Origin of the sequence: Shewanella sp. SG44-6, assembly GCF_014164185.1 — a bacterium.
GTDB lineage: Bacteria > Pseudomonadota > Gammaproteobacteria > Enterobacterales > Shewanellaceae > Shewanella > Shewanella vesiculosa.
On record NZ_JACJER010000009.1, the window covers coordinates 1 to 57,671 of the forward strand.

Below are 57,671 nucleotides of genomic sequence, written 5' to 3' on the forward strand. Positions count from 1 at the left end.
GTATGTTCATTTATGCTCAAATGGACATACACAAAATATTCGCCACAATAAGACATTGAAGCAATTTGTCTTGCAGTAAAATCGCCACTATTTGCTTGCGGCTCATCACCGCAGGCTTTCGCTTAACCGCTGATGTTGCATCGCCCATGGTGGGAATAAGCCCATCAGGCACCTGTTCGGTTATTGATGGGCTAGTTTGCCGTGTTTGATGTCTAAATCCCCAAAAGAGTAACCCTAATAAAGCAGCAAAAGCCGCTGCAGTAATATAAAAGCTCGATTGTTTACCGGTTAAGCCTAACCAAATACCTAACATAGGCCCGACAGCACAACCCACATTGACGACAAAATACAGTGATTGCATTGCCAATTCACGGGTTTGGGGATCATCAATAATATCACCAATGGTGGCAGAGGTAAGAGGTCGCCATAACGAGGTAGCAATAGAGCACAATGTCATCACCACCACATAGCCTTTAACTGAATCAACTTGTGCCAGTAATGAAAACGAGATGATATAGAGCACACCCGTGAGGTACATGAGCATTTGGCGACCAATTCGGTCAGACAATGCACTGCCAATAAAGCTAGTGAATACCGAAATAATCGCCGCGCTCGACAACACTAAACCGACTTCAGTGGCAGTTAAGGCAAATTTTTCATACAAGATAACAGCCAGAAATGGCCACACCATGAAATAGCTGCCACGGGTAATAAACGAGCCAAATAGCAATATCCACATTAACCTTGGAAATTGCTTAAACCGCGCTAAAGAAACATCGCTATGCACTTTTTGTCCTTAAAGAGTGATGCTGTAATTGAATGTAACAGACTGAATTGGTAGGATTGTTTAGGCTAATCCTAACGACATTTTCACCATTGAACCACCTATTTATTACCTAATCCTATGTTATTGTTCATCATATAAGTTAATAGCTGTTTTTCATCAGCTCTATTTGACAGTGATAATCCTTTAACCACACCTTGTTGATCGCTTTGGTTACGGTGCTGGCCTAATTTTTGTTTGCCTTGTAACTCATCGATGACGATCTTAAAACCAACAATGCCCTTGGCTAATTTTTGTTGGTAATCATCTGCAATAAAACCACCACTTTCTAGCAATGAAGGTTCATATTGTTGGATGGTCGATTCTAGTACGTGTGCGGTGGTGGTATCATCAGTTAATTCAATAATGCCTTTTGCATGTACTACGCTGTAATTCCAAGTCGGAACAGCTGGATATGAGTCATACCAAGTGGGTGAGATATAACCGTGCGGACCATTGAAAATGCACAGAACTTTGGTGTTTACTATGTGTTTCCAATGGGAGTTACTACGAGCAAAATGGCCATACAAGGTACCATTTTCGCCCTCAGAGGCCGTGAGTAGTAAAGGTAAGTGTGAGCCCTCTAAATCAGTAGACACAAGAGTCGCAAAACCATATTGGTTAATGAACTGATGTATTAACTCTCTAGAACCCATATCCCACTTATCAGGTACATGCATAATTCACTCTTTACTAAAATAATCAGTAAAGTCTTTATAATGAATGTAACGACTAAATGCCATCGTTTTATGGGTTTATAGCGATTATTACAAGTGGCCTACTTTAACCAAAATCACCGTATCTTGTTCCACATACGGATTATGCTGACTAAGATGCGGACTGCGGATCCACGTCCCAGCAGGATAACGCCCAAGTTCATCGATAAACTCTCCGCTAATCACGTAGATTTCTTCGCCACCAAAATGACGGTGCGGTTGAAAATGTGTCCCCGCGGGCCACATGACCAATGCTGTCGATTCAGTGCCATGTTGGTGTAACGGCATCACTCGTAATTTGCCATGGCCAGGCAGCCACTCAGCTTGCTTGGTATTGATAGCCACTTGCTGTGAATCAGTGGTTTGAAACTGATGTAGCTTAACCAATAGCGTACAACCTTGCTGGCTAAATGGCGCGTGGACAAAACCTTCAGGGTTACGCAAATACGAGCCTGCTGGATAATCTCCGGTTTCATCAGAAAATACTCCGTCGAGTACTAAAATTTCTTCCCCTAACGGATGAGGATGTGAGTTGAATTTAGCACCGGCTTGATATTTCACTATGCTGGTTGCATGGCCACGTTCAGCCTCTTCACGCGCTAAGCGCTTACGCAATACGCCCACTGCGGGACTATTTTGCCATTCAAGATCGGCAGTGTTAATCACCACTCGCTGACTAAAATCCATATTTAACATCTTGATACCTCACAACTACGACTGTCAGTATCTTAGAGCGAAATCAGCGTAATGAACAGCGAGTACAAAATGGTTTAATAGGTACTTTAAGGTACTTTTTATTGATTAATATGATTATTATTTTTATAAATAAAAAAACCTGTAAATAATATTTACAGGTTTAAGCTTGCGCAAAGCAAATTTAATAACCTCTACCGATGAAAAGGTAAGGCATAAAAATGGGCCTAATTAGCTGTCTGAAGCAGTTAAGGCCATTTGACGTTGCTTTTTATAGGCTTTAGCCGAAGCCGGGATCGGCGTTGTCCGGCCTGTTTCTAGCCATTTTTTAAGGCGATTAGCATCGGCCATATGGGTGTATTTACCAAACGAATCTAATACAACAAATGCCACTTTACGCTTATCCATTTCGGTTAACATGACCAAGCAATGGCCCGCTTTATTAGTGTAACCGGTTTTGGTTAGGGCAATATTCCAGTTATCTTTAAAAACTAATTTATTAGTATTTTGAAAATCCAGAGCATAACGCGGATGTTGAAAAATAATATGCTTTTTATTGGTTGAACTTAGCTTACCTAATAACGGATATTGCTGGCTGGCTTTGAGTAGTAAAATAAGATCGTTAGCACTCGATACGTTCTCTGCCGATAACCCGGTAGGTTCAACGTAATGGGTTTGCGTCATCCCTAATGCCGTTGCTTTATCGTTCATAGCACGAATAAACGCCTTATACCCACCAGGATAATGATGGGCAAGCGAGGTTGCAGCTCGATTTTCAGATGACATTAGTGTCATTAACAACATAGTTTCACGGCTCACTTCACTGCCTAAACGCACCCGAGAGTACACATTACGCATCACAGGTGAGTCGCTAATTTTCACTGAAATTTTTTCATCTAAAGGTAAATTTGCATCTAGGGTCACCATGGCTGTCATCAGTTTAGTAACCGACGCTATAGGTAATGCTTGGTGCGGATTACTGGAGTACAGCACTTCATTGGTTTTTAAGTCGACTAACATGGCGCTGTTAGATGCTAGTTCTTGTAATAATTGTTTTTGAGACACAGGTTCAGCAACTACCGACTGGCTAATTACGGTATTTGAACACAATAAAATGCAGGCAAAAAAATGACGGAGTTTCATAACTCTCACTTGAAAAATAAACGTAACGATGTTCATTGAGTATACGATAAAGAATTAGGCCTACAATAGATAAATAATCACTTTTAGTAAGATTTTAGTGGATTTGTTGTAGTTCAAGTCCCAAAGATATCCATTAAGCCATATATGACATCTGGCGAGCTAAATCTGGCACGGTAAATCGATAACGAAATGCAGCCCTCGCCCCCCCAAAATAGCCAAAGAGATATGCAGTCTTGAGGTGTATAACAAGAACAACTTCAGCACAAATACCGCTTTTGTTGGCTTCATGCTAAGATTAAAAAGTCGTTCAAAAAGAGAGTATAAATGGACATTAACTTGCATTTTTTTAGCCGCTTAAACCCATGGCTTAATAGCTTATTCACCTCTAAAGACACTGTTAAAACAGAGAATGATGATGCTGAGAAAGGACGAATATCGCTGAAGACGATAGCGAACCGATGTCCGCTTCAAGCTCATAGAGGCCCAATCACTCAAGTGATGTTAGACCAACAGCATCATACCTGTGACGATTTTGTCGGTCGGGAAAAACAGCTTAGCCAAATATCTGATGTAATTGATCAATGGCGTAATCACCATGGTGAAATCAGTGCCATTGTCTCTCCTGGTGGTGCCGGAGGTTCTTCTTTTTTAGCTCAGCTGCTGCCTTTACTGCAAACTATTGCTGCTCAAGACGCAAAAGATGTCCCGAAGACTAAGGCAAAACCACTTCCATCTCAATGGCTACTAATGAGTTTTTACCAAGCGCCAATGAATGAAAATGATGCCATTGCTGATATATGTTATTGTTTTGGCATTGTGCCACCGGACACCATCACCGAGACCATAGCTACTATAAACAAGCAGCCACCTCAGCTGATTCTGATTGATGCTATGCACAAACTGATGTTACGAATGATAGGCAACAATCAAGCTTTAGTCACCTTTGCCACTATCATAATGCAAACTCGTAAACATCACTGTTGGATCATAAGCTGTGAAAAATTTGCATGGCAACGATTAAGCGCACAGTACCAAATTCATCATGTTGTTAAGCATATTATTGAGCTTGATTATTTCAGTGAAACTGAATTAGCCGCGATTCAAACAAAACACCTGCTTGATTTAGGCTTAATCAGCAAGGATGTTATGCCGACAAAAGAGGCCTATAAAGACAGCAAAAAAGATCAAGTTGATATTACCAACCCTTACAAAGAACAACTCAAACAGCTATTCACTGTCAGCCAAGGACACCCTCAATTAGCCACACTATTATTGCAGTATTCACTCGCTCATCAGGTTGATATTAGCTCAGATAAAAGCTCAAATAGCGGTATTGAGATTTGTTGTATTAACGCATCAGCATTACAGCAATGCCATGATAGTGACCTATTTTCATTGGCGGAAATTTATATTCATGGCGGATTACGAGTCAATACCCATGCGCATATTTTTACTCTTAGTATTGAACAAAGCAGCTTGCAATTAGAGTACCTAACTCGCCAAGGGCTGATTATTGCCCAATATTCGCAACAGGATTTTGCTCAGCATTTCTATTTTATCACTCCAACATTAAGCAAAATTATCGCCACCCACTTGGTCAACAACAATAAGCTGTTTAATTAAAGAGGTGAAAATGGACGATTCACGTAAAGCATTAAAAGCATTTTTAGACATTATTTCCTTTGATCGAATCATTAGTATTTTAGTGCTTTGCATCATGGCATGGCTGCTACTGGTGTTACTGCAATTTTGCTTAAAGCAACTCAATAAAGCCTTGCCTAAATACCGCTTAATATGGAATCGCTCATATCCTTTTATGCGTTTATTTGTGTGGCTATGCGTTATCGTTTATTCGATTGTTGGCATTATCGAACCGCACGAAAATTTAATCCTCGCAGTAGTGGGTTCGATTAGTATCGTGATCGGTTTAGCCACGCAAGAACCGGCTAAAAATATGATTGCCGGATTGATTATGATGATCAATCCACCTTATAGGGTTGGCGATATGGTGACCTTATCGGGCCATTATGGTGAAGTCATTAAACTGGAATGGAGCGTGACTTGGATACGCACCTTTAATGATGACACTGTCATGATCCCCAATGCCGAAGCATTGAGAACAGCGATACCCAATTCAAATAGCGGCGACTTAGATGAAATGGTGGTGGTGAAATTTACAATTCCAATGAATGCTGATCACCAAAAAGCCATTGCCCTTGCCAGAGAAGCGACTCAATGCTCACCTTATACCTTTTTAAATAAACCTATTATTGTCATCTTAGGTAACGAGCACGAGTTTGGCCACTTTCTACAAACCATCACAGTCAAAGCGTATGTGATGGACGTAAGGTTAGAGAAAAAGTTTATGAGTGACATTAACATACGAGTGCTTTCAGCATTTAAAAATGCTGATTTTTATGATGCGCAACAAACGGTGCTTGAGTAATTTGCGTTATAATCGCCTCAATTGTTAAATCCCACTTTTTGATTGTTACAATGGAGAATATTGCTATGACACAAGATGAAATGAAAAAAGCAGCAGGTTGGGCAGCACTACAGTATGTCAAACAAGGCACTATCGTTGGTGTGGGTACCGGATCTACCGTCAACCACTTTATTGATGCACTGGCAACGATGAAAGATGATATTGAAGGGGCGGTATCGAGTTCAGAAGCGTCGACAAAAAAACTCATCGAACTGGGCATTGAAGTATTTGATTTAAACAGTGTTGATTTGATTGATGTCTATGTTGATGGCGCAGATGAAATTAATGACCGCATGGACATGATTAAAGGTGGCGGTGCAGCCTTAACTCGCGAAAAAATTGTCGCTGCTGTAGCAAAAAAGTTTATTTGTATTGTGGATAATACCAAGCAAGTGCCTATACTCGGCGATTTTCCGTTGCCAGTAGAAGTGATCCCTATGGCGCGATCTTATGTGGCGCGTGAATTAGTTAAATTAGGCGGCGATCCGGTCTACCGTCAAGGTGTTGTAACCGATAACGGCAACGTGATTTTAGATGTGTACAACATGCAAATTCTCGATCCTAAAGTGATGGAAACTAAAATCAATGCCATCGTTGGTGTCGTCACCAATGGATTATTTGCTAATCGCGGCGCCGATGTATTGCTGGTTGGCACCCTAGATGGTGTTAATACCATCACACTGTAACAACTAAACCATTCGCTTGATTAACTTGAATGTTTAGCAAGAGCATAAAAAAATGGCCTAGCAGAAATGCTAGGCCATTTTTATTTATCGATCATCTTATCTGTTAATGACCATAGCGACACTATACGCTAAATTGGCTTACCGCTTCTTTTAAGGCTTTAGCGCGGATTCTTACATCTTCCGATGCCGCGGCATTTTCTTCTGCAGCATGTGAAGATTCATCTGCAATATCGCGAATAATCACCACGTTTTTACCGACTTCAGCAGCGACCATACTTTGTTCCTCAATCGCGGCAGCAATTTGAGTACTCATGTCCATGATATTAGTTACGTCATCGGTAATTTGACGTAACACTTGGCCAGCAATTTCAGCCTGTTCGGCACTCTCACGCCCTTGCTGTTGACTCTCTTGCATAAGGCTAACAATGGAGTGGGTACGAGATTGCAAAATTGAAATAATACTGCTGATTTCTTCAGTTGAAGATTGTGTCCGCATAGCTAAAGAGCGAACCTCATCTGCGACAACAGCAAAACCTCGGCCTTGTTCACCCGCTCTTGCCGCTTCGATTGCCGCGTTTAATGCCAATAAGTTAGTTTGATCGGCAATCCCACGGATCACATCAAGCACACTGCCAATTGTTACACTGTCTTTTTCAAGTTCGGTAACCACCGCGGCAGAATCCACCAGTTGTTTCGCTAACAGGGTAATTTTTTGTACGGTGAGCTCCACGCCCTGTTGGCCCGATTGAGCATTATCATGAGTTTGACTGGCTTTAGTGGCCGCCAATTCAGTATTTTTAGCAATTTCGTCAATGGTCGCGCCCATTTCAGTAATCGCCGTCGCAACCATATCTGTCTCATTTAGTTGGCGTAACACCCCCTCCGATGCCAAAGAAGCATTGTCAGATAATTCATGGCATGACACGTTCATCGCATCAACAGACTCATTAACTTGCTCAATCAGTTCCTGAAAAGAAAGCAACATACGGTTAAAATGATGCGACACCCGTGCTAACTCATCTTGACCAGATTCATCACAGCGCAGAGATAAATCTTTATTTTTTTCAATGGTCGAAATTACAGCAGTAATATTATCTACTGGCACCATAATACTGCGGATAATCATTAAGGTAACAACGACGAGTACTACGGTGATAATTAAAAAGATAATAATAGATAACACCATACTTTGATATTCGGCATCGGCAATATATGCATTGGCTTGCTGATTAAGTTGACGAGTATTATCTTCTGTTGTTTGAATAATTTGACGCAGATCCTCCATTTTCCCTTCGGTTTCCTTTAAGCCAAATTGCTGCTCTTTGGCCACAAGAAGGTTAAAGTCACCTTGGTACTGTTTAATTTTCTGTTCAAGCTGTTGAACGAGTTCACTGCTCAAACTAGAACTTGAAAGTGTCTGCACAAATTTATCAATATTTTCATCAAAGGTTTTAACATACTTCATATCACGACGCAGCATAAAATCTTTTTCATTTCGACGTAACTGCAGCATGATAACCGTAATCGAATCTTGGCTATTTAAAGCAAGTTCTTGCTCTACGTTATGAACGGCTTCTCGTAACTGTCCATACAGTCCCGACGTTGGGGTTAGGCCTATTTCTGTTTGTAACTCAACAATGTTACTAAATACATTTTGGTATTGGGTTAAGCTTTGCTCTAAATTATCTAAATGTTGAGTGTCTATACTTCGTGATTGTAATGAGTCATCAACTTGTTTAATTAATGCGAATACATTTGTGATGATTTTTTTGTGGTTGGCCACATATTTCATGTCTAAGCGAGCAAAGAAATCTTTTTCGTCTTTACGAAGTTCTAGGATTTGCTTTTGTACCTCAATAATATTTTTCGACGCCATCGATAAATCGGTTTGAACAGAAGCGGTGTAACGCTGTAAGCCAAACATGGACACTATTGCAGTCAACGACACCATTGCACTGATAATAAGTTTTGAACGGATAAACATATATTGACCACCTAGAGGATAATTATTGTTATTAAAGTGCTTAATAAATATAGTGGATAAAAGATCAGATGCTAATAAAGTTAGATATTATTTGCTGGCGTCTACTTATCGGCACCAGGAACATCAACTGTAGTGTTATCTAATATGCATTACGTCCTGACTCAATTAACAATCAACGCTATGCGTGACTAAACCTCAATACAAACACATAAGCCGTTAAAGTAATGAACGTTTTAATGATGACCAACGGATTAAACATCCGAGACTTCCCCTTCAACAAAACCGCCTTAATATGATGCTCAGATGATTTATTTTTTTCCTCTCTAAACCTTTTACCTACTTGCGTCTGTCAAATAACCACACAATGATAATGAAAACATTGCAACATTAAGGATGCACAATATTAATCAGCCAATTTCAGAGCCCTTGAACCATCTAGAGGCACTTGACGATAATCAATTAGTTGCCATTGCGACTTTGGGTTGTCAACAGGCATTCGAACAACTATATCGGCGACACCATCAACGTGTTTACGCCATCTGTTTTCGTCTCAGTGGCCAAACAAGCTTAGCTGATGATATTACTCAAATTTGTTTTATTCGTTTATGGCATAAATTGGATCAATTTAGAGGCGATAGCCAATTTACTACCTGGTTACATCGCTTATGTGTCCACCAAGCCATTAACGAGCTAAAGGCACAACAATCATGGTGGCGACGTTATTTACCGACAGAACAACTTGACCCATCCAATATCCCCTCGGTGACGTTTGATGATTATCATCTATTAGATAAATGCATCGCCAAGTTACCGCAACGTACTCGAATCGTGTTTGTATTGTGTGCTGTTGAAGGCTACCAACATAAAGAAATCGCCGCCCTGCTCAATATTGCCGAAGGAACCAGCAAAGCCCAGTTCCATAATGCCAAACAATTATTACAGGAGATGCTTGCATGAATAAGTCAGCGCAAGACCTCGATAACCTAGTCAAGTCATTACCTTTAGAAATAGAGTCGACAAGCGATTTGTGGCCAGCGATAGCATCGCAGTTAGGTCATCAATATCCACAAAAAAATCTGCAGCGCTACTGGCTTATTGCCGCGAGTGTTACGATTTTTTCTTTATTGGCCTTGCTGATGTGGCAACGCCCGGATGAGAGTTCATTATTGCCACAAACGGCTGCACTAACGGCAACCATGCCACAATCCACTGCGAATACCGAGGTCAGCCTAGCAACACCCTCAACCCAAACAGAAGCAACATTAGCTGAGCTGGTTGATCAAATAGCCTTAACTCATCAAAGCCAATTACAAGCTTTTAATCAAAATCAATACACAGTGAGTTGGCAACTATCATCAACTGATGCACCACAACAACTGCAAGCTGATATTAACCAAGCACTAGCCGAGCTGGATATCGCCTCAAAACAAGTACAAACAGCATTGAAGCAACAACCGACTAATCAACAAATGTGGCAACTATGGCGCTGGATCATGCAACGCCAAATCAACCTATTACAGCAAGGTCAAAAACTGCCATTTATATCCAAGCAAGCATCACAAGGAAATACAATATGAACATGGCTAAATACGTGTTAATCGTGCCGTTAATCGGTATCAGTTTTATGTCAATGGCCAAAGAAACCGTTGACCAACAATTAACTGTCACTGATAACCCTTCGGTCAGCGTTAAAATACAACGAGGTAATGTTGAACTGGTCAGTTGGGACAAAAATAGCATTCAGATCAAAGGTGAACTTGATGAATTAAGCCAAGGCTTATTATTTGAGGTTAACGGCAATAGCGTGATTGTCGAAGATAAATTACCTCGCAGCTATCAGGGCAGTAATCAACAAGGATCACAACTGACCATTTACCTTCCGAAACAGCTTGGCTTAGATGCAGAGGGAGTGTCTGCAAGTTATCAATTAGCACAACTTGATGGCCAGATATCATTAGCCGTTGTTAGCGGAAGTATTACCGCTAAACAACTTAGCGGTAATACTAAACTCACCACAGTGTCAGGCAATATTAATACCTCTGAGTTAGCCGGAAAAATTAACCTCGAAACCGTTTCAGGCGATATCACAGACAACAATAGTCAGGGCGAAGCTGAACTGCGCTTAGTCAGTGGCGAACTAAAAAGTCAAAGCGCCTTTACACAGTTAACTGTCGATCAAGTCTCTGGTGACATCAGCGTCACAGTTAATCAAGTCACTGAGTTGAATGTTGTTACGATCAGTGGTGATGCAAAATTGACTCTCGGGGGAGAGTTAAACAAAGCCCAACTCGAAACCATAAGTGGAGATATGGCACTAACCTTTTCGGCTATGCCTAACAGCAGTTTTATGATTGATGGCGGCCCTGGCGGCAAAATTAATAATCAATTAACCGATGACAAACCGCTAAAACAAAAGTACTCACCGAGCAAAACCTTGCAATTCAAAACTCTAGCAGGTGCAGGCCAAGTGAATATCAATACCATTAGTGGCAAAATCAGTCTAACTCAATAAGTGTAAATAACATTAGCTCGAGGTAAGCTATGCTTATAAAAGACGATTTTCTCGCAATTGATTTTGTATTTGAGTAGAAAGTGCTTTGCAATGAGCAGATAAAAAAGCCCCGGTAATCATTATATGGTGACAACCGGGCATTTTTTTATATTCAAATGATAACTACACAGACTTGACTTCTGCTGCGGTTAAAAAGCGCCATTCACCTGCGGCTAAGTCAGTATTTAACTCGATACCGCCTACCGCTTCGCGGTGTAAATTAACCACTCTATTACCGACGGCAGCAAACATGCGTTTCACTTGATGGTACTTACCTTCGCTGATCGTCAATCGCACATGAGTTGGGTCAATAATATCGAGCAAAGCAGGCTTAGTCAGTCCATCTTCATTACGCAGTTCAACCCCATCAGCAAAGACTTGGATCAAACTGGCATCAATAGGTTCGGCCAATTCAACTAAGTAGCGTTTACCACAATCTTTCTTCGGTGAAGTGATTTTGTGCGACCATTGTCCATCGCTGGTGATTAACACTAATCCAGTGGTGTCGACATCTAATCTACCGGCAATATGTAAGGTGTCCATTTTTTCAATATCAATTAAACTTAATACCGATGGATATTCCTCATCAATGGTTGAACAAATGGTGTCTACCGGTTTGTTTAACATGATGTAACGTTCACCAATGATGCTAATTAACGTGCCATCTAAATGTACTGCCATTTGTGGTAGTACTTTAAAACCTGAGTTTTTGACCACGACACCATCACAGGTAACATCACCACGATGCAAGGCTCTCTTGGCTAATGACCGGGTCAGTTCGGTACTTTCACAGATAAATTTGTCTAAACGCACAATGATTACTCAATCAAAAAATATTGGCACTATTATGCTGCTTACACACATAAATAGAAATCAATCACCGATATTTTTCACTACAACAGTCATTTTTAGTTACATATAGTCACAAAAAACCCCTTAAAAATGCACCTATGCGGCTTGTTTTATAGGCGGATAAGGCCGTAACATACAATTTATAATAAAAGTAATAGCTTTTCCCTTTGGATAAAGGGGTTATTGCTGGATTAAGTGACACTGATTGCAATGCCCCAATGAAGGGCTCTACAAATAAAGCAAAGGAAACAACATGAGAAAATTGGTTATTGGCGGTCTATGCGCCTCGTTAATTGCGGGCTTAAGTGCTTGTAGTAATGACAAAACAGTCGTTACGCCTGCTGCAGATGTAGCAAAAACGGCGACTGCTGCTGCAGTAGAAAAAGCACTTACGTCTGGTATCACGTTTGATAACATCGACAAGTCAGTGCGCCCCCAAGACGATTTCTACATGTATGTTAACGGCGCATGGATGAACAAAGCAGAAATCCCTGGCGACCGTACTAGTATTGGTGCTTTTTACGACTTACGTGAGAACGCACGTGATGATGTTAAAGCCATCATTGAAGATTTAAGCGCGACCCCAAATCTAGCCGATGGCACAGATGAACAGAAAGTGGCTGATTTATATCGCTCATTCATGGATGTTGAAACGCTTGATAAATTAGGTATTGCGCCAATTCAAGCTGATTTAGATAAAATTGCAGCCCTGAAAGATAAAAAAGAATTAACCGCATTTTTTGGTGAAAACCAAGCAAACGGTGGTGGTACACCTTTAGCATTCTATATTGAAATTGATGCTAAAGACTCAAGCCGTTATGCCACACATATTTGGCAATATGGTTTAAGCCTGCCAGAAAAAGATTACTACTTTAATCAAGAAGAACGCTTCGTCAATATCCGAAAAGCCTTCGTTGAGCACATTGAAAAAATGTACAACCTTGCTGGCTTACCAAATGCAAAAGCCAACGCTGAAGCCATTCTTGCACTGGAAACTCAAATTGCAGAAAAGCATTGGGACGTTGTTGAAACGCGCGACAGCACTAAAACATACAATCTATACCAAGTTAAGAATCTGCCAGAATTGGCCTCAGAAATTAACTGGGATGGTTATTTAGCTGCGCTTGGCGGCGACAAGCAAACTGATATCATTATCAACCAACCAAGTTATATCCAAGGCTTAAACGAGGTAATTAAAAATAACGACCTTGATACTTGGAAAAACTACATGACTTGGATGGCATTAACTCATAATGCCAGCAATTTATCTCAAGCATTAGATAACGAGAACTTTGCCTTTTTCTCTAAAACCTTAAACGGTCAAGAAGAACAAGAACCTCGTTGGAAGCGTGGCGTCAGCACTGTGAGTGACACACTGGGCGAAGTGGTTGGTAAAGTGTATGTAAAACGTCACTTTGCACCAGAAGCTAAAAGCCGCATGGAGCAACTAGTTGAAAATCTTCGTGGCGCTTACAGTTCAAGCATTGATTCATTAGATTGGATGAGCGCTGATACTAAGGTTGCAGCAAAAGACAAATTAGCTAAGTTTAATCCTAAAATTGGCTACCCAAACAAGTGGGATGATTACAGCAAATTAACCATCAAAGCAGATGATTTAGTCGGTAACGCTAAACGTGCTGCGATAGTTCAACACAACAAAGATATCGCTAAATTAGGTCAGCCGATTGATAAAGACGAATGGCACATGACCCCACAAACGGTTAACGCCTACTACAACCCAACCATGAACGAAATCGTGTTCCCTGCTGCGATTTTACAACCGCCATTCTTCAACTTAGAAGCTGATGATGCGGTTAACTACGGCGGCATTGGTGCGGTGATTGGCCACGAAATGGGCCATGGTTTTGATGACCAAGGTGCTAAATTTGATGGCGAAGGCAACATGCGTGACTGGTGGACCGAAGCAGACTTAAAAGCATTTGAGTCAAAAGGCAATGCATTAATCGCTCAGTACAATGGTTATCAAGTGTTTGACGACCTACACGTCAATGGCAGCCTAACGTTAGGCGAGAACATTGGTGACTTATCAGGTGTGACTATCGCCTATAAAGCTTACAAAATGTCACTTGACGGTAAAGAAGCACCAGTTATTGATGGCTTAACAGGCGATCAACGTTTCTTCATGGGCTTCACCCAAATTTGGCGGGTAAAAATGAAAGAAGAAGCAATGCGTAACCGCGTTGCAACTGATCCGCATTCACCTGGCCATTTCCGTGCATTAGGTGCCTTATCTAACATGCCTGAGTTCTACAGCACTTATGACGTGAAACAAGGCGACAAGATGTATATCGCGCCAGAAAGTCGCGTAAAAATTTGGTAATTTAAGTCGCTGTGAATATTGACTAAGGTCACAATTCCTCTCAAAAGGGCATCATTCGATGCCCTTTTTTATTAAACCTTGTTCATTCAGCCCCTATTCAGTGAAAAAGCGGTACATTGGATTAACAGACACTATGTGGGAAGCTATTCAATGAATAAGTTGTTTCGTACCTTTTTTATATTCTTAATTTTATTGTCTACTCGTGGTGCTATTGCTCAGCCTAACGAGGTTAAATATAACAAGTTAGCTCCGCCTTCCGATTTTAGTCAAAAATCAGCTAACGATATTGAGCAGCTAATGGCGCTCCATGAGCACAATAATGAGCTTGTTTTACAAGACACTGATAACTTGCACGCTTTAATGAGTCGAGCACCAGTGGCGCAACAAGAACTTATCAGTCTACTCAAGATGATCAGTCAATCAAGCAACACCGACATCATTACTCCTGCCACTAAAAGTTATCAGCGTGCGGCTCAAAAAGTACAAGCGAAATTCAATGGCGACGCCAGTCAACTCACTGATATAGCAAGGGCAAGTGTGGTGGCCGATGACGTTAAAAGCTTGCTATCAAGCTACCAGCAACTGCGTCAACATACCGAAATAGTGCAATTAAAAAACCGTTTTGCACATCCAAAAGTGTCGGGCTATCGCGACTTAAATGTATTGGTGAAATTGCCCGAGAGCCAAATGGTAGTTGAAGTACAGTTTCACTTAAATGATATTGCCCAAATCAAAAGTGGCCCAGAGCATTATGTTTATGAGCAAATCCAACAAATAGAATCCCAAGCTAAAGCCACATCTAGACACTTAAATGACATAGAACAAGCAATGATAGCCAAGCTTCGTCAAGACTCGCACAAGCAATACCATAAAGCCTGGCTAAGTTATAAACGTCAAAGTTTATATAGTTCACAACGACAAGTTGCATAAACACTGATAACTATCCGTTTGATGAACAACTTACACCGCCCTAAGCCTTTTCTCATCATCCAAGTTTCCACCCTTTTAGCGCTCATATGAGCGCTTTTTTTTGGCCAAACAAGATCCGCAACAATCACATCTGCTATACTCGCGCCCATTACAATACGATCTGCTGGACGATGCGATGAATGACATTATTGAACAACTACAAGAATTAAGTGAAACCGTACCGGTACCGCTAGAACTACCGACGTTTGAGCAACTTGTAGAGGTTGAAGAACAGATCTTAATTGGTTTACCCAAGGATCTAAAAGAATACTTACTTTATGCTAGTGATGTTATTTATGGCACGCTTGAACCCGTTACCGCTGCAGATCCATCCTCACATACCTACTTACCTGAAGTAGCCTGCTATGCTTGGTCTATTGGGCTACCCAGAGAGCAAATTGCCATTTGCCAAATCGGTGATAGCTTTTATTGTATTGATGAAGAAAGCCAAGTGTTGTTTTGGAAAAAAGGCCGATTTAGCGATAAGGTTTGGGAATCGTTTTGGCATTGGGCCGAAGATGTGTGGCTTAATCGATAAAACGCATTAATTAAGTCCAATTGCGGCTAATTTACGTCGAAATATAAATACCTAAATAAATCCTTAATACGAGAACGTCCATGTCTAAAAATAGCGGTTTAAATGCAATTGAAATCCAATGTTTACGTCAATCTTTCGGCTTAACAACAGAACAAGTTGCTAGCATCACTAACGCCAGTAATGAAGATGTGTTGTTGTGGGAATCAGGCGAGAAAGAAGCACCAATTCCAGCGCAGAAAAAGCTGTTAGAAATCGATGATATTATCGAAATGCAGGTGCTTAACACTTCTGATGGTATTGAAGAGTTATTTAAAAAAGAACCTAAGCGTCGGTTGGCGTTTGTGGTGTATCCGACACAAGCTCTCTACACCCAATACAATCCAGAATTTTTAAGCTCTTTGCCATTAACTGAATTGTACAATGCCGCTGCGTGGCGGATTAAAAAAGAATGTAAACTCGTGCTTGAAGTGGATGTAAGCTTAGTCGCACTAGATGCTGAAGCCTATAAAGCTTATCGTGCAGATAACGGCATGAGCGAAAGCCGTGAAAGCCGTGCAAAATGGGCTGCAACTCAATTATAAATGTCTCTATGTTGAGCGCTAATAACTAAAAGGAAGCCTCTAGCTTCCTTTTTAATAACCGTTATTGAGTGATATTGGCAAGTGCTTCAGTTTTAGCTAATGCATTGGCTAAAGCTGGACGTTGCTTTAAGCGATTACGAAATGCCATCAGCTTTGGCGGAAGCGTTTGCTCAAATCCCATCGCCCAGCCTAAGGTTTGCGCTAATAAAATATCGGCTATGGTGGGTGAATCGCCACAGACAAAGCCAGTATCTGGCACCCAAGCTTCAGCAATAGCAGCGGCTTGATCAAACTCCCACTTAGCTACGGCAAACATGGCCTCTAATCTAAGTGGTTGTGGTAAGGCAAAGCGATGTTTACCCATACACCACAGTGGTTGTTCAAGCTCACTAATCACAAAACTCACCCAGCGTTCATGAATACCTGACGCTTGCGTACCTGGTTTTGGCAACCAGTTACCTTGTCCGTATTTTTCGGCTAAATAACGCATAATGGCCGCGGATTCGCTTAGCACGAACTCACCCTCGGTGATCACAGGCATTTTACCACTAGGGTTAAGGGCTAAAAATGCTTCTGCTTTATTTTCACCTTTAGCAAAATCGATAGCATGAAACTGCCACTCAACACCTAACTCTTCTAAAAGCCAAGATACGCGCAGCGCACGACTTTTTTGGGTTCCGTATAAGGTAATCATTTAAGCTCCTATAGCGTGAGAATAATGACAATAAAAAAGCCACATTGCACCTTAAGTGAATGTGGCTTTTGTTATCTTATGACGTTGTCATTAGAAGTTCATTGTGACTTTAGTATAAATATAACGGCCTAATGGGTTATGTACACCCATTGCATAACCATATAGATCAGCATCGCCATCGCCAATCGCAAATGATGGCTCTTCATCAAACACGTTATTAACACCTACAGATAGCTTAACCGTGTCATTGAAACGATATGAGCCAGACATATCGACTAACAACTGCGCATCAACTGTACGAGTTTTGTTGTAGTCTTCAAACTCACCGATATAGCTTAAGTTAACGTTAGCGGCAAAGTCATCCATCATCCAGTTAGTTGTTGCTAACCAACGGTGTTGTGGGTACTCGTACTCACCAGTGTAATCAACAGTATTGCCATCAACTTCTTTTTCAAAGCTGATTAAATAGCTGTATTCTAAACCAAACTTGATATCACCATAGCTGTTTAGCTCAAGACCATAATGGCTAGATAAATCTACACCTTGTACTTCTTGTGAACCAATATTGACAAATGCTGATTTGATTACGTCAATCGTACCAAAGGTTTCACCCGCTTTAGGCGCATTTCGTAAACAAATAGTGCTGTTTTGATCACCACAGTGTTCGTTGTAAACATCTAGGTTTTGCAGTGAGTCAATTTTGTTGTCTTGGACGATATTGAATAAATCAAAACCAATATCAAACTGCTGACTTGGGGCCCAAATCATACCCAGGTTCCAAGTCTCAGACTCTTCGGCCTCAAGATCAGGGTTACCAGCAAACACAAAGTTGTAGTCAAGTAGCTCACAATCAACGTTATCAGCAGCACAACGGTAGCTATCGGTTAAAAAGTCACTCTTTTCAGAAGGACCTAAGCCAATTTGCGCAAGCGATGGTGCACGGAAACCTGTAGACCAAGAACCACGTGCAGTGACTTCGTCACTAATGCCCCATTGGAAAGCAACTTTGGGGTTAGTGGTTGAACCAAAATCACTGTAACTGTCGTAACGGCCTGCGAGTTGTAACTCAAAGTTATCAGCAACAGGGATAGAAAACTCAACATAGACAGCATGTTGATCACGTGAGCCAAACGCAGAGACGGCTTCAGTACCAAAAATCAGACCGCGCTGGAACTGCTCATCAGGCACGTCACTGACACTTTCTTCACGATACTCTGCACCAGCTGCCATCATGATATCGCGATCAGCGATAGTAAAGGCTTGACCTGAAATGCTGGCGTCATAAGCAGTAATACTCGACTTACCTTGTCTTACTAGACTTGTGGTGATGCGATCAATCACATCTGGCGAGTTCATCGTGCCGCCAAACGGGTTGTAGTTACCCGCATCAATTTCGGCTTGTAAATAATCGGTTCTTACCCAACCTTGTGAGCGGTCACCTGTTTGAGTCGATTCACTGCGGCCACGTTGCGCTGATACTTCCCAGTCCCAATCATTGATAACGCCACGAAGACCGGCAACAATACGCATGGTATCTGACTCGATATCCCAACGACGTGCACCAGCATCAACTGTACGATAGCGACCAATCTCAATATCTTGTCCAAAAGGATTATTTGGATGAGTACCAGGAACTGTCAAGCCTGCATCTTCATCCAGTGGCGTTGGTGCACCGCCAGCTTCAGAAGTGTTGTGCTGTACAGATAACTCTAAAAATGCAGTTAAGTCTTCACCTAACATATAATCAAACTGGCCAATAGCACCAACACGTTCAGCTGCTGGAATGGTTAAGTTATATGGACCGTAATCAAATAAACAACTCCCACTCGATGTTGCGCTATCAGCAGGACAATCTGGGTCAATGGTTTTCACGTCATTGACATAGAAATAACCAGGGAAGCCGCGTGATGAACGGTAATCTTCACCGCCATAAGGTGACTGGTTTGCAGTGCCAAAGCGGCCCATGTCTTCTGCAGACAAGGTGCCATTGGTAAAGTAATCAAGGATAATTGATGCACTGCCTTTGTCAGCTTTTATGCCCCATACTAGGCTGGCTGTAGTTTCATCATAACCAGTGCCATTGTCATCGCCATAACCCAAGTTAAGTTCAATACCTTCAATATCTTTTCTTAAGACAATATTGACCACACCTGCAATTGCATCAGAACCATAAATGGCTGAAGCACCGTCTTTAAGAATATCGATACGTTCAATCGCCGATACCGGGATATTGTTGATATCAACAAACGAATTTGAAATTCCTTCAGCAAATGCACTTGCTCCAACACGGCGACCATTGATAAGAACCAAAGTCGCATCAGGGCCCAAGCCACGTAAACTGATTGATGCACCACCATTAGCGGTAGAATCTTGACTGTTTCCACGAGTAGAGAAGGCACCTGAACCGTTGGCAGGCATGCGTTCTAATAATTGTTGTAGGTTGTCAAAACCCATATTAGCAATATCGTCTTTATTCAACGATTGTACTGGTGAAGGTCCTTCAATATCAGTCCGTTTGATACGAGAACCCGTCACTTCAATTCGTTCCACTTTTGAATCGGCACCAGCATCAGCAGCTTGTGCAACAAAGGCAATAGGAGCGAGAGATAGAGAGACAGCGATAGCGCAAGCGCTGCGTAAAAGGTTACTTTTTTTCATGATCATCCTTAACGTTAAATTATTGTTTTATATCCATGACTACTGCAAACTGCGGTATGAGCATACCGCTGACAACTTTGTTGGATTGACACAACCAACTTAGGTTAAAATTTAACAAAGTCAATACAATGGCTTAATGTAAATGCAACCAATCACTTAATCAAGAATAAATAGTTAAAAAAAGTGAATTTAAATCTATTTAACAAGGAGGTCATATGAGCGATAAAACACTAGTTAGTGCCCACTTCCACGCAAACCTAGGCCTGTATTGGTTGTTGTCTGGCAGCCTAGTATTTATCCTTAGCTTTATTGGTATTCCATTGTTATTACTATGGTTTCCATTGGGACTATTAGCGACTAGGCATTACATTAATAATATGAGTGCTGAACTAACCGAGCAGAAACTGATTGTGCGTAAAGGCTTATTCACACGGACTGAAAATACCGTTCCATTGGATAAAATCACCGACATGGCACTTATTCAAGGTCCTATTATGCGTATGTTTGACCTTCATAAACTGACCATAGAAACCGCGGGACAATCTTCTGCAGGCGCATTGATTAGCTTAACGGGGGTTGTAGATGTTACTCACTTTAGATCCCAGGTATTGGCACAAAAGTCAAAAATCATGGCACAAAAAGGTAACGCCCCTGCCAATGAAAATACCGATGTACTAATCCTCGACCACCTGCAACAAATGAATGCCACTTTATTGCGCATAGAACAGTCATTAAACGCTAAACCATCAAACTAGGTTTTTTATTATGCTTAAGCAACAAACTGCATCAGACTTACCGTGGATATCTCGCGCAAGCACACTTTTTAAAGCCACTGGACCTGGAATCTTAATGGCCGCCGCCGCGATTGGCGCTTCTCATTTAGTCGCCTCAACTCGAGCCGGTGCAGAATTTGGTTGGCAACTGGCATGGCTCATTTTATTAGTCAATATCGTTAAGTACCCTTTCTTCGCTGCTGGCGCTCGCTACACTGCAGCCACTGATGAAAGTTTATTGCATGGCTATCATAAGCAAGGCCGTGGATATTTGATGCTGTTTACCGGGCTCAATGTGATTGCTGCCATTGCCAGTACCGCTGGGGTATGCATGTTAACTGCGGCAATGTTAACTCAGTTTATTCCGCTATCAATTGACCTATTAGCGCTAATTGTATTGGCCAGCTCGTTAGCACTATTGATTTTAGGCCACTACAAACTGCTTGATAAAATGACCAAAATTATCATGCTAGCTCTTACACTCACCACCCTAGTCGCCGTAGCATTGGCCTTTAATCGTCATAGCGGATTCGGCACTCCAGTGATCAGCGAATCTCCCTGGCAATGGGCGTATGTCGGTTTTTTAGTGGCGATGATGGGTTGGATGCCCGCGCCAATAGAAGTCAGCACTTGGAACTCGTTATGGTTAATAGAAAAACGTAAAAACCAAACGGTGACCGCCAAGCAGGCTATTTTTGATTTTAATTTAGGCTATGTCACCACGGCTGTGTTGGCGATTGTATTTTTAGCGCTAGGCGCATTAGTCATGCACGGCAGTGGTGAGCGTTTTTCTGATTCAGGCGCCACATTTGCCTCACAATTGATCACCCTTTATAGCCAAGTTATGGGTAATCAAAGCCGTTACTTAATTGGCATTGTGGCGTTTTTATGTATTTTTAGCACCACAGTGACTGTGATAGATGGCTACAGCCGCACACTCGAGATGGGCTGGAAATTGTTGTCTAACACCACATCAACACGCAATTATTTAACCCCCATCATGCTCGGGATCAGTGCGCTTGGTTTATTACTTATTCTATTCTTTAAAGGGGCCTTATTACCGCTGCTAGAATTTGTAATGATCCTTGCTTTTATGACCACAGTTATTTTTGCTTGGCTTAACTTCCGGTTAATGACTAGTAACACCTTAGCGGAAAAGCATCGTTATGGTCGTGTTATGGTGGGGCTGTCGTGGATTGGTTTATGGTATTTAGTTGGCTTCGCTATCTTATTTGTTTATTGGTATCTCACAAAATGATCACATCACAATGGTGTAAATACTTAACTGGCTTACAAAAATTCACCCGTTTGTTACTGGCATTAACAGTAACCTCAGTGTCATTTCAACTCAGTGCATTTGCATTAACTGCAGCGGATGTGCAAACCATCATAGATAAGGATTCAAGACCGTTTAGCGGTAGCATTGTCATTAGCGACAATCATAACCGTTATGTTAATTACCAAGCAGGTACCGGCATAACACCAGACAGCATATTTATGCTTGGATCTATTTCTAAAACGATCACCGCCACGCTTGTATTACAGGCGGTGGATCAGAAAAAGTTAGCATTGGGCGATAACATCACAGATTACCTTGAGATCATCACCGAACACCCAATCACGATTAGTCAGCTGTTAAATCATACTTCAGGAATAACACCACCTAAATCAGCGAGTCTTAATGCCGGGTCTCAATTTATACCTGCCAGTCAGTTTAGTTACTCAAACTATGGCTATAAATTGCTTGGCGATATATTAACTCAGGTTTACCAACAACCTTATGGGCAATTGGTTAATCAATTTGCCGTAACCAATCAGCTTGATCTCCAAGCTAATACCGGTTCAATTGCGCAGCGTCAGGCTAAGCAAACACGCTTGGTTGATGGCTATACCGAGCAACAGCAGCAGCGGACACAATTAACTGATTTTACGGTAGACCCTGACTTCATTACATTTGGCGGCATGCAAGCCAGTAGTGCTGCTGTGGTTAAGTTTGTAAATGGTTTACATCAAGGCCAATTTTTATCTGCCACAAGCTATCACGCCATGACCCATGCAAGTACTATCAGGCAGCATCGTTGGGGAGAGGTAGGCTATGGCTATGGTTTGCAAATCAGCCAACAAGCAGGCTTAGTTGAATACAGTCATTCAGGCTATATTCCGGGATACATCAGCTTAATGCTCTATTATCCGCAATCGCAATTAACCGTTGTGATATTGGAAAACACCTCGTGGGATCTGGATAATATCGAGCGTGTTTTTGGTCTACACGACAAGATACGCCAAGCAGTAAGAAAACAATTAACCACATACGAATAATCTGACGGATCAATGATTTCTCGCTATAATAGTGTTTCGTCAATTGACCTAAACCATTTATGCGCCGCCGCGCCAGAGAGCCTTATGATTAACAACGATATTCTTCGCCGTATTCGCTTTGTGTTTGACTATTCAAATGCCAAAATGATTAACATTTTCAGCCAAGCCAATGTAGACATGTCTTCAGAGCAGATTATTGCGCTGTTGAAAAAAGAGGAAGAAGAAGGTTATCAAGCATGTAATGACACATTAATGTGCCAATTCTTAGATGGTTTGATCATTCAAAATCGTGGCTTAAAGCCTGGAGCAGAAGTGCCAGCGCCTTTGAAGCAATTGACCAACAATCTAATATTCAAAAAATTACGCGTTGCACTTGAAATGCGTGAAGAAGATATTATTGCCACGTTACTGTTAGCCGATTTTTCGATGACTAAATCTGAGTTAGGTGCGTTATTCCGTAACCCAGATCATAAAAACTATAAGCCATGTGGTGACCAAGTGTTAAGAAACTTCGTCAAAGGTTTATCAGTCAAACATCGCGGCAAGTAATATTCGCCTAGATATTGAGATAATGCTTTATGAATGCGTAGCTTAGGCTACGCATTTTTGTTTTTAGCGTTTACATATAAACAACCAAAAATGAGAGATGAATAAAAATACTTAAGAATAATGTGATTTGACTCACTTAACAGACCACAAAAAAGATCAGACGTGATAATCTATAATCGTAAGAAAACCAGCCCTATTCTAATAATGATCTAACTGGATCTAACACATTAAGGTTCCCCATGGACGATAACAAACGCCCCCTCTATCTTCCTTTTGCTGGCCCGGCCATTCTTGAATCACCACTGCTTAATAAAGGCAGCGCATTTAGTGAAGAAGAGCGGGTATTTTTTAATCTTGAAGGCCTCATTCCTTGGGTTATTGAAACCATTGATGAACAAGCTTCTCGTGCGTACGAACAATTTAAAAACTTCACCAATGATCTCGATAAACACATCTATTTACGCAATATTCAAGATACTAACGAAACCCTATTTTATCGTTTAGTACGTAATAACATTAGCGAAATGATGCCGATTATCTACACGCCCACGGTAGGATTAGCCTGTGAACGCTTTTCTAAAAACTATCGTCGTAACCGTGGCTTATTTATTTCATATCCGAATAAAGATCGCATTGATGATATTTTAAATAACTCAACTCGCCAAAAAGTGAAAGTCATTGTGGTTACTGATGGAGAACGTATTCTCGGTTTAGGTGACCAAGGTATTGGCGGTATGGGGATCCCAATTGGTAAGTTATCACTTTACACCAGCTGCGGCGGAATTAGTCCGGCCTATTGCTTGGCAGTCACATTAGATGTGGGTACCGATAATCCGCATTTAATCGAAGACCCTATGTACATGGGCTGGCGTCATCAACGTATTGGCGGCGAAGAATATACTGAATTTGTTGAAGCTTTCATGCAGGCTGTGAGCCGTCGTTGGCCAGATGCGTTAATTCAATTTGAAGATTTTGCGCAAAAAAATGCCATGCCATTGCTTGAGCGTTATAAAGATCAATACTGTAGTTTTAACGATGATATTCAAGGTACAGCAGCAGTTACTGTTGGGTCACTTCTTGCGGCATCTAAAGCGGCGAAGAGTAAGCTTAGCGAACAACGGATTACCTTCTTAGGTGCGGGCAGTGCGGGTTGCGGTATTGCTGAAGCGATTGTGGCACAAATGGTTTCAGAGGGCATTAGTGAACAACAAGCTCGTTCACAAGTCTTTATGGTTGATCGTTGGGGGTTATTACTTGATAACATGCCTAACTTATTACCATTCCAACAAAAGTTAGCTCAACCTTGCTCTACGATTGAAGCATGGGAAAATTACAGCGACAATATTTCGTTACTTGATGTTGTGAATAATGCTAAGCCTACAGTACTCATTGGGGTATCTGGTTCGCCAGGTTTATTCACTGAAGAAATCATTAGAGCAATGCACAAGCATTGTAAACGTCCAATTGTATTCCCATTATCGAATCCAACGAGCCGCGTTGAAGCGACTCCTAAAGATATTTTACATTGGACATCAGGCCAAGCATTAGTGGCAACAGGCAGTCCATTTGAACCTGTCGTTGTGAATGATGAGACCTTTGAGATAGCGCAATGTAATAATAGCTTTATCTTCCCAGGCATTGGCTTAGGAGTATTATCTTGCGGCGCGAAGCGTGTGTCTGACGAAATGCTCATGGCATCTAGCCGTGCATTAGCAGAGTGTTCACCTCTAGGTAAAGAGGGAACTGGGTCGCTATTGCCACGCTTGGAAGATATTCAATCTGTCAGTAAATATATTGCTTTTGCCGTTGCTAGAGCCGCCATTGATCAAGGTTTGGCACTGCCCTGCACTGATGAATTACTGCTGCAATCAATTGAAGCTAACTTCTGGGAACCTGAATACCGTCGTTACAAACGTACGTCATTCTAAATTATTGATAAGCTTGGTTAAGTTATCTTTAACCATAAAAAATCCCAACCTGAGTTGGGATTTTTTGTTTCTAGCAAACAATTAATTTATCTGCCCATAATCTTTGGTTATATATTTGGGAACGCCAAACTTAAGTGCACATAATTAGGCAGACATGACTAATTTAAAGCTATTCAATAATGGTCTGTCAGTACGCGCTTTTTTAAGCTTACGTATACACTCTCTCAATGATTGCTCGGCTAAACGGCCAAATACACCATCATATTCATTATTGTTCATTTCTTCTTCAGAGTCGGCACTATCAGCAATTTCTTGCGCAACACGGCTTAACTGCATCCACGCATTGGCAATGTAAAAGCCATGAAACTCCGCTTTAGTCATTAACTTTTGCGCACTCGCTGGCAAACCATTCCATGCATTGGCAAACGTATTGGCTTTGTCGTCAATAAGTTCGCTAAACAAACCTTCATAAGCCTCAAGCAAGGTTTCAGGTAACTTATCCATCGGCAACACTTTATTGGCTACGTTATACGAAATTTGTTTTGCGACTTCTTGATACTGCGGGTCAACTTTTGTCATGTTTTTCTCTCTAAAATCTGCCACTAATGTACACGCCGTAAGTGTCTGATGAGGCAATTGGAACAATACTAATCCCTTTATAAGGGTCGGTGAAATACCACCCCGCCACGATACCAATGGCAGCACCAGCCAATACATCTTCCACATGATGTTGATCACTGGCAACACGCGTATATGCTACATAAGAAGCTACCGCATATGATGGAATGCCATATTTCCAGCCGTAACGCTGGTTGATAAATGTCGCTGCAGCAAAGGTATCGGCACTGTGACCAGATGGAAATGAATCATTACCACTGCCATCTGGGCGATCTTTTTCTATACCGTATTTCAGTGCTTCAACTAACAATCGACTTGATACACCGGTTTTAACTAATTGCCAAGCACCTTGATAATCATCTTCGACAATTAAACTTCCTGCCAATGCAGTGGCCGGAAGTAATATGTGCAAAGCGTCACCCGATGTTTCCAGGCTTCCTTCAGCATGACAAGGCGATAATGCTATCAGCAAACTTAATCCGATAAATTGCACAATTCTCTGCAACATTTCTATCTCTGTTTATTTCCAAAGGCGTCTTTATACTCGTCTAGATAACTGAATGCAAATAGCCCTGAGTCGCCAGAAAAATACCCTTAACAGTGAATAAGATTAACATATTGATAAAAATAAGATTATTGAACAATAACGCAAGGCTATAATTTAATCACAAGACTTTTCAAGTCGAAGTCTGTTAGTCTTTGTCACATAGAATTAACAATAACAACTTGAGAAAATGCATCCTTGCCCACTTTAAAGCTAAGCAGCATTATTCATATCATTATGCTTGTCTGTGCCATAGGATTTAGCAGCATTGCTTATGCTAATCCAGTGAAGAATTTACGCGCCGATGAAATTTATACACTATTAGACAGTGGTAACTTTATATCCGATGAAGATAATCGTAAATTACTCAGCGAGTATAAAAGTATCTTGTCGGATGACGATATTATTCGCCAAGAACTCTATATACGTCTTAATTGCTGGAGTTTGCCGGCGAACACAACGGAAGAAATGCAAGCCGCGGTTAAATATGCCGATAAATACCTGCAAATATATCGTCAGCCAGCCCCCTCTTTAATCCAGATTGATCTGCAGTATTGTAAGGCTTGGTTTTTGTATGCGCAGGGAGAAAGTGACAGCTTATTTGCCGACCTAAATACAGCGATACTTAATGCTTATAAACTTGAAGACCCGCGCTTGATTGCGGATGGCCGAAGCACTAGAGGTGCAATCCTATCTTATTTAGGTAATTTTTCTGAAGCACTCGAAGATCTTATTACAGCGCAAAACTTATATGAGTCTCTTAATTTAACTTATTGGGCAAATGTTAATTTAGGTGAGCTGGCCAATAGTTATCGCCGTTTTGGCGATGCCCGGACCGCATTAACATATCAAATAAAACTCGAAAATAGTTATCTCAAAAATAAACAGATTTATGAAGCCAATCTCACCAATAATCAAATTGCGCTGTCATTAGAGAAGCTTGAACGTTATGAAGAAGCCATTGAACGCTTCCAAAAAACGCGCGATTTTTGGTTAACAGAAAATAACCCCATTGCTGCTGCGGATGCATCTATTAGTATTGCCGGTAACTTAATCAGCTTAAATAGACTTAAAGACGCTGAGGTGATTCTGCATGATGCTCAAAAGGTGATTACACCCAAAAATGATAACAGTTATAGCTACATGAATTTATTTATGGCCAAGGTGCATTACCAGCAAGAGCTTTATCAGCAAGCATTAATCGATATTGACCAGGCTGAAAAAGCATTTAATTTCAGTAATAATATCCGTGGCCTCAATCAAGTGTTGCAGCTAAAAAGCGAAATATATCAAGCCTCACAACAATGGCAACTGGCGTATGAAACCCTAAAATTGTTTGTCGAGTCACATCTATCATATGACAAAAAAGTACTTTCAGAGCGCAATGCGGAGATGCAAGCTCGATTTGATAACAACAAGATTCAAACTGAAAATACAATGCTTATTCAAAGGGATAAAGAAAAACAGCTGCAATTGGACATCATGAAGCGCAATGAAGACATGCAGATCATTATTATCAGCTTAGTCGCGATCATTTTAGTGATTGTATCTATCTTCGCCTACAAACAACTGCTCAGAAAACGACTGTTTAGGCGTTTAGCGCTCACCGATGAACTGACCAAAGTAGCCAATAGACGTGATTCACATTCTCAAGGTAATTACTTTTTAAAAATCGCTCAGCAATCATCCACGCCATTATCATTGATTTCATTTGACGCTGATAACTTTAAAGCCGTTAACGATACATTAGGCCACGATATGGGCGATAAAGTACTGGTAAAACTAGCGGCAATTAGTACAAGCATGATGCGTGACACTGATGTGATTGGTCGAGTTGGTGGTGAAGAGTTTTTGATTTTATTACCGAATATCGACAAAGCAAAAGCCATTGAGATTGCTAATCGCTTAGTCGAGACCATAGCAAAATATGATTGGTCACAAATCTCGCCTAATTTGCATCAAACAATCAGTGCCGGAGTCGCCAGTTACACCAATGAAACAGAGTTGTCGCCATTATTGCTAAAAGCCGACAAAGCGCTCTATTCTGCCAAAGCTGCCGGCCGAAATTGTGTAAAAGCCGAGTAAAACGCGTATAATTTCCATGTGTTTACTTAATGATAGTGTTATGACAACAACGACCCCAGTATTAACGCCTGATCCAATTACCGATCCTGAGATCAATTCAATCCCCGAGCCTTGTCCATTGACCGCGGCTCAGCTTGATGTGCTCAATAGACAGATCAAGCTTTGGGGTAAAGAACTTGGTTTTGCTCATATTGGTGTTGCTGATGTCGACTTAAGCCAACATGAGGCAGTATTACAAGATTGGTTAGATAAAGGTTACCACGGTGAGATGGCTTACATGGCTAATCATGGAATGATGCGGGCTAGACCCGCTGAATTACATCCAGGAACCATTAGAGTCATTTGTGCCCGGATGGATTATCTGCCGCCTGACGCTGGCTTTGCCAGTAATTTAACCGACCCCAATCTTGGTTATATTTCTCGCTATGCCGGTGGACGTGATTATCATAAATTAATCCGCCAACGGCTTAAAAAACTCGGTGATAAAATTCATCAATATTGCCAACAATTCGACTTTCACAACACAGATTTTAGACCGTTTGTTGACTCTGCACCGATTTTAGAACGTCCATTAGCCGATAAAGCGGGACTAGGCTGGACGGGCAAGCACTCACTCATTTTACACCCTGATGCCGGCAGTTGGTTTTTTCTCGGCGAGTTATTAATTAACTTACCTTTGCCGTTAGATATCCCAATCGAAGAAGGCTGCAACACTTGCGTAGCCTGCATAAAGTCATGCCCAACAGATGCGATTGTCGAACCCTATGTGGTCGATGCAAGGCGATGTATATCTTACTTAACCATTGAATTGCAGGGCGCTATTCCAGAAGAGTTTCGTCCACTCATCGGCAATCGTATTTATGGCTGTGATGATTGCCAACTCGTGTGCCCAGTTAATGCTAAAGCACCACTGACCCAAGAGACAGATTTTCATACTCGCAGTGCGCTTATTCAACCCGATTTACTGACTCTATTTGCGTGGTCTGAAAGCCAATTTTTAAGCCAAACAGAAGGCAGCGCGATTCGCCGAATTGGCCATAAACGTTGGTTACGTAATATCGCGATAGCATTAGGTAATGCTCCGGCTAATCCGGCCATTATTAGCGCATTAGAGCAACGTAAACACAGTGATGAAGTGGATGGCATGGTGCTTGAACATATTGAATGGGCATTAGTGCAACAAATACAAAAAGCGCCACAGTCGGCGCTTTCACGTAAAACTCAACGAGTGATCAGATCAATCCAAAAGGGTCTACCCAGAGATGCATAAACCACATGCGACAACTAAGCATTAGGGTCTAAGGTAAAACCCACTTTAACGGTGACTTGCCAGTGAGCCACTAAACCTTCTTCCAAGTGACCACGGGTTTCGATAACTTGAAACCAGCGCAAATGTAATAAACTTTTATTGGCTTCTGCAATCGCATTTTTGATCGCCTCATCTGAACTGATCGGTGATGAACCCACTAGCTCAATGACTTTATAAGTGTGACTCATAATCGCTCCTTTTGTTAACTGAAAGACGTATTTTGAGTGTAGTCAATAATGGCTCAGTTCACAGCAAATAGGCTCAATGAGTCCGCAGTGAATACCCCATCAGCCAGTATCGCAAGGTTGAGAAGTTAATCACAGAGTTCTGCAACAAAGCCGCAGCTCCAGCGATCAGCTGGTGGAGCACAATGACCCATTGTGATCAGCATCATGCTAATTAACATTGGCGTCGAAGCACTTTAGTCGCTTCAACCATATTGCGCAGCGCTGGCTCTACTTCATCCCAAGTACGGTTTTTTAAACCACAATCAGGGTTAACCCATAATTGTTTCACCGGCACTTTCTGCGAAGCTTTAGTAATAAGGTCAACCATTTCGGCTACCGTTGGAATATTGGGCGAGTGAATGTCATACACCCCAGGACCTATTTCGTTCGGGTAACAAAAATCTTCAAACGCATTCAATAATTCCATCCGTGAGCGCGATGTTTCAATGGTGATCACATCAGCATCCATAGCCGCTATGGCATTAATGGTGTCATTAAATTCGCTGTAACACATGTGAGTATGGATTTGAGTTGCATCGTCTACACCAGCCGCCGACAACTTAAAGGCATCTACTGCCCAAGTTAAATAATCTGCCCACTGGCTCTGTTTAATCGGTAAACCTTCACGAAATGCTGGCTCGTCAATTTGAATAATGCCAATGCCGGCTTTTTCTAAATCGATCACTTCATCGCGCACCGCTAACGCAAGTTGATTGGCAATATCTTGACGAGGGATATCTTCTCGAGCAAACGACCAATGCAAGATGGTCACTGGGCCTGTTAGCATGCCTTTGACAGGCTTGTCGGTTAAACTTTGCGCATAGGTAGCCCAATCAACCGTCATCGGCTTAGGACGTGATACATCACCATAAATTAGCGGTGGTTTTACACAACGAGAGCCATAACTTTGCACCCAACCAAATAGAGTAAAGCCAACACCATCGAGCTGTTCACCAAAATACTCCACCATGTCATTTCGTTCAGCTTCACCGTGCACTAATACGTCAATACCGAGTTTAAGTTGACGACAAATGGTGTCCTGAGTGACTTGCTCAAGCTGTAATCGGTAATCAGTGTCATTGATTTCGCCTTTACGCCAGCGTTTGCGTAAACCACGAATCGCAGGCGTTTGCGGAAATGAGCCTATGGTGGTTGTGGGAAGTAATGGCAGTGCTAGCTTCTGTTGCTGAGCAATAATACGCCGAGCAAAAGGGCTATGACGTTCAAAATCACTCGCAGTAAGCTGTAACACACGTTGAACAACCTCTTGATTAGTTGCAGCAGCTGTGGCTAAACGCCTTTGCTGGCAACGATCAATAATCACTTGGCTGCTTTGTGAATCTTGATCGTTAATTAACTGCTGAATGTCACTAAGTTCAAACAGTTTCTGTTTGGCAAATGCTAATTGTCCCCGTAACGGACTGATCAGTTGCGTCTCGACGTCAACATCAACCGGACAATGTAACAATGAACATGAAGGTGCAATCCACAAACGATCGCCCAACGTGGTCGCTAATTCTGCCAGCTGATCAGCAATAACATCAACATCGGCAGCCCACACGTTGCGACCATTAATCACTCCAACCGATAAAACTTGTTGGCTGCCGAGCGCTTTGATAAACGCCTCAACTTGTTGTGGTGCTGTGACTAAATCAAGATGCAAACCATCAACTGGTAATGCACTCACCAATGCTTGATGATGGCCAATAGAGCCATAATAACTGGCAAGTAATATCTTCAATGATGCCGGTTTTTGTTGCGCTAAAAATTGATAACTGTGGCGAATGGCTTGCTGCCACTCCTCGGTTAAGTCTGCGGCTAATACTGGCTCATCAAGTTGTACCCAACTCACACATTGGTCTGCAAAACGTTGCAAAATCTGCTGATAAACCGTCAGTAGCTGCGGTAATAACGATAGCTTGTTAAACTCAGTCAGGCTTTTCGATAAATACAAATACGTCACTGGGCCAAGCAATACCGGTTTTACTTGATGACCGAGTTGCTGCGCTTCACTGACGTCATCAAACAACTGTTCAAAGGCAATCTCGAAGCTTTGATCAGCGCTTAATTCAGGCACTTGATAATGATAGTTAGTGTTAAAAAACTTGGTCATTTCTGCCGCACAAGCATGTTGGCCAGTTTGCGATCGGCCACGGGCAACACGAAATAAGGTGTCTATATCGATAGGCGCTTGGCTGCCATCGGCTTGAGTAGCTCGGTGGCGATCTGGGATCACATTTAAGGTGGCACTTAGGGTTAATACTTGGTCGTAATAAGCAAAGTCGCCTACTGGAACTAACTCAACGCCGGCATCTGCTTGCCACTGCCAATGCGTTTTTTTTAATTCACTGGCGACCTGTTTCAGTTCAAATAATGAGATTTCTGCGCGCCAATAACGCTCAAGTGCAAACTTCAATTCACGCTGACGTCCAATGCGGGGAAATCCTAAACTTGAAATTTTCATGCTGCTTTCCTTTTCGTTGAAGCAAAATTTATAGCCATTTATGCAGAAAAACCCGCATAGGCGTCTGGACGTCTAGACGTTTATTGTGCTACTCTGCTGTCAAGCAATCGAATTGATTTCATCGGCTAGTTGAGCAAGATTCATGTGGAGAGAAAATGATAGAGCTTAGACACCTTCGCACCTTGATGGCGTTAAAGGAAAGTGGCAGTTTAGCGGGTGCAGCTAAAAAACGATTTGTAACCCAGTCGGCGCTTTCTCATCAAATAAAAGAGTTAGAAACACGGATTAACTCAACTATTTTTGTTCGTAAAAGTAAACCGTTAACGTTTACTCACGAAGGTTCACGTCTGCTGAATTTAGCGGAAGAAATCTTACCGAAAGTGATTGCAACCGAATCTGATCTTAAGCGCGGTTTAGAGGGTGAAAGCCAACAACTTAAGCTCGGCATTGAATGCCACAGTTGTTTTCGTTGGTTAATGCCGGTTATTGAACAATTTAAACAATATGCGCCAGCAGCTCAAATTGATATTTCAAGTCGTCATTTATTTGATTCACTCAATGCGTTGGAAACGGGGAGTTTAGACATAGTGCTCACCTCTGACCCAGTGCCTGGACATAGCGTAGCTTATCAACATCTATTTGATTTTGAAGTAAAGTTAGTCGTTGCCAGTGATCACGCATTGGCGACGCAAGCCTTTGTAACCCCAGCTCAATTGGCAAAGCAAACTTTGATCAGTTACCCAGTGCCTCTAGCGCGTTTAGACATATACAAACACTTTTTAGAGCCCGCTGGTATTGAACCTGGTGAGCAAAAACAATGCGACTTAACCTCAATGTTATTGCAGCGAGTTGCCTGTAATGATGGCGTAGCCACCCTACCAACTTGGTCTATTCGAGAAAGTCAGGGGCTGAGTCTTACGGCGGTAAAATTAGGCGCAGAAGGACTAAAACGTCCATTGTTTGGCGCGTATCGCCGCGATGCCACCAATGCAAATTTAATTCAACAGTGGCTCGAGCTGGTAGCAAGTGAAGGTATAAATTTACAGCGGGTTGATTAATAAACCTCTTTTAGATAACACGCGTCGAAGCACAAGTCCTGGAGAATCAGGGTTTTGTGTTTGGCGTAAGTTATGGGCAATTAAAAATTCTTCGCGTAAATCGTCATCCAATCCTAATGCATCAAATGCATCAAATGCATCAAGGGATAATTGTTGTTGCTGGTTATCAATCAGTGATTTTAATACTTTTAGTGACACGGGGCGAGACAGCTCTGCATTTAAATAGGCAAAAGCCGTTAATACAATCACCTGACCAAAAACACTAAATAATGCTAAGGTTTGCATTTCATCCGCATCAATTTTGATGTTATCACCGGTTTCAATCTGCTCACGTAACTGTTCTAAACAATCATCTGCAATCGTTTCATTTAAGGCCCAATAACCTTGAACTAATTTTTTGTAAGGTTCAGAAAGTTCATCAAGGCGTTCTTTAAGATAAAATGAAAATGCATATCGATAGATATTCACTTGGCCTAAACGAATTAAGCAATCTTTAACACTGCGACTTTTAGTCGATATCATTCCAGCTGAATGGGCGCTATTAATGCGCAATAACAAGTGTGCAGCCAATGCCGGATCAGCAGAGACTATATCGATTACGATTCTAATATCAGCTTCGTTAATCAGGGCTTTTTTTAATGGAATTAATATGCCACGACGACCAATGACTTGCTCTTCATTGCTAATAATAGCTTTAACTTGAGTAAAAACTTGTTGCTCAAGACTCGTCATATCTATCGATTACCTTTTTTAAAATTAACACACTGTTAATCAATTTAACGGTATATTAAAACGAAAGCCAGCGATAGTTCACTGGCTTTCATAAGTAATAATTTACTGGCTGTTGTGACTAAGACTTGATCAACTAAATTATCTAGAAACGATAACCCGCTGTAAGTCTAATTGAACGACCAGTACCTGAATAATAGCCACTGCCATAAGCAGAGTAATACCCTGTGCCGACATAGTCTTCATCAAGTAAATTATCAACACGTAAACTGGCATTCCACCCTACATAGCTGTAATTCAACGCAAGGTTGGTTAATACATAACTGTCTAACTTATCGCCAGTATTGCTGTTGTCGCCTTCCATGTAACGCTCGCCAGTGTAAACACCTTCAACAAACGCTTGCCAATGAGCAGATATGTCGTAACTCATATAAGCTTTACCAGAGTGCTTGGCCACCCAAGATAATGCTTTACCGTCGTTCTCGCCTTGAGTGAATTCTGCATCAATATAGTCGTACGACGCACCTAATAACCAATTCGTTGAAAGCTGCACATCATAAGCCGTGCTTATACCAAAACGACGTGATTTATCAGCGTTAACGTTAGCACCGCCACCATAAGGCCCATCAGTTCGACCACCTTCGTAAACAATCTCATCTTCTAATTCAAGTTGATAAGCATTGATCTTCAATGTTTGAGTGGCAGTGGTATAATCCCAACCCGCTTCATAAGAGCGACCCGTTTGTGGATCTAACCCTTGAGTTGTCAGCGGTGTATAAGCTTGTTCATCGACTTTGGCAAAGCGGAAGTTATCATTAGCACGAACATAAAAACGATGTTCGCTGCTCGGACGATAATTAACACCAAACTCAAGTGCATGGGCGTCATTATCAATTTCAATACGGTTAGGATAAAGTAACTGATCATACAAATCGTCAGTCACTTCCGAGTAACGGCCACCTACTACATAAGATAATGTCTTGGTAATAGGCACTGATGCTTGAACATAAGCACTACGTTGAGTCTGTTTATTATTGCGTTGAATAGAAGCCGTATCAAAATCTGCTTCACCTGTACTCACATCAATGCCGGTGACCAAATTCAAGTCGCCATGATCTAAGTGATAATTGGCGGTCGCTTTAGGCGAAAAGCTTAATAAGTCACGCTCAATTCGCCCTTCACTGCCATATAACAGACTGGTGATTAACGTGTCAGAATAGGTTAAATCGGCACTCAATGCCCAAATATTATTTAACTGGTACTGATAGCCACTGCGTAATGCGGTGGTCATTTCATGAGTGAATTCACCCTCAGAAAAAGGAGCCACTTGACGAGGATTGGCTTCATATTGCGCTAAGGTCAGTGCGCCTGGTACTTGACGATCATTATCAAAATAATTAACTTCGACAAAAAAGTCTTCTACGTCAGTTTGATACTGAATGCGACCTAAAATAGAACTGGTGTCATTGTCGTTATTGTCGCGGTAATTATCACTTTTGTTATAACTCGCCGCTAAAAAGTAACGCCATGCATCATTGATAGCACCCGAAATATCACCTTTAGCTTCATAAGTGTCAAAACTGCCACCACTGACTTGTATGCCACCACTGGTTTCTGTTGGTGCTTTAGTAATAATATTGATAACGCCGCCAACAGCTTGATCGCCATATAACACACCAGCACTACCAGATAGAATCTCAACTCGCTCAATTAAGTTAATTGGAATAGATTCAATACTCGGTGCTGCAATATCAATGTTATTCAGTCTGCGTCCATCGACTAAAATCAGGGTGTTATTCGCCGCTTGCGAAGCTGAAAATCCGCGCATAGAAAATACTGTTCCCGAATTATTATCCGACACCTGAATACCAGATTGTCCACGTAATAAATCGGTTAAGTTAGTCGCGCCGCTCATTTGAATGTCAGCAGCATCAATCACATTGACGTTGGCAGCAATATTTAATGGCTTAGCAGCATTACGACCAATAACCACTAGGGTTTCATCCATGCTGATTGCTGAAGATGAAGAAGATGTAGCCGCTGAGTCTGCTGCCATAGCATTCACACTGACTACACTGAAGAATGCACTTAATAGCAATGCAATTTTTGTTGGTTTAGTACCCATTTACCTTTAACTCCTGAAAGGAAAAATGGGGCAAAAGTGCCGCAATATAGATGACGACTGTTGGCAAATCTACAGATCAATTCTTAGGGTATGCCAACGAGCGGTATTATATTACATTTCGAGATCTGCCCACCGAAATCATCGAAATCACCTTTAAGGCCGGTCTCCGGACTAAGGCTGTGGTGCTAAGGCCTCAATGGCATAGCACGCGCGAGTCTAGATGATTAACGCAATCGAGTTGCGCACCTGACTCTCACCAATCACCGTTGCGGGGGCAGTACCAGACTTGCACTGGTTTCCCGATTATCCTGCTGTGGGATATTGACCCACGGCAAGCACCATAAAGATTGACTCACTCACCTCAACGCTGATTTAGCCTTTAGGTGAGCGATTAAAATAACATGAGGCTCAGCTCAACATTAAAAAATATGTCTTTGGTTATGACAAGCTTGTATTAAGTCACTGCGTGCTAAACGTAACCGTTTGCGCAGCAAAATAATAACGCGGCGATTATAACGGATCCTAAGGTGTACTTCATACTTACAAAAGGTAATCTCACAGATAATTCAACTTAATGATAAATAAACTCATAGATTGCTATGGTCTTAAAGGCTAAGCGAACTGTTGAGCACACATTTACATTCGTAAACATCAAGATGTAAAGTTGAAACTTGGATACAAATAAGTGTAAATGAGATCTTCGGGTTAATGTTCAACACCGAGAAAAAATGATTAGGGCTGGGTCATAAACTGACGATAATTATCGATAGTGATAGGTGCAGTATCAGGAGTAAATATGTCGGTACGAATAGATTTATGAATAAGGTAGACATCATCGTCGTCACTTATTACCGTAAAATAGCCCATTTCACCTTGTAAAGGGGATATAAAAGACGTTTCAATCACAGCTGAAGCGCTATGAATATTAGGCATACTGGTACAACCTAATAAACCATGCACAGCCTCGAGGCCATCCACCTTAGAACTGCCGAGCTGTTGATAAATAACCTGCCCTTGGCAATGTTGTCGATAAGTGTCAGCCATTGAATTTAAAAATTGTTCTGGTTCAACGTCATCGGCTAAGCCCTTAAAGCCTTGCATACAGACTAAACGAGACCAATTATTTAACGACTCATCACTAGGAACAAACTCAGCCATGGTCATATCACCACGTTTTTCATTAAAGGCAAGCTTCCAATCCAATGGTGGTAAAAAACCAAACTTCGCAGACAGCTTTGTCAGTTGCTGAACATCATCAGACATCACAGCAGTAGCTGATGAATGACCAACTTCACCAAATGTCATGGGGATTTGAGAGGTAGCAGATGCACTACTCGGGAACAGGAACAATATCCCTATGCACCCCGAGCAGCCAATAATTGCAGCAATCTTGTTCATCCAAATGAATCCTTATTTGGTCAAGATAAAGATAAGTTGATCGAAACCATTCTAATTGAGCATATCCTATCCTGAACATACAAAAATTGAAACTTATCTATAACATTTACATCTTGGATAACATATTAATTAAACGTTTCGTCATCTTCAGCATCATCTTCAGCGTCGAAAAGTTCTTCTTCGTCGATAGCTGATTCAGCAGCAATGGCCGCGGCTACGCTTTTAGCTTTAAGGTGTTTCTCAGTTTTACGCTTGTTACGATCAGCTTGCTTAGCTAAAAAACCTTGCAGTGATTGCTCGCCCCATGCAATGGCTTCAGCTTCTGTGGCAAAACCATCTTGGCTTTTTGATACTATGGTTTTAGTCGCTGTCATACGACGAGTAATTTCAGTTTTCCACGTGTTTTCAATTTGAATAACACGTAAAGCATACTTTTTGCTATCGCTCATAATCTATTCTTTCCTAACTTAAGGTATCACAGGCTTAAACCCATGAAATTTCAGCCGCGCAGTGTACTCGAAACGCACGAGTTTGGGCAGCTATTTAATGGCTGTTTTTTCAGCTTATTCAAAAAACTTATCCAGTGACAAGGAGAATATTGCCACTGGAAAAGCAATGATGAATAAAATATTGCTGCTACACCATTATTGTTTGACTAATTGGTTGGAGCCAACAATCATCATTTCGCATTTATGGCAGTCGAATACTAACTTCAATTTATCTTTGCCAACATCTAAAAACATCGGATCAGCTTTAATACCTTCAACTTCTTTCGGGCATAGATTAAAGCTGTAGCGGAGACAATGTTTGGTCACCATTAACGGCGCATCATGTAACACATTATTTTTTTCATAGGTGTCTTCAATTTGAATCACCCCATGTTGATGATAAAACGATTTGGCTTTTTCGTTGGCAACATTGGATAAAAAGCTCAATGCTTTTTGTGGAAAACGCGCCGTTTTATCATGCACCCACCGCTCAGGTCGTTGGTAACTGGCAACCCTTGCCGCCATTAATGCACTTACGGCATCGCGGCGTAACTCATTGACCACAGAGGCAGGTAAAAACCACATGGTTTGTGTCAGCAAATTAATCTTATTCAGCACAAAGTCGCTACTGCCAAGTTTACTAAGTTGTTTTTTCAAATTTTCAGCGGTTTTAGCCTGATCATTAGCAGGAGCTTTATCGCACACTAAAGTGACGGTGGCACTAATATTATGCACATCGGTAATCGTTAAGCCTACGCCGTCATCAGTATCAAAGAATTGCATATCGACAGCAATTTTACGGCTAGCTGAATCTTTGTTGAGGATAGCTTCGAACTTATGATCAAAGTTTCGGAACATCATCACCCCAATTTTAAGATCTTTGGGCACTTCAGTTAAATATAAGGTGTTGCCCTCTGCGCGGTTGATGCGTACACCAGAGAGTTTATCGTCAGACAAACGCTGAGTTTCATAATGCTCAACAAAGAAACACAGACCATCACCATTGTTAAAGTGAATGTCTTTACCACTTTCACTGGTATCGATTTTAATAAAGTCTTTACCGACATGAGTAATTCGGCCCACTTTTTCACCAATAAACTTAGGCGAACTAAAATGCTCAATCGCCTCGGTCCGTTCATTAACAAAATAATCGGTTTTACCGCGGTTAAAGCTTTTATCAGGATCGGGAGTAAAATTAAATTCGCAACGACCATGAGAGATAGATTCAAGATCGGCACGCTTGGCAATAATCGCATCAAGCTGCTGGCGATAATGTGCGGTAACATTCTTAAGGTAAGTAATGTCTTTTAAACGGCCTTCAATTTTAAACGAGCTAATACCCGCATCAATTAACGCCTCTAAATTATCCGTTTGATTATTATCTTTTAATGACAATAAGTGCTTATTTTCGGCTAAGACCTCGCCTTCACGCGTGGTCAAATTACAGGGTAATCGACACATTTGTGAACATTCACCGCGATTAGCACTGCGATTAGAGTAAGCGTGACTTAAATTACACAAACCACTGTAGCTGACGCACAGAGCGCCATGAATAAAGAACTCTAACTTCATTTTTGTGCTGGCTGCGATATCACGAATTTGGGGAATATTCAGCTCGCGGGCTAACACCACCTGAGAAAAACCAACTTGCTCAAAAAATACCGTTTTTTCTGGGCTGCGGTTATCGGTTTGGGTGCTGGCATGTAACGCAATAGGCGGAAGATCAAATTGTAACACCCCCATGTCTTGCACAATCAAGGCATCGACGCCCGCTTCATAAAGCTGCCAAATTAGCTTTTGGGCTTTATCAAGTTCGTCATCCATTAAAATAGTGTTTAAGGCCACAAACACCTGGGCATGATAACGATGAGCAAATTCTGCTAAGCGAGCAATGTCTTCAATACTGTTGCCAGCATTGTGACGGGCACCAAACGCTGGGCCACCAATATAAACCGCATCAGCACCATGACGAATAGCTTCAATGCCATAATCGGCATTTTTAGCGGGGGCTAAGAGTTCTAACTGGCGCTTTACAGGAGCCTCTGGGGTGAACAATTCTACAGAAACCATAATGTTAACTAAATTTCGCATCAATTCGGATAAAAAAGTGCGCCAACATACTAATATTATCGCATTGACATAAGTATGTTGGCGCACTCGCATAGTGCTTGTATTTTAGCAAACTTTACCCAAAGTTCTAAGTAAATTCGTTGCTAATAACCGCGATAAGCTGTGCAGCATTACGCTTATAAAAACAGCTCTTGGATGTTTTTAAAGTCAGCTTTGCCTTCAGCAATTTCTTGTGGGTTTAAACCAGACACTTCATGTGGGAACACTAACCAATCTTCAGATGAATGAATGAAATATTCTGGTTTTAGGTCCACTTTGGTATTTTTCGGTTTGTAGTAAGGGCAGGCAATACGGATATCCGTTGGCATGTTCAAGCGCATAAACTTTCTTAACTTACCAATAAGCGCATCAATGCTGCGCCCTGAGTCAAAGACGTCATCAACAATCAACAAACCATCACTGGCGTTAGCGTTTTCAATAATATAATGCAGACCATGTACTTTAATATTTTTATCTTGCTTATCGGTTCCAATGCCATAATAAGAAGAGGTTCTCACCGCGATGTGGTCAGTTTCAACTTTCTTAAAATCGAAATATTCTTGTACTGCAATACCGATTGGAGCACCACCGCGCCAAATACCCACAATAAACTGTGGTCGAAAGCCACTGTCATACACTTGTGCAGCGAGTCTAAATGAATCTTCCAGTAGTTGTTGCGCACTAATAAAGTGTTTATCTGTCATTGGTTAAGCCCCCGATTATTTTATTGCGGGGAATTTTATACCAAATAAAGCTTTCTTGCCTGTAAGAATAGTAATTAATTGATCAAGGTAAATAAAAAATTTAACCGCTTAATGAAATCGCAATCCCCTGTAATCAGCCAGCTGATGCTGTCCATCCTCGCTTGATTGAATCATTTGCTCGGCGCCAGATTATCAAGCACTTAAGCATTACATTCAGGTCGAGGTCCAGATCGCCAAATAAAGCTGCATATGCAGGCTCAAATCGACATCTCTGCGAGTATAAATCTACTTGTGATTAACAACGGCTATGGCATAGTGTGGTTTCATGATAAGTAGAATTTATCGCCAATTCAGGATGAATACACCACCATGTTACTCAATAAAACCTTACACTCGGCCCATGCTCCTGAATGGGACGATACAAATAAAAGCAATCAAATCAATGCAAATAAAAGTGATAATCCGCTTATATGGCCTGTGCTGAGTTTATTGCAGTCAACTAATCAAAGTTGGAAAGTGCATCATTTAGCCAGCGAGTTACAAGCCAAAGGGCTAATGCACAACCTTGATCCGTTACCGGAAAAAGATCTTTTTAAACGTAACTTTTTATTGATGAATGCCTTGTATGAATTACAAGATATATTAATGCCCAAACAGTGGTTACAAGTTAAGGCAATGGAAATCCAAATATTTAGGATTATTCCGGCCAGTGCAGATGTCCAACATATTCGCGATGGTGCATTACGCGATTACTATCTCGACTGGGCTAATTACGATGCCAGCGTTAACGTAGTGCGAGAAATGCTCGAGTCGTTCTGGTCAACTTATAAAGAGTATATTGGCGTTAATATCAAGTTAATGCATGTGGGCCAAGCCTTAAAAGTGTTTGAACTGGATGAAACTGCTACCGATAGAGACATCCGTAAACAATGGCGTAAGCTGGCGCTTAAATGGCATCCAGACCGCGATCAAGGCAATGCTGAACGTTTCCGTGAAGTGTGCGAAGCATGGCAAACTCTAAAAGAGTCGCTCTAGTCTGCAAACATAATTACCAGCTAATGGCTTAACTGCACCTTTGTATAAACCATTAGCATAACGACAACGTCGACAGTATTTGTCCCTATCATTCATAGTATCTGTCCCTATCACTCATAGTACTGCGTATAACGAGTCCACATTAACATGTTGAGTGGCGCATTGACTGTTAATCGCCAACGCTTACAGCACTCAATAACATCAACAGAGCGGAATAATCCCTGCAGCAGAAACACATCTTTTATTGCCACGTCATCACATCATCTCGCCACATGATTCAACTAGCTCACTTCAATATCCGCAGTTAACCTCATAAAGCACGCATCGGTCACGAAATTAGCGCCTTTTTAAGTGATGATTTAAGTCATAATTCAGCTTAAAAACTTACCCTATTTAACTAAAGCAGATAAGTCTATTGCTCGCGATGACTTGCCATCCACATTGATTTGAGGTTTACATGATTAAATATTTTGCCATTACACTGATGCTAATAACAGCCTCATTTAGCACACTCGCCACACCGTTTATTGCCGGTAAACATTACACTCAAATATCGAATAACATGGTGACCAGCTCACCTAAAATTACTGAGTTTTTTTCATTTTACTGCCATAACTGCTTCAACATGGAAACTCAATATCTTCCTGAAATTAAAGCGGGATTAGATAAACAGATCAGCTTTGACACTAAGCATGTAGACTTTATGAACAGTGACTTAGGCACTGAAGTAATGCGTTCACTGGCTGTTATTCACCAGGTTGGCCAAGCAGCCAAACTTAACCATGCAATGTTTAGCGCTATTCAAGGCGATGCAGGTGCTAATGGCCATGATCACAATGCTCAAGGTCACCAGCATCAATCACAAATCAATAGCCGTGAAGACATTCGAAAAGTCTTCAGCCAATTTGGCATCGATGCCGCAACCTATGACAACATCGCCGACAGCAGTAATACCGAGAAACAATTAGCCTTGTGGCGCCAGCAACAAACACTATATAAAGTGAATAGCGTCCCCACCTTTATCGTTAATGATAAATACGCTATTAATATGAATGAGATGAATAGCTTAGACCAACTAATTGAATTAATGAATTTTTTAGCTCTATCGAAATAAAAATTTACTGCGAATCCTTAGTCGAAATACAGATTAGACCTAACACTTGCAATAAAAATGGCTATCAATTGATAGCCATTTTATTTACTCACTAAACTCACAGTGCCAAACTCAGACTGAAAACCTAATCAAAAAAGTCACGTAAATGCAGTAGTCCAAGTAATGCATGCAGCAGTAATACCGTCACAAAGCAGTCGGCAAACAAACTGTGGTAATAACGTAAACTCAGGGCGTACTCACCACCTTGGGTCAACCACCAGCCAACACCCGTCACAGACACCAACAACAATAATAATAAACCTATGCCAGCAATCACGCTCAATAAGCCTTTGCCACCAGAATGAGGCAACTGGCCTTGAGCCAAACCGCTTATGTCTTGCCAGCACTGACGCCATTCGCCAACAAGCCAAGGAAAAAACTGCCGCCATTGACCCTGACGACAAACATGAAAGCTCAGCGCCACCGCTAATAAAGCACAACACAGGCCGCCATAAACATGCCAGTGATTCCACCCGCTGCTATTAGGGGCTAAACGACGCCCGATTAATATCCAAGGACTAGTAGCAATAAGTAATACGCTTAATCCGCCGGTTATCACATGCAGTTTAGTCGCGATAGAATCGAATAATTGCGATAGCCTTGTCGCTCGCTTCATCCATTATTCCTTAATGATCTGCTGCGCGAATTGATCCACTTTTTGCCAATCAGTAAATTCTACCTTAGTGTTGGGGTCGGTAGGACCTTTGGTTAGCCACATTATAAAGCGAATAATATTTCGATCTAATGCGTTGTAACCTTGGTAATCTAAATTACCACCAAATACCTGCAGCAACTTAGGTTGCCATGCACTTTGACTTAAAAACTGTTGCATATAATTGTTGGTTTGCGGCGTATTTTTGTGGGGTTTACGCGCCACTAAACTCACTGAAAAAAAACCACTGGGTTTACTTTCTAATTCCGCTCGATGGGTTTCAATAAATTGGTACAACGCCGGACGATGTTTGCCATGACGAATACTGGCACCAATATACACTTTATCAAACAAGGCTAAATCGGGAGCGTCGTCCAAAGGGCTACCGTCACCTGCTGATCTTGGCTAGCGAGTTGACGTTGTAAATACTCACATATTTGTTGAGTGTAACCATGCACACTAGAATGGATCAGTAAAATCTGACTCATGCTGACCTCTTATAGAAATCATTTAAAGTAATACAGTATCTTAGACCACCGATGGCAGAATTTACATGAAACAGATCACGTCATCATGATAAGCAATTCACCTAATATGCACTGCCTCAATGCAATGTGAAGTACTTCGCAGAAAATCATCGACCAGAAAACCCCAAATAACCAAGCTTGTGTCAGATTTATCATGGCAAATGAATCATGGACTGATAACCCCAAACGGCAGGCAAAATACAGTTCACTTAGAAAACTATTTTATGTCACTATAGATGGATAAACTTAGGGATAAGAGTTTCAACCATGTCAAACACATCACTTACACATGCTGCCCCCATTTCGATCCAACGAACAAACCCACAACACCTCCTGCTGTGGATGACCTTTGTTATGTCGATGGTATTCGCAGTTTGGCAGGCATTACTCAATAATTTTGTGATTGAACGCGCCGCATTCACCGGCGCCGAAATTGGCTTATTGCAGAGCCTAAGAGAAATACCAGGATTTTTAGCCTTTACCGCGGTATTTGTATTACTGATGATCAAAGAACAAACCTTTGCATTATCATCTTTGGCCTTGTTGTGTATTGGCGTGGGCATTACCGGCTGGTTTCCCGACGTGATTGGTCTGTATTTAACAACGGTATTGATGTCGATAGGTTTTCATTATTTTGAAACCATCAATCAATCGCTGACATTACAGTGGGTTGATAAAGCCGATGCCCCGGGATTTATGGGAAAAGCGTTAGCATGGCGATCCGCTGCGGCGCTCGTCGGTTACGGATCAATTTGGCTGGTCATGAGTTGGCTTAAACTTGACTATATCTGGATGTACAGCATCATTGGTGGTTGTGGCTTGCTCATGGTGTTTATGATGGCGGTATACTTTCCACGTTTTGCCATTGGCTCCATTCAGCACAAGCATCTAATCATGCGAAAACGCTACTGGCTGTATTATTTACTGACGTTTTTTTCTGGTGCACGCAGACAAATTTTTATGGTGTTCGCCGGCTTTATGATGGTTGAGAAATTTGGCTATTCGGTGTCTGAAATCACCGGCTTGTTTCTGATTAATTACCTAGTGAATTTATTGTTTGCCCCAAAGATTGGCCGCTTTATTGGTCGCATAGGGGAACGTAATGCGTTAATTATTGAATACCTTGGCTTAGTGCTTATTTTCAGCAGCTACGCTTATGTCAGCGATGCCAATATTGCTGCGGGTTTATATGTAATCGATCACCTGCTTTTCGCCATGGCAATTGCAATGAAAACCTATTTTCAAAAAATTGCCGATAAACAAGATATTGCCTCAACCATGTCGGTAAGCTTTACCATTAACCATATTGCCGCGGTGATTATTCCAGCGTTATTAGGTATATTGTGGTTAAGCTCGCCTAAAGCAGTATTCTTTATTGGTACAGGGTTTGCCCTATGCTCGCTCGCATTAGCATTCAATGTGCCGCGCCATCCGGTGCCGGGTAAAGAAGCCTTATGGTCTCCGTTGACTACAAAAAACTAAACGATTCAACATAAATGTCATACCCAAAAATACCTGGCGCAAACGCAAAGCACTGAGAGGATGAGTGATGGCTGATATTGATGTAACTGAGATACAAGATGACAACACTCAAGTGTCTGCGCGCAAAAAAACCTTATTGCTCGGACGCATTATCGGTTTAGCCAGTGAAGACGATTATCGTCCGTCTACCGCATCCGTTGCAGAACGGGCGCAATACCGTCAACGCAAACAACTTAGCCAACATCAAACTAATCTTGAGAGCATTTTTGCATTAGCACTTAACTATACGCCATCGGATGTGACTGGAGTGGAGTTAGATCCTGATTGGCGTTATCAATTTTTTAAGATGGCAGAACAGATCCATAATCGAAAAATGCAAGATTTATGGGCCAGAATCTTAGCCAGCGAAATCGTCAATCCAGGCAACTTTAGCCTTCGCACCTTGGCACTGTTAACACAGTTAACCTTTCGAGAAGCACAGATATTTGAAAAAGCCTTAGGCATGTCAGTTAAAATCAACACTGAGCCTAGGTTTAAATTACTTAGCAGTTATCGTATTAACGGCGGGATAAAACAATATTTTCGCAAGCACACTCAAACAAACTTTGGCCTGTCGCAATTTGGCTTACCTTATTCGAGTATTTTAACCCTAGTCGATGCGGGGATTTTGCATAAAAGCGAGTTTGAAACAGGGTTACTAAGCAGCAATGAAAACATTCAGTTAGCAATGTCTAATACTACCTTGACTCTAAAGCCTAAAGATCAGCACTTATTATTTACCTATTATCGCTTTACCAGTGTAGGTGATGAGTTGTGCCAATTAATTCAGGCCAAAAATGACAATGACTTTATCGATGCGGTTAAAGTTATGTTAGCTAAGGATTTTATCGTTAGTAGTTAATATTTTTATAAAGGTGTGCATACTTAGCTTTATGTTCGCTAAATAAAAATTGGCGCAATATTTCACGCGACTCACCTTCTGCACTAATCTTTGCCGCCATCACCCCATTTTCAGTCCTGACAGGTTCAAACAACATATTTAGATGAACACCATTAGGTAAAATCAATTGGGTTAAACGGGGCATTTTAGTGTTAAGTTCTTGCGGCACCTTAATGGTCATACCCGAGCTAGACAGGGATAACACTTCAACGTATTTCTCAGTGTCATGATCAATCACCTTGATATTTTTAACATCATCCAGTCGCCAACTACGTTCTCCGCCTCGCATATCAATCACTTCTGGGATCCCCAATTCTGGAGAGAATTGTCCAAGATCATCTATTGTTAAGGTCAATGGAAACCATAAGCGATAGTAGCTTATTTCAGCGAGCAAAGTGAGTTTGGCATTTCCCAAAATATGCGCAAGCACTTGGGGTACTTCAGTTGCGACACTTAACGAATGTTTCGATAAAGCGTTGTCTGTGCAGTCATCTGCCGGTGAAAAAACATCACTGAAATAAGCAAGTTCCTCATTTGATAAAGTTGTCATAATCTAACCTTGTAGCACGCAATAAAACCCTTGTTATAGTAACACCTTAGTATGACAGCGAACAATCTTTAACCAAAAACCAACTGTGTGGCCTGTTAAACATTGGCCTGCCGATGGTAAAAGCATAATCAATAATCTAGGGGTAACTGAATGAAAATAACCGCTGCAGCAATAAAAAAGACGAACTGAGTTCGTCTTTTAAATGGATACGCATTAATGATTAACGATCGTGTTCAGCTTCGATTTGCATCGCTTTTTTAAATGATGCATGGCTCATTAATTGCTGATAATACTTTGCAATATTTGGATATTTTTCAAACTCGCCATTTTGGCCAACAAGCTCCGCAATAAACGACATCATAATATCTGCGCCGCTAAGACTGTTGCCAACTAAATATGACTTACCTTGCAAACGGTCATTAAAGTAACTGATAACTTTTGCGGTTTCAGCATCGGCATATCCACCGATAAAGCGAGTTTCAGCCCCATCCATTTTAACAAAGATCTTCAATAATAATGGCAATGCAGCAGAACTTTCAGCAAAATGCATCCATTGTAAATAATCAATGTAATCTGCAGAACCGGGTGTCGGCATCAGCTTATCTGCACCGTAGGTTTGAATTAAATACTCAGTAATCGCACCAGACTCAGCAATAGTGTAACCGCTGGCCTCTAATACTGGAGATTTACCCAAAGGATGAACTGCTTTTAACGACTCTGGCGCTAAAAATGTGCTTGCATCACGCTGATAAGCAACCAGCTCATAGTCCACGCCCAATTCTTCTAACAACCAAATTATACGTTTTGAGCGTGATTTATTTAAGTGATGTAATTTAATCATTAAGCCGTCCTTGTAATGTTGGTGATGAAAAGTAAACCTAATGAACAACTCACTGGGTTTACTTTTATCAATCTACTTATTTGTAATCTCGAGTTAAGGTTAAGTATAACAACTCAACCAAGCAGCTGATTAGCTTAATAACGCTAACATTTTTTCAGCCACTAACTCTGATGATGCAGGGTTTTGACCTGTGACTAACTTACCATCAACCACGGCATATGGGTGCCAATCGTCACCCTTAGAGTAGGTTGCACCATTTTCCTGCAGCATGTCTTCAACTAAAAATGGCACTACGTTGGTTAACTGTACCGCTTCTTCTTCGCCATTAGTAAAACCGGTAACATTTTTACCGGCAACAAGTGGCGTTCCGTCTGGCTTTTTAGGGTATTTAAGCGCTGCAGGAGCGTGACATACCAAACCTAAAAGCTTTTCTGTTTTGTAGCATTGCTCAATTAACGCAATAGAATCTTTGTCGTTCGCTAAATCCCACAATGGACCATGGCCACCAGGATAAAATACTGCGTCATATTCTGCTACGTCAATTGATGCCAATGTATGAGTATTGGCTAACAGTGCCTGAGCTTTTTCGTCAGTAGCGAAACGACGAGTTGAATCGGTTTGAAAATCAGCTTGATCACTTTTTGGGTCTAATGGTGGCTTGCCACCCTTAGGTGAAGTAAGTACCACTTCAACACCCTTATCTGTAAATGCGTAATAAGGCGCAGCGAGTTCTTCTAACCAAAAACCGGTTTTCTCACCTGTGTCGCCTAGTGTGTCGTGAGAGGTCAATACCATTAATACTTTCATTGTTATTCCTTAAATAGTGTAAATTTATTCGTAATCACTCAGATTACAGAGGATTGTTTACTTTAATGACAATCTTGCCGAAATTTTCGCCTTTTAAAAGCCCAATAAAGGCTGAGGCCATATTTTCAAGACCCTCGATAATTTGTTCACGATACTGAATCTTGCCTTGTGCCAACCATTGGCCCATATCTTGGGCAAATTCTGGGTAGCGATCGCCATAATCGTCAAAAATAATAAAACCTTGCATCTTAATGCGCTTAACCAGCAAAGTGCCCATTAATAATGACAAACGATCGGGACCATCAGGTAAAGACGTCGCGTTATACTGAGAAATTAAGCCACAGACTGGCACCCTAGCACTGGTATTGAGTAACGGCATCACAGCATCAAATACTTTGCCGCCAACATTTTCAAAATACACATCTATGCCATCATGGCAATGTGTTGCCAGTTGCTGTGCAAAGTCAGGCGCTTTATGGTCAATACACTCGTCAAAACCGAGTACTTCTTTGGCATGGCGACATTTTTCAGCGCCACCAGCAATACCTACAACGCGGCAACCTTTTAATTTAGCAATTTGACCAACTGTTGCACCAACAGGACCAGTGGCCGCGGCAACCACAACAGTTTCACCCGCTTTGGGTGCGCCAATGTCTAATAACCCCATGTACGCAGTAAAACCGGGCATTCCCATAATGCCTAGAGCATAAGAAGGATGAGTAGGATTATCACCTAATGTCATTAAGCCTTCGCCGTCAGACACGAAGTAATCTTGCCAACCACCAAATGATAATACCCACTCACCCACTTTATAATCAGGGTGATTAGACACTTCCACTTGTGATACCGCGGCGCCAACCATGACATCATCAATAGCAACCGGCTCGGCATATGATTTAGCATCATTCATACGGCCACGCATGTAAGGATCGAGTGATAAATACACCGCACGCAATAAGACTTCACCTTCGCCAGGCACTGGTTTGTTAACGGTTTCTAAACGGAAATTATGAGCAACTGGCTCACCTTGAGGGCGGCTGGCGAGAACAATACGACGGTTTTGAGTGTTCATCTTGTATCCTTTAAATGACATAGGCACCATCAGATGGTGCACGAGAAGACAATATGACCTAAGTGATTAGCAAATGTTAAAAGCTATTCATACCTGTAATACATATCAGCTAAACACTGATACCATATACAACCAAGGTCGACTAATACGTTTCTTTTACTTAAATTGATCAGCCTAAATACCACCAACCATTTTGCGAGCTAAGCACTGATATGAATAAAAACAAACCCATGCTACTTGAGAATCAGTTCTGTTTTGCTGTCTATTCGACGTCATTGGCAATCGTGCAGCTCTATAAACCTTTACTTGACTCTATTGGGCTCACCTACACTCAATATTTAGTGATGCTAGTGCTTTGGGAGCAAGATGGTTTAAGTTTAAAAACCTTAGCCAGCAAACTTGGGCAACAATCGGGTGCATTAACTCCAGTCATCAAACGCCTTGAAACCGACGGACTGCTTAAGCGTATTCGCGAGCCTAAAGACGAGCGAGTGCTATGCATGCAATTAACCGAAAAAGGTTATCTTCTCCAACCTCGGGCCCAGCAGATCCACGAATGTATTGTTGAGCAATGCGGTATCGACCTTGCTGAACTGAGCGATCTAAAACAACGGCTGGATCAATTTAGACTAAAACTGTCTAAGCATATTGAGTTCTAACTGACTTAAGCACTCAAATTGACAGTAAATGTGCGTTGCTTGAGACACATGATAATCACGATAACTAATTGCGTGCAACTTAAATTAACAATTTTTAAGATCTATTGTTAGCTGCGTGATGCCGCCGCATTGGCTGATGCGATTAAATCGGCTTAGCCATCATACTGAAATGATCAATAATCACATGCAATTAGGCTACATTAACACTATTACGGCCGATATTTTTTGACGAATATAACGCTTTATCTGCACGCTTAAACATATCGATAAAAGTGTTGTCTTGTGAGTCTAAGGTTGAAATACCTATGCTGATGGTAATACAAGGCGCTTGCTGTTGATCGTATTGTTGCTGAGCTTTTCGTAAACGCTCAGCCAGTTCATAAGCAGAATCAATATCAGTATTGGGTAATATAATGGCAAATTCTTCACCGCCGATTCGAGCCAAAATATCCGACTCACGCGCATGTTCATTGCATATATCAGCCACCCGCTTAATCACCTCGTCGCCCACTAAGTGGCCGAAGGTATCATTAACATTCTTAAAAAAATCAATGTCGATAATCATAAATGACAGCGATTCAACATAGCGTATTGCCCGAGCAAACTCATGGTCACAGAATGCATTAAACGAACGACGATTATAAAGCCCTGTTAATGGATCGCTATTGGCAAGATGTTCCAGTTTGGCACGTAGATTATATTCTTCGGTGATAACGGTAGAAATGCCAATTAACCCCATAAGCTGGCCTCTTTTATCATATAGAGGCTGCTTAACTTCATGGTAAACATTGGTCTCGTTTTCATCCTCTACGACAAAATCATCAGATATTTCACGCTGAAGCGTTAACACCTTATGGTCATTATGCTGCAAAACATCCGCCACTTCAGGAGTGAAATAATCACTGTCTGATGTCCCTTTTAATTGTTCAAGGGTAACGCCAAAATAATCTAAAGTGAGTTGGTTACAATATACATAGCGGCAATCGGTATCTTTGACATAAATATAAGCGCCAACGTGATCGAGGATTTGTTCATAAGAATTGATAAGGTGTTTTTGTGTTTTTTCTTGTCGATACTCTTTCAAATTAGCAAACAACAATAAAGCGATCAAAGCCAATAAGATAGAAACTAATAACGCGAGAGTATCAATCGACATGAGCATTCCTTAGCTACAATCAACATCCGTATGAATTCATTATTGACGCCTTGAAGTGGAAGAACCTTCTACAGGTTTATAGTGAAGAGTACTGTATAAACACAATTTGCTATTATGCGAACACTAGCGCTAAAAATCAAATAGATTATTCTCTTGTTGAATAACTAATTGATTTTTAATTATTAAAAAAATAAAACTGCGGCATTGTGGCTATTTGAACCATCATTGTACCGCAACAAGTTAGCACTAGCGTTTATATATAACCCCGGCCTACATCACAAAAGGCAGATTAATGCCTTGGGCAGCATGGGCATGGCTGACAACCTTGCGGCCTAATACATGGGCCGTATCATAACCTCTTTAAATTCATCATCGTCCATTTGCTTTTAATGTCGGCGGCATCTGCGTGAATTGACATGGCGATAACACTAAATCTCAGCGCTGCAAGGTGATTATGGTTCATTGTAGTTCTGTTATTATTTTTAAATTTCTACACGGCTAAAAATGCTGATATGTTACAAGTCATCACAGCCTCGGGGGTTGGATTGAAAGCTTAGCTTACTAATAATAAAAAAAGAGACATAATCCAATGAGAATTGCAATTTATGGCGCGGGTTCTACTGGCTGCTATTTAGCCGGCCAGCTGTGTTTGTCTGGTTTTGATGTTAGCCTCATTTGCAGGCCGACGATGAAAAAAAACATTATCGCCAATAACGGTATTACCTTAAGTGACTACCAAGGCTTTTTACAAACCGTCATGCCACCAGCCATTATCACTGATATAGATCAGGCGCCAATTGACATACCATTTGATGTAATTTTCGTCACCTTAAAGTGCCACCAGGTTAGCAGTATCGCCAAGTCATTAATCGCGATAACGCACAGCGACAGCAGTATTATTTTTATGCAAAATGGCCTCGGCAGCTTCGACAGCATTAACCAGTCTCTAAGCCACTGTAATCTGCTCCAGGGCATCACCCCCTTTAATGTGTTACAACAGCCCAATAGCCGTTTTCATAAAGGTACCGAAGGCGTGTTTACCTTACAAACAAACCATCACACACAGGCAATTCAGGCAGCAATGATTAAACAGGGTTTTGGCTGCGACTTGCATCAAAATATGCTGCCAATAATTTATGGCAAGCTATTGTTAAACCTTAACAATGCATTAAATGCTCTTAGCGACTTACCCATCAAACAGCAACTCAGCCATTATGCTAGCCGTCGGCAACTGGCTCGTGCAATGACAGAATGGTTAAACGTCTGCGAAGCCGCAGACATCGAACTGCATCAATACACTAAGGTTAAACCTCAATGGTTACCGCTAATATTATCGCTACCCAATATGTTATTTACATTATTAGCTAAACAGATGCTCGATATCGATCCCAAAGCTCGTTCTTCTATGTGGCAAGACATCAAGGCGAAACGACAAACCGAAGTCGACTTTATTAATGGTGCTGTAGTTAAAATTGGCAAAAAATATGGCGTAAAAACACCGGTGAATCAATCGATAGTAGAACAAATAAAGCAGTTAGAACAAAGGGATTAAGTCAATACATAGGTGATATAGTTGTCGAGGTAACGATTGTTTTGCGGTACAATTTAATAACAAAAATACAACTGACGTAATCGCACAATATAATAAAATGTGCACAAATAAAAACGAACTCTGATAGGCCTTTTGACTGAGCTTAGCTCTGGATGAAAGTGATCATGGAGTGACTTATATTTGGCCTACATTAACGTGATTAACGCATTGGAAATCAAACATGAGCAACAGCACTTTCTTTTTTGGTGATTGGCAAATTAATCCGCAAAGTAACAGTGTTCAATCGGGTGACACAATCCGCACCCTTGAACCTAAAGCCATGGATGTATTACGCCTGCTATGCCAACACCAAGGAGAGGTACTCACCCCAGACGATATTATTCGTCAATGTTGGGGTGACATTGCCATTGGCGATAATCCACTGCATAAAGTGATGACCCAACTGCGTAAAGCATTAGGCGATCAAGCATCTAATCCGCAGTATATAGAAACCATTCGTAAACGGGGTTATCGCACCATCGCCAGTGTTGAATTTCCTGTTGGTCACCATGCTAAAGTCACCCCCGCACAATGGCAAGGCGCCTCGCCTTTTCCGGGCTTACGTGCATTTGAAACCAACGACTCCAGCGTATTTTTTGGCCGAAGTGAGCAAGTTAACACCTTATTAAATCGCATCACTAAACAAGTTGAATTCGGCCGTGCCTTCTGCTTAATCCTCGGCCCCAGCGGTACAGGTAAATCATCGCTCATTAATGCCGGTATCATGCCTAATTTGATGTCCAAAAATGGCTTTAACGGGGTTGGCGTCATTGATAATGCCAACCTAGATTTAGCCGATGTGACTAAAGACCGTTTAATTATTGATATCGCCAGTGCCATGCTCGACTGGGAAATCAATGACCAAGCGGTGTTTACCGATTGCAGTGCCGAAATGCTGGCAAACAAATTGCAAAACGACATCAATGCCGTTATTGAATATTGTCAGCTAGCTTTAGCTAATCATTCATCCATCAATGATGACAATACCCCAACATACAGTCGGCCCCATTTTTCATTGTTTATCGACCGTTTAGAAATCTTATTAGCGTCGCCATTATTTACCGAATCCGAACGCAACAATGCATTAGATATCCTCGAAAATCTTGCGGTTTCAGGGGTAATATTAATTATCAGTGCTTGCCGCAATGACTTTTATCCTCAGGTAGTAAGTCACCCAAGCCTAATGGCAGGCAAAGCCAATGGCTCACATTTTGATTTATCGGCGCCAACTCGAGCAGAGCTGATGCAAATGATCCGTTTGCCGGCCAATGCAGCTAACCTTACCTGGACACTCGATCCCGATACCGCAATGCCGCTGGACGAAATACTTTGCAGTGACGCCGCCTCAAACCCTGATGCTTTGCCCATGTTGCAATACACCTTGCAATCACTGTATTTGAACAAAGATGATGACAACCAATTATTGGTGTCTGTATACCATTCGCTTGGTGGGATTGAAGGCGCCATCGGTAAAAATGCCGAAGAAGTGCTAGGCCAATTAAGTAACAGCGAACGCGCTGCACTGCCGAAAATACTGTCGATGTTAGTCACCCTCACCGAAGACGAAAAATCAATCACCAGCAACACTGCCCGCTTGAGCGATCTCAGTAGTGATGCTGAGATAAACCTCGTCAAAGCCATGGTTGATAACCGCTTGTTTGTCTCGCATCTGCAACACGATCAAGCCTGCTTTAGTATTGCCCACGAAGCGCTATTAAGGCGCTGGCCCCGTGCGACAAAATGGATAACCGAACACAGCGACAGTTTAGCCATTAAAAGCCGTTTACAGCATCAATCTAACCGCTGGTTGGCCGAGTCAAAGAGTAATGCTTATTTACTGGCAGAAGGCAAACCATTAGTAGAAGCAAGCACATTGCTCGATAACCAATTGTTTAGTTTAGAGCCTCAAGAACTGGCACTCATTCAAGCCTCAACCAAACAAGCCAATATCGGCCGCTGGCGCCGCCGTGCAGTCATGCTAGCCCTTGTGGCACTGACACTCATTTCGGTCGCCATGAGTATTCGCAGCATTGAGGCCGAAACCCAGGCACAACAAAAACGCCTTGCAGCAGAAAACTTACTCGGTTTTATGGTCGGTGAGTTCGCCGACAAAATGCGCGGCATTGGCCGCATGGACTTGCTCGATGGGATCAGTAACAAAGCACTGGAATATTTCAGCGATTTTTCGGCCGACGATGCCAGCTATTTAAGCTTTGAAGCGCGCTTTCAACACGGCCAAACCTTAGAAGCCATGGGCGAAGTGGCTTATTCTCGCGGCAATATCGACGAGGCCCACAGCGCCTTAATCGCCGCCCGTGAGCGCATGCTGCCGTTACTCGAAATGCAACCTCAACACCTCAGTTTACTCAAAACCTTAGGTGCCAATGCTTTTTGGCTCGGCCAGCTTGAATACGATAAAAGTGATTGGCTTGCCACTCAACCATGGTTCGAACAGTATTTAACATACAGCCAAGCCATGTATCAATATGCGCCAGATGATAACGATGCGCTAATGGAATTGTCCTATGCGCAAAATTCTCTTGGCTCGATATACATGAAGCAGCAAAACTTTACCGATGCCCGTGAGGCATTTGAGCAATCATTACAACTTAAACTACAACTGTGGGATAAAGACCAAACCAATAGCCAGCTAATAGCTGATATTGCAGACACTCGCTCATGGCTTGCCAGTGCAGCTAGTGACCAAGGTGATATCAGCACGGCAATTAAAATCCATCAGCAAATTCAGCAACAATTTAACAATAACTCCTTAGAAAAGCAGCCCTACTTACTGGAACGATTATCAAGCAGTTATGCGTTACTGGCTAGATTATTAAGCTACCAAAACCATCAGCAACAAGCTTTTGAGAAAGCACAACTCAGTTTAGTGACCATCACCAATGCCCTTAAACAAGACCCTGAAAATGATGTTTGGAAAATCCAGCAATATTACGCCTACCTAAAGATGTTGGCTTATAGTACTGAGCCGATTGAACAGACTATGGGGCAGAGTCTTGACTCATTAGCAACCATGCTCGAGAAAGATATTACCTTAAACAAATCAGCCCAAAAAATAGAGGTTTGGGCAACATATCAATTGGCTGCCGCCAACTATTTGGCCTCTAAGGGACTATTGTCAGAAAGCTTAGTATATGCACAGCGAGCCATTACCTCATTTAAGCAATTAATCACTGAATTTAACCAAAGTTCACTTTATGTCGCGAGTTTAGCCCAAAGCAATATGTTAACGGCTTCATTATTGACATCCCTAGGCCAACCTAAGCAAGTTAACTCCCTATGTCAGCAAACTAAAAATCAATTGGCCGATATTATTGATAAAAATAAAGAACCGAGATTTACTATGCCCTACGCGAAGGCCCTCGATTGTCTAGGAGAGCTAGATCAACACGATGACTTAGTGCAACAGCTACAACAATCGGCCATCACAGATTATAAGTTTAACCCTAAACCCTAAACCCTAAACCCTAAACAAAAAGAAAGTATGGAGAATAAAATGCCTAATGTCCAAGGCCAAGCAACCATGTTTAACGTCACAGTAATCCTAAACGCGAACAATGAACCCGTCTTTAGCTATACTAATATTGATGGTTCTGCAGTATCCGGCAATATGGTCGTAACTCAATACGGAGTCATTTCTTACCAGTTGATTGACAAGACTGGTAAGGGCCTTAAATTTGTTGGCGCAGCTTTCACTACCACGTTTGACGGTATTATCGATGCCACCACCATCAGCAGCGATGGCAACTTGATACAATTAACCGATTTAAATGAAGTGCCAGGCAGCACCAGCTTTCAATTTGTGCTGTCAAACAGTGCCAATACCCTGCTAGTACTTAGCCCAGATCCTCAAGTTATTAATCGCGATAATAAATAAAAAATAGATAAAAAGCTCAGGGCTACCCTGAGCTTTTTATCTTGAACAAGATAACCACACTACAAAGCAGTTAATCGCTTAACCAAGACTAAAACAACTTGTGTTACCCACTAACCCATTGCAAGGTTAGATTTTTAGTCCTCAATCCTCTGCTAAAATCCAGACAAAAA

Annotated in this window: 49 protein-coding genes, 2 pseudogenes and 1 riboswitch; of the genes and pseudogenes, 26 read left to right on the forward strand and 25 right to left on the reverse strand. The window is 41.6% G+C overall.

Annotated features, from left to right (window positions below):
• Positions 1–19: 19 nt before the first annotated feature.
• The 4 genes and pseudogenes from H5185_RS02865 to pbpG form a co-directional block, all read right to left on the reverse strand.
• Positions 20–787: pseudogene (locus H5185_RS02865) on the reverse strand (MFS transporter); the annotation flags it as partial.
• 98 nt (positions 788–885) lie between these two features.
• Positions 886–1,503 (reverse strand): FMN-binding negative transcriptional regulator, encoded by a 618-nt coding sequence (locus H5185_RS02870; RefSeq protein ID WP_182697477.1) that lies wholly within the window; start codon positions 1,501–1,503, stop codon positions 886–888.
• Positions 1,504–1,590: 87 nt separating this feature from the next.
• Complete coding sequence (locus tag H5185_RS02875; RefSeq protein ID WP_124015586.1) at positions 1,591–2,235, reverse strand: cupin domain-containing protein; 645 nt, start codon at positions 2,233–2,235, stop codon at positions 1,591–1,593.
• A 228-nt stretch (positions 2,236–2,463) separates the two neighbouring features.
• Complete coding sequence (gene pbpG / locus H5185_RS02880) at positions 2,464–3,375, reverse strand: D-alanyl-D-alanine endopeptidase (protein WP_124015585.1); 912 nt, start codon at positions 3,373–3,375, stop codon at positions 2,464–2,466.
• A 324-nt stretch (positions 3,376–3,699) separates the two neighbouring features.
• On the opposite strand from pbpG, the gene H5185_RS02885 reads away from it, so the two are divergent.
• The 3 genes from H5185_RS02885 to rpiA all read left to right on the forward strand — a co-directional run bounded on the left by H5185_RS02885 (position 3,700) and on the right by rpiA (position 6,546).
• A complete protein-coding gene (locus H5185_RS02885) occupies positions 3,700–4,998 on the forward strand; it encodes an ATP-binding protein (protein ID WP_182741319.1) in 1,299 nt (432 codons plus the stop codon).
• Between the two features lie 10 nt (positions 4,999–5,008).
• The gene (locus H5185_RS02890) at positions 5,009–5,821 is read left to right on the forward strand and encodes a mechanosensitive ion channel family protein (RefSeq protein WP_124015583.1); all 813 of its coding nucleotides are present in this window, start codon (positions 5,009–5,011) and stop codon (positions 5,819–5,821) included.
• A gap of 65 nt (positions 5,822–5,886) precedes the next feature.
• On the forward strand, positions 5,887–6,546 hold the full coding sequence (gene rpiA / locus H5185_RS02895) for a ribose-5-phosphate isomerase RpiA (protein ID WP_182741320.1): 660 nt from the start codon (positions 5,887–5,889) through the stop codon (positions 6,544–6,546).
• A gap of 121 nt (positions 6,547–6,667) precedes the next feature.
• Here the strand turns inward: rpiA and H5185_RS02900 are convergent, their stop codons facing one another.
• Entirely contained in the window at positions 6,668–8,530 is a 1,863-nt protein-coding gene (locus tag H5185_RS02900) for a methyl-accepting chemotaxis protein (protein WP_182741321.1), read from the reverse strand.
• A 393-nt stretch (positions 8,531–8,923) separates the two neighbouring features.
• Here H5185_RS02900 and H5185_RS02905 point away from each other — a divergent pair, with 393 nt between their 5' ends.
• Genes H5185_RS02905 through H5185_RS02915 form a run of 3 tightly spaced genes read left to right on the forward strand, consistent with a single transcriptional unit; the run spans position 8,924 to position 11,042 of the window.
• A complete protein-coding gene (locus tag H5185_RS02905) occupies positions 8,924–9,487 on the forward strand; it encodes an RNA polymerase sigma factor (protein ID WP_124015580.1) in 564 nt (187 codons plus the stop codon).
• A complete protein-coding gene (locus tag H5185_RS02910; RefSeq protein ID WP_182741322.1) occupies positions 9,484–10,107 on the forward strand; it encodes a hypothetical protein in 624 nt (207 codons plus the stop codon). The genes H5185_RS02905 and H5185_RS02910 overlap by 4 nt, the downstream gene beginning before the upstream one ends.
• Entirely contained in the window at positions 10,104–11,042 is a 939-nt protein-coding gene (locus H5185_RS02915) for a DUF4097 family beta strand repeat-containing protein (protein ID WP_182741323.1), read from the forward strand. Before H5185_RS02910 ends, H5185_RS02915 begins: the two co-directional genes overlap by 4 nt.
• A 162-nt stretch (positions 11,043–11,204) precedes the next feature.
• Here H5185_RS02915 and rsuA read toward each other — a convergent pair whose 3' ends face one another.
• Positions 11,205–11,894: a 16S rRNA pseudouridine(516) synthase RsuA gene (rsuA, locus tag H5185_RS02920; protein WP_124015577.1), complete on the reverse strand. Its 690-nt coding sequence runs from the start codon at positions 11,892–11,894 to the stop codon at positions 11,205–11,207.
• Positions 11,895–12,186: 292 nt separating this feature from the next.
• Here rsuA and H5185_RS02925 point away from each other — a divergent pair, with 292 nt between their 5' ends.
• The 4 genes from H5185_RS02925 to H5185_RS02940 all read left to right on the forward strand — a co-directional run bounded on the left by H5185_RS02925 (position 12,187) and on the right by H5185_RS02940 (position 16,362).
• Entirely contained in the window at positions 12,187–14,274 is a 2,088-nt protein-coding gene (locus H5185_RS02925) for a M13 family metallopeptidase (protein ID WP_182741324.1), read from the forward strand.
• A gap of 150 nt (positions 14,275–14,424) precedes the next feature.
• A complete protein-coding gene (locus tag H5185_RS02930; protein WP_182697485.1) occupies positions 14,425–15,204 on the forward strand; it encodes a RelA/SpoT domain-containing protein in 780 nt (259 codons plus the stop codon).
• Between the two features lie 175 nt (positions 15,205–15,379).
• On the forward strand, positions 15,380–15,781 hold the full coding sequence (locus H5185_RS02935) for an SMI1/KNR4 family protein (RefSeq protein WP_182741346.1): 402 nt from the start codon (positions 15,380–15,382) through the stop codon (positions 15,779–15,781).
• Between the two features lie 80 nt (positions 15,782–15,861).
• Positions 15,862–16,362 (forward strand): DUF4447 family protein, encoded by a 501-nt coding sequence (locus tag H5185_RS02940; protein WP_124015573.1) that lies wholly within the window; start codon positions 15,862–15,864, stop codon positions 16,360–16,362.
• A 61-nt stretch (positions 16,363–16,423) separates the two neighbouring features.
• Here H5185_RS02940 and H5185_RS02945 read toward each other — a convergent pair whose 3' ends face one another.
• Both H5185_RS02945 and H5185_RS02950 read right to left on the reverse strand, forming a co-directional pair.
• Entirely contained in the window at positions 16,424–17,056 is a 633-nt protein-coding gene (locus H5185_RS02945) for a glutathione S-transferase family protein (protein ID WP_182741325.1), read from the reverse strand.
• A gap of 90 nt (positions 17,057–17,146) precedes the next feature.
• Positions 17,147–19,714 carry a TonB-dependent receptor gene (locus tag H5185_RS02950; RefSeq protein WP_182741326.1) on the reverse strand — a complete coding sequence of 856 codons (2,568 nt, stop codon included), beginning with the start codon at positions 19,712–19,714 and terminating at the stop codon, positions 17,147–17,149.
• 215 nt (positions 19,715–19,929) lie between these two features.
• On the opposite strand from H5185_RS02950, the gene H5185_RS02955 reads away from it, so the two are divergent.
• The 5 genes from H5185_RS02955 to H5185_RS02975 all read left to right on the forward strand — a co-directional run bounded on the left by H5185_RS02955 (position 19,930) and on the right by H5185_RS02975 (position 25,283).
• Entirely contained in the window at positions 19,930–20,469 is a 540-nt protein-coding gene (locus H5185_RS02955; protein ID WP_182741327.1) for a PH domain-containing protein, read from the forward strand.
• A 10-nt stretch (positions 20,470–20,479) separates the two neighbouring features.
• Complete coding sequence (locus H5185_RS02960; protein ID WP_182741328.1) at positions 20,480–21,745, forward strand: Nramp family divalent metal transporter; 1,266 nt, start codon at positions 20,480–20,482, stop codon at positions 21,743–21,745.
• On the forward strand, positions 21,742–22,806 hold the full coding sequence (locus H5185_RS02965) for a serine hydrolase (RefSeq protein ID WP_182741329.1): 1,065 nt from the start codon (positions 21,742–21,744) through the stop codon (positions 22,804–22,806). Before H5185_RS02960 ends, H5185_RS02965 begins: the two co-directional genes overlap by 4 nt.
• A gap of 84 nt (positions 22,807–22,890) precedes the next feature.
• The gene (locus tag H5185_RS02970) at positions 22,891–23,355 is read left to right on the forward strand and encodes a DUF1456 family protein (protein ID WP_124015567.1); all 465 of its coding nucleotides are present in this window, start codon (positions 22,891–22,893) and stop codon (positions 23,353–23,355) included.
• Between the two features lie 239 nt (positions 23,356–23,594).
• On the forward strand, positions 23,595–25,283 hold the full coding sequence (locus H5185_RS02975) for an NAD-dependent malic enzyme (RefSeq protein ID WP_182697490.1): 1,689 nt from the start codon (positions 23,595–23,597) through the stop codon (positions 25,281–25,283).
• Positions 25,284–25,427: 144 nt separating this feature from the next.
• Here the strand turns inward: H5185_RS02975 and H5185_RS02980 are convergent, their stop codons facing one another.
• Together H5185_RS02980 and H5185_RS02985 are read right to left on the reverse strand one after the other, a co-directional pair.
• A complete protein-coding gene (locus H5185_RS02980) occupies positions 25,428–25,862 on the reverse strand; it encodes a DUF3069 domain-containing protein (protein WP_124015565.1) in 435 nt (144 codons plus the stop codon).
• Between the two features lie 10 nt (positions 25,863–25,872).
• On the reverse strand, positions 25,873–26,409 hold the full coding sequence (locus H5185_RS02985) for a phosphatase PAP2 family protein (protein WP_124015564.1): 537 nt from the start codon (positions 26,407–26,409) through the stop codon (positions 25,873–25,875).
• 234 nt (positions 26,410–26,643) lie between these two features.
• On the opposite strand from H5185_RS02985, the gene H5185_RS02990 reads away from it, so the two are divergent.
• Together H5185_RS02990 and queG are read left to right on the forward strand one after the other, a co-directional pair.
• The gene (locus H5185_RS02990) at positions 26,644–28,530 is read left to right on the forward strand and encodes a diguanylate cyclase (RefSeq protein WP_182741330.1); all 1,887 of its coding nucleotides are present in this window, start codon (positions 26,644–26,646) and stop codon (positions 28,528–28,530) included.
• A 40-nt stretch (positions 28,531–28,570) separates the two neighbouring features.
• Positions 28,571–29,800 carry a tRNA epoxyqueuosine(34) reductase QueG gene (queG, locus tag H5185_RS02995; protein ID WP_165870056.1) on the forward strand — a complete coding sequence of 410 codons (1,230 nt, stop codon included), beginning with the start codon at positions 28,571–28,573 and terminating at the stop codon, positions 29,798–29,800.
• A 14-nt stretch (positions 29,801–29,814) separates the two neighbouring features.
• Here the strand turns inward: queG and H5185_RS03000 are convergent, their stop codons facing one another.
• The gene (locus H5185_RS03000) at positions 29,815–30,027 is read right to left on the reverse strand and encodes a dodecin (protein WP_124015561.1); all 213 of its coding nucleotides are present in this window, start codon (positions 30,025–30,027) and stop codon (positions 29,815–29,817) included.
• Positions 30,028–30,238: 211 nt separating this feature from the next.
• Entirely contained in the window at positions 30,239–32,530 is a 2,292-nt protein-coding gene (metE, locus tag H5185_RS03005; RefSeq protein ID WP_182741331.1) for a 5-methyltetrahydropteroyltriglutamate--homocysteine S-methyltransferase, read from the reverse strand.
• Positions 32,531–32,685: 155 nt separating this feature from the next.
• On the opposite strand from metE, the gene H5185_RS03010 reads away from it, so the two are divergent.
• Positions 32,686–33,588, forward strand: a complete 903-nt coding sequence (locus tag H5185_RS03010; RefSeq protein ID WP_182697494.1) for a LysR family transcriptional regulator — start codon at positions 32,686–32,688, stop codon at positions 33,586–33,588.
• Here the strand turns inward: H5185_RS03010 and H5185_RS03015 are convergent.
• The 6 genes from H5185_RS03015 to H5185_RS03040 all read right to left on the reverse strand — a co-directional run bounded on the left by H5185_RS03015 (position 33,571) and on the right by H5185_RS03040 (position 41,141).
• Complete coding sequence (locus H5185_RS03015) at positions 33,571–34,320, reverse strand: HDOD domain-containing protein (RefSeq protein ID WP_182741332.1); 750 nt, start codon at positions 34,318–34,320, stop codon at positions 33,571–33,573. The genes H5185_RS03010 and H5185_RS03015 overlap by 18 nt on opposite strands.
• Before the next feature lie 142 nt (positions 34,321–34,462).
• Positions 34,463–36,442, reverse strand: coding sequence for a TonB-dependent receptor (locus tag H5185_RS03020; RefSeq protein ID WP_182741333.1), 1,980 nt, complete (start codon positions 36,440–36,442; stop codon positions 34,463–34,465).
• A gap of 139 nt (positions 36,443–36,581) precedes the next feature.
• Positions 36,582–36,800, reverse strand: a riboswitch (cobalamin riboswitch).
• 374 nt (positions 36,801–37,174) lie between these two features.
• Positions 37,175–37,840 carry a hypothetical protein gene (locus H5185_RS03025; protein ID WP_182697497.1) on the reverse strand — a complete coding sequence of 222 codons (666 nt, stop codon included), beginning with the start codon at positions 37,838–37,840 and terminating at the stop codon, positions 37,175–37,177.
• A gap of 125 nt (positions 37,841–37,965) precedes the next feature.
• The gene (locus H5185_RS03030) at positions 37,966–38,289 is read right to left on the reverse strand and encodes a DUF3622 domain-containing protein (RefSeq protein WP_182697498.1); all 324 of its coding nucleotides are present in this window, start codon (positions 38,287–38,289) and stop codon (positions 37,966–37,968) included.
• Between the two features lie 195 nt (positions 38,290–38,484).
• Positions 38,485–40,398 carry a U32 family peptidase gene (locus H5185_RS03035; RefSeq protein ID WP_124015554.1) on the reverse strand — a complete coding sequence of 638 codons (1,914 nt, stop codon included), beginning with the start codon at positions 40,396–40,398 and terminating at the stop codon, positions 38,485–38,487.
• A 176-nt stretch (positions 40,399–40,574) separates the two neighbouring features.
• Positions 40,575–41,141: a phosphoribosyltransferase gene (locus H5185_RS03040; protein ID WP_101085918.1), complete on the reverse strand. Its 567-nt coding sequence runs from the start codon at positions 41,139–41,141 to the stop codon at positions 40,575–40,577.
• A gap of 369 nt (positions 41,142–41,510) precedes the next feature.
• Here H5185_RS03040 and H5185_RS03045 point away from each other — a divergent pair, with 369 nt between their 5' ends.
• Positions 41,511–42,176 carry a DNA-J related domain-containing protein gene (locus H5185_RS03045; RefSeq protein WP_124015553.1) on the forward strand — a complete coding sequence of 222 codons (666 nt, stop codon included), beginning with the start codon at positions 41,511–41,513 and terminating at the stop codon, positions 42,174–42,176.
• A 457-nt stretch (positions 42,177–42,633) separates the two neighbouring features.
• The gene (locus H5185_RS03050) at positions 42,634–43,290 is read left to right on the forward strand and encodes a thiol:disulfide interchange protein DsbA/DsbL (protein ID WP_182741334.1); all 657 of its coding nucleotides are present in this window, start codon (positions 42,634–42,636) and stop codon (positions 43,288–43,290) included.
• A gap of 124 nt (positions 43,291–43,414) precedes the next feature.
• Here the strand turns inward: H5185_RS03050 and H5185_RS03055 are convergent, their stop codons facing one another.
• Both H5185_RS03055 and hemG read right to left on the reverse strand, forming a co-directional pair.
• On the reverse strand, positions 43,415–43,945 hold the full coding sequence (locus H5185_RS03055) for a cytochrome b/b6 domain-containing protein (protein ID WP_182741335.1): 531 nt from the start codon (positions 43,943–43,945) through the stop codon (positions 43,415–43,417).
• A gap of 3 nt (positions 43,946–43,948) precedes the next feature.
• Positions 43,949–44,469 (reverse strand): annotated as a pseudogene (gene hemG / locus H5185_RS03060) (menaquinone-dependent protoporphyrinogen IX dehydrogenase).
• Positions 44,470–44,775: 306 nt separating this feature from the next.
• Between hemG and H5185_RS03065 the strand changes: the two are divergent.
• Both H5185_RS03065 and H5185_RS03070 read left to right on the forward strand, forming a co-directional pair.
• Entirely contained in the window at positions 44,776–45,990 is a 1,215-nt protein-coding gene (locus H5185_RS03065; protein WP_182741336.1) for an MFS transporter, read from the forward strand.
• 67 nt (positions 45,991–46,057) lie between these two features.
• Positions 46,058–46,891: a TIGR03899 family protein gene (locus H5185_RS03070; protein ID WP_124015548.1), complete on the forward strand. Its 834-nt coding sequence runs from the start codon at positions 46,058–46,060 to the stop codon at positions 46,889–46,891.
• Here the strand turns inward: H5185_RS03070 and H5185_RS03075 are convergent.
• The 4 genes from H5185_RS03075 to H5185_RS03090 form a co-directional block, all read right to left on the reverse strand.
• Positions 46,881–47,480 carry a hypothetical protein gene (locus H5185_RS03075; RefSeq protein WP_182741337.1) on the reverse strand — a complete coding sequence of 200 codons (600 nt, stop codon included), beginning with the start codon at positions 47,478–47,480 and terminating at the stop codon, positions 46,881–46,883. The genes H5185_RS03070 and H5185_RS03075 overlap by 11 nt on opposite strands.
• A 220-nt stretch (positions 47,481–47,700) precedes the next feature.
• A complete protein-coding gene (locus H5185_RS03080) occupies positions 47,701–48,321 on the reverse strand; it encodes a glutathione S-transferase family protein (RefSeq protein WP_124015546.1) in 621 nt (206 codons plus the stop codon).
• 129 nt (positions 48,322–48,450) lie between these two features.
• Positions 48,451–49,128, reverse strand: coding sequence for a type 1 glutamine amidotransferase domain-containing protein (locus tag H5185_RS03085; RefSeq protein ID WP_207891308.1), 678 nt, complete (start codon positions 49,126–49,128; stop codon positions 48,451–48,453).
• Between the two features lie 43 nt (positions 49,129–49,171).
• Entirely contained in the window at positions 49,172–50,200 is a 1,029-nt protein-coding gene (locus tag H5185_RS03090) for an NADP-dependent oxidoreductase (RefSeq protein WP_182741338.1), read from the reverse strand.
• Between the two features lie 212 nt (positions 50,201–50,412).
• Between H5185_RS03090 and H5185_RS03095 the strand changes: the two genes are divergently transcribed.
• Positions 50,413–50,859, forward strand: a complete 447-nt coding sequence (locus tag H5185_RS03095; protein WP_124015543.1) for a MarR family winged helix-turn-helix transcriptional regulator — start codon at positions 50,413–50,415, stop codon at positions 50,857–50,859.
• A gap of 190 nt (positions 50,860–51,049) precedes the next feature.
• On the opposite strand, the gene H5185_RS03100 is transcribed toward H5185_RS03095, so the two are convergent.
• On the reverse strand, positions 51,050–52,015 hold the full coding sequence (locus H5185_RS03100) for a GGDEF domain-containing protein (RefSeq protein ID WP_182741339.1): 966 nt from the start codon (positions 52,013–52,015) through the stop codon (positions 51,050–51,052).
• A 589-nt stretch (positions 52,016–52,604) separates the two neighbouring features.
• Here H5185_RS03100 and H5185_RS03105 point away from each other — a divergent pair.
• The 3 genes from H5185_RS03105 to H5185_RS03115 all read left to right on the forward strand — a co-directional run bounded on the left by H5185_RS03105 (position 52,605) and on the right by H5185_RS03115 (position 57,501).
• The gene (locus H5185_RS03105; RefSeq protein ID WP_182697507.1) at positions 52,605–53,567 is read left to right on the forward strand and encodes a 2-dehydropantoate 2-reductase; all 963 of its coding nucleotides are present in this window, start codon (positions 52,605–52,607) and stop codon (positions 53,565–53,567) included.
• Between the two features lie 220 nt (positions 53,568–53,787).
• Positions 53,788–57,081 (forward strand): winged helix-turn-helix domain-containing protein, encoded by a 3,294-nt coding sequence (locus H5185_RS03110; protein WP_182741340.1) that lies wholly within the window; start codon positions 53,788–53,790, stop codon positions 57,079–57,081.
• A 39-nt stretch (positions 57,082–57,120) separates the two neighbouring features.
• A complete protein-coding gene (locus H5185_RS03115; protein ID WP_182741341.1) occupies positions 57,121–57,501 on the forward strand; it encodes a DP-EP family protein in 381 nt (126 codons plus the stop codon).
• The last annotated feature ends 170 nt before the right edge of the window (positions 57,502–57,671 follow it).

Excerpts from the sequence above, each read along its gene's own strand:
- H5185_RS02870 (WP_182697477.1), bottom strand. The coding sequence starts at position 1,503 with ATGCATGTACCTGATAAGTGGGATATGGGTTCTAGAGAGTTAATACAT.
- H5185_RS02875 (WP_124015586.1), bottom strand. The coding sequence starts at position 2,235 with ATGTTAAATATGGATTTTAGTCAGCGAGTGGTGATTAACACTGCCGAT.
- pbpG (WP_124015585.1), bottom strand. The coding sequence starts at position 3,375 with ATGAAACTCCGTCATTTTTTTGCCTGCATTTTATTGTGTTCAAATACC.
- H5185_RS02885 (WP_182741319.1), top strand. The coding sequence starts at position 3,700 with ATGGACATTAACTTGCATTTTTTTAGCCGCTTAAACCCATGGCTTAAT.
- H5185_RS02890 (WP_124015583.1), top strand. The coding sequence starts at position 5,009 with ATGGACGATTCACGTAAAGCATTAAAAGCATTTTTAGACATTATTTCC.
- rpiA (WP_182741320.1), top strand. The coding sequence starts at position 5,887 with ATGACACAAGATGAAATGAAAAAAGCAGCAGGTTGGGCAGCACTACAG.
- H5185_RS02900 (WP_182741321.1), bottom strand. The coding sequence starts at position 8,530 with ATGTTTATCCGTTCAAAACTTATTATCAGTGCAATGGTGTCGTTGACT.
- H5185_RS02905 (WP_124015580.1), top strand. The coding sequence starts at position 8,924 with ATGCACAATATTAATCAGCCAATTTCAGAGCCCTTGAACCATCTAGAG.
- H5185_RS02910 (WP_182741322.1), top strand. The coding sequence starts at position 9,484 with ATGAATAAGTCAGCGCAAGACCTCGATAACCTAGTCAAGTCATTACCT.
- H5185_RS02915 (WP_182741323.1), top strand. The coding sequence starts at position 10,104 with ATGAACATGGCTAAATACGTGTTAATCGTGCCGTTAATCGGTATCAGT.
- H5185_RS02925 (WP_182741324.1), top strand. The coding sequence starts at position 12,187 with ATGAGAAAATTGGTTATTGGCGGTCTATGCGCCTCGTTAATTGCGGGC.
- H5185_RS02930 (WP_182697485.1), top strand. The coding sequence starts at position 14,425 with ATGAATAAGTTGTTTCGTACCTTTTTTATATTCTTAATTTTATTGTCT.
- H5185_RS02935 (WP_182741346.1), top strand. The coding sequence starts at position 15,380 with ATGAATGACATTATTGAACAACTACAAGAATTAAGTGAAACCGTACCG.
- H5185_RS02940 (WP_124015573.1), top strand. The coding sequence starts at position 15,862 with ATGTCTAAAAATAGCGGTTTAAATGCAATTGAAATCCAATGTTTACGT.
- H5185_RS02945 (WP_182741325.1), bottom strand. The coding sequence starts at position 17,056 with ATGATTACCTTATACGGAACCCAAAAAAGTCGTGCGCTGCGCGTATCT.
- H5185_RS02950 (WP_182741326.1), bottom strand. The coding sequence starts at position 19,714 with ATGAAAAAAAGTAACCTTTTACGCAGCGCTTGCGCTATCGCTGTCTCT.
- H5185_RS02955 (WP_182741327.1), top strand. The coding sequence starts at position 19,930 with ATGAGCGATAAAACACTAGTTAGTGCCCACTTCCACGCAAACCTAGGC.
- H5185_RS02960 (WP_182741328.1), top strand. The coding sequence starts at position 20,480 with ATGCTTAAGCAACAAACTGCATCAGACTTACCGTGGATATCTCGCGCA.
- H5185_RS02965 (WP_182741329.1), top strand. The coding sequence starts at position 21,742 with ATGATCACATCACAATGGTGTAAATACTTAACTGGCTTACAAAAATTC.
- H5185_RS02970 (WP_124015567.1), top strand. The coding sequence starts at position 22,891 with ATGATTAACAACGATATTCTTCGCCGTATTCGCTTTGTGTTTGACTAT.
- H5185_RS02975 (WP_182697490.1), top strand. The coding sequence starts at position 23,595 with ATGGACGATAACAAACGCCCCCTCTATCTTCCTTTTGCTGGCCCGGCC.
- H5185_RS02980 (WP_124015565.1), bottom strand. The coding sequence starts at position 25,862 with ATGACAAAAGTTGACCCGCAGTATCAAGAAGTCGCAAAACAAATTTCG.
- H5185_RS02985 (WP_124015564.1), bottom strand. The coding sequence starts at position 26,409 with ATGTTGCAGAGAATTGTGCAATTTATCGGATTAAGTTTGCTGATAGCA.
- queG (WP_165870056.1), top strand. The coding sequence starts at position 28,571 with ATGACAACAACGACCCCAGTATTAACGCCTGATCCAATTACCGATCCT.
- H5185_RS03000 (WP_124015561.1), bottom strand. The coding sequence starts at position 30,027 with ATGAGTCACACTTATAAAGTCATTGAGCTAGTGGGTTCATCACCGATC.
- metE (WP_182741331.1), bottom strand. The coding sequence starts at position 32,530 with ATGAAAATTTCAAGTTTAGGATTTCCCCGCATTGGACGTCAGCGTGAA.
- H5185_RS03010 (WP_182697494.1), top strand. The coding sequence starts at position 32,686 with ATGATAGAGCTTAGACACCTTCGCACCTTGATGGCGTTAAAGGAAAGT.
- H5185_RS03015 (WP_182741332.1), bottom strand. The coding sequence starts at position 34,320 with ATGACGAGTCTTGAGCAACAAGTTTTTACTCAAGTTAAAGCTATTATT.
- H5185_RS03020 (WP_182741333.1), bottom strand. The coding sequence starts at position 36,442 with ATGGGTACTAAACCAACAAAAATTGCATTGCTATTAAGTGCATTCTTC.
- H5185_RS03025 (WP_182697497.1), bottom strand. The coding sequence starts at position 37,840 with ATGAACAAGATTGCTGCAATTATTGGCTGCTCGGGGTGCATAGGGATA.
- H5185_RS03030 (WP_182697498.1), bottom strand. The coding sequence starts at position 38,289 with ATGAGCGATAGCAAAAAGTATGCTTTACGTGTTATTCAAATTGAAAAC.
- H5185_RS03035 (WP_124015554.1), bottom strand. The coding sequence starts at position 40,398 with ATGGTTTCTGTAGAATTGTTCACCCCAGAGGCTCCTGTAAAGCGCCAG.
- H5185_RS03040 (WP_101085918.1), bottom strand. The coding sequence starts at position 41,141 with ATGACAGATAAACACTTTATTAGTGCGCAACAACTACTGGAAGATTCA.
- H5185_RS03045 (WP_124015553.1), top strand. The coding sequence starts at position 41,511 with ATGTTACTCAATAAAACCTTACACTCGGCCCATGCTCCTGAATGGGAC.
- H5185_RS03050 (WP_182741334.1), top strand. The coding sequence starts at position 42,634 with ATGATTAAATATTTTGCCATTACACTGATGCTAATAACAGCCTCATTT.
- H5185_RS03055 (WP_182741335.1), bottom strand. The coding sequence starts at position 43,945 with ATGAAGCGAGCGACAAGGCTATCGCAATTATTCGATTCTATCGCGACT.
- H5185_RS03065 (WP_182741336.1), top strand. The coding sequence starts at position 44,776 with ATGTCAAACACATCACTTACACATGCTGCCCCCATTTCGATCCAACGA.
- H5185_RS03070 (WP_124015548.1), top strand. The coding sequence starts at position 46,058 with ATGGCTGATATTGATGTAACTGAGATACAAGATGACAACACTCAAGTG.
- H5185_RS03075 (WP_182741337.1), bottom strand. The coding sequence starts at position 47,480 with ATGACAACTTTATCAAATGAGGAACTTGCTTATTTCAGTGATGTTTTT.
- H5185_RS03080 (WP_124015546.1), bottom strand. The coding sequence starts at position 48,321 with ATGATTAAATTACATCACTTAAATAAATCACGCTCAAAACGTATAATT.
- H5185_RS03085 (WP_207891308.1), bottom strand. The coding sequence starts at position 49,128 with ATGAAAGTATTAATGGTATTGACCTCTCACGACACACTAGGCGACACA.
- H5185_RS03090 (WP_182741338.1), bottom strand. The coding sequence starts at position 50,200 with ATGAACACTCAAAACCGTCGTATTGTTCTCGCCAGCCGCCCTCAAGGT.
- H5185_RS03095 (WP_124015543.1), top strand. The coding sequence starts at position 50,413 with ATGAATAAAAACAAACCCATGCTACTTGAGAATCAGTTCTGTTTTGCT.
- H5185_RS03100 (WP_182741339.1), bottom strand. The coding sequence starts at position 52,015 with ATGTCGATTGATACTCTCGCGTTATTAGTTTCTATCTTATTGGCTTTG.
- H5185_RS03105 (WP_182697507.1), top strand. The coding sequence starts at position 52,605 with ATGAGAATTGCAATTTATGGCGCGGGTTCTACTGGCTGCTATTTAGCC.
- H5185_RS03110 (WP_182741340.1), top strand. The coding sequence starts at position 53,788 with ATGAGCAACAGCACTTTCTTTTTTGGTGATTGGCAAATTAATCCGCAA.
- H5185_RS03115 (WP_182741341.1), top strand. The coding sequence starts at position 57,121 with ATGCCTAATGTCCAAGGCCAAGCAACCATGTTTAACGTCACAGTAATC.